We start from the raw sequence: 57,531 nt of genomic DNA, 5'->3' as shown, positions 1-57,531 counted from the left end.
CTGACCGTGACCACCGAACCGGCCGCCCTGCCGCCCGGTTCCACCGCGACCATCACCGCCGCGCTGCGCAACGTCAACGGGCTGCGGGCCACCGGCCAGGTGGACTTCGGGCTCACCGTGACCGGTCTTGAGCCCGAGCCGCAGGGCCCCACCTCGCTGGACTCGGTACGGGCGGGCGGCACCGGGCAGGTCCACTGGCGCGCCACCGCCCCCGAAGGACCGCCCGCGGATCCGCTGACGGCCCTGCCCTACGAACTGGGCGTGGTCTACGGGCCGCGCGGGGAGAAGCGGGTGCGGGCGGTACGCACCGGCTCCCTGTGGATCGCCGGTCCGCTGGCCGACGGCTGGCGGACGGTCACCACCAACGGCGCGGTCTTCGGGCAGCTCGGGCAGCGGTTCGCGATCGACGGCGGGGGCGCGGATCTGTGGAAGGGCACCGCCGAGTTCGGCGCGGTCTACCGCGCGGGCGCCCTGACCGCGGGGAGGTCGGTGACGGTGCGGGTCGACGCCCAGGCGGTCACCGGCCCGTGGGCGCGCGCCGGGATCGTGGTCCGCAACGCACTGGCCACGGCGGGCTCACCCGGCTTCGTCAATCTGTCCGTCACCCCGGCCAACGGCGTGGTGCTGTCGTACGACTCCGGCGGTGACGGCACGCTGGACAGCTACCAGCGGATCACCGGTGTGAAGGCGCCCGTACTGCTGCGGCTGACCCGCACCGCCGCCACCGCGTACACCGGTGAGCTGTCCACCGACGACGGCGCGACCTGGCGGAAGGTGGCGACGGTGACCGCGCCGGGCGCGGCGGCGGCGCAGGACGCCGGGATGTTCATGAGCGCGGCGGGCGGCGGCAGCGGCGACCGCGGCACCGTGGAGTTCAGCGGCTGGAAGGTCGCGTAGGCCCGGTCCGGTCGGCCGGCCCCGCGGCGGGATGACCGCCGCGGGGCCGGTGAGGTGACCAACCCGCCCCGCCACTCGTTCTGTGAGACGTGGAACAGCACCAGGCGACAGCCACCCTCGACGACGACACCACCGGCCCGATCGACGTCGAGCAGGCCGAGGCCGCCATCGTCGAGCACTACCCGCGGCTGGTGCGGCTGGGATATCTGATCCTGCCGCCCGGTATGGGACGCACCCGGCGGGTGCTGGCCGCGCATGCGCTGGCGCAGCGCGCGCTGCCCCGCAACCGCTCCGGCAGCGCCGGGCAGGATCCGCGTCCCGATGTCGAACTGCCGTGGCAGCGCGGGACGAAGGGCGCGGCGGCCGACGCGGGCTACGCCTATGTACGGCTGCGGGTGCTGCGCACCGCGCTGCGGGCCGCCGGGCCGCGCCGCTGGTGGCGGATTCCGCCGCCGCTGCCGCAGGTGTTCGGGCTGCGGCTGTTCCCGCGTTCCGGCGGCGCCGATGAACTCGCCCTGGACCAGGCGCTGTCCGAACTCTCCGGCCCCGGCCGCGCCGCGTACGTGCTGCGCGAGCTGGAGCGGCTGGAGGACCGCGAGGTGCGCAAACTGCTCCAGACCGCCGGGGTCGACGACGCGCGGAGCGCGCTCGCCGAGGCGGACGCCGTACCGGAGCCCGCGGGCAGCCGGGACGGATCACCGCTGGAGTCGGCCGAGTTCGACGCATGTTCGCTCCAGGCGCGGCCGACCGATCTGATGCGCCGCCGTCAGCATCTACGGGCGCTGCTGGTGGCCGTGGTGGCGCTGGTGGTGTGCGGCACCCTGCTGGGGATGCCGGGCGACGGCTGGGGGCCGGGCGGCGCCGCGGCCCCCTCGTACGCCCGTAACCCCGCCGCCGAACGGGCCCTGGATCCGGACCGGCTGACCCGTGCGACGCCGGACGCGTGGCGCACCGCGAGCCGGGTGGACTTCTCGGTGTGGCCCGCGCGCGGTGAGCGCACGGACGACACCGCGCTGCTGCGCCGCGCGCTGGCGGTCTGGGCGCGGCCCGGCCGTTCGGTGCGGGTCTCGACCACGGCGGGTACGCAGTCCGGGCCGCCGTCCGGGCCGCCGCAGCTCCTCTTCGCGGGCGAGGTGGACCAGGCGGCGGTGGTGCTGCTCTACGACGGGCTGCGGATCGCGCGGTACGCGGAGGCGGACGGCGCCGACGGCGGTGCGGTGGCGCTGGACCTGGCCCGGCTGGACGCCGCGGACGCGGCCGACTCCACGGCGCTGGTGCTGACCCGTACGGACGGCAATGTGCGCTATCTGACGGCCCCGTGGGTGCGCCGGGCCGCGGTCCGGGACCTGCTGCACCCGGCGCAGCCGGCGCGTCCGGTGCACCGCGCCCCGGACGGGGTGACCGATCCGGTGCGGACGATGCCGCAGCTTCGGCCGTGCCGTGGCTGGCCCGCGCTGCAACTGGGTTCGCGGCTGGTGGTCGACCTCGGTGAGCTCTCCCCGGCACGGCTGACCTACGGCCCGCCGGGAGCGCGGACACCGCGTGATGTGGCGGGGCGCGCGGCGCGGATGAGCTGGGCGCGGACCGCCTGCCGGCTGCCGGTGATGCAGGCCCGGGGCGTGCGCCGGGTGAACACCTGGCGGTTCGCGGCCCAGTCGCTGCCCGAGGCGGGCGGCCGGGCGGCGTGGCTGTGCACCCGGGCGGAGACCTGGCGGGGCCGGGGCAGCCGGGTGCTGGCCCAGTTCCAGCCTTGGGGCGTGCGGCGGGGCGCCGAGGGCGCCGTGGCGGCGAGCGCCGACGACTCCCCGGCGTGCGGTCCGCGCGAGCCGCGGGTGCTGGCCGGGGTGCTGTGGAAGTCGCAGTCCGGGCGGTGGTACCTGCTGGCGGCGGGCAGCCGTCAGGTGACCTCGATCGCGGCGAGCGGCGGGGTCCGGGGCCGGGCCTGGGGCCGGGAGCTGACCCTGCCCGCCACGGCCGGGGCGCACGCCGACCTCAAGGCCCGGCTGGCCGACGGGGACCGGCTCGACTCCCTGCGCTGAGCCGGTCCCCGTCGCGCCCGGCGGGCTACCGCCGGAAGACCGCGACCGTGCGGCCCGGGACGCCGAAGGTGCCCGATGACCGCTCGTAGGAGGAGGTCCGCACCGTCGGGTCCGCGCCGTGCGCCTGCACCGGGTGCAGTGCGTACGGTGTGCCCGCGAGGTCGGCCACGGTCTGGGTGCGCCGCTCCGGGGTGGCGTTGAGGACCACCACCAGATCACCGAGCCGCATGGTGATGACGCCCGGGGTCTCACCGGTCCCGGACAGCGGGAAGGACAGCGCCCGCCGCACCCCTGCGGCCGTGGCCTGGCTGAACGCCTTCTCCGTGGTGCGGATCCGCAGCAGGTCGCGGTAGGCGGCGGAGGCGGAGGTGATCTCGGCGCAGCCGGGGCGGGCCGCCTCGTCGGTCAGCAGGGGCTTGGCGTAGGGCCACTTCGCCTCGTTGTCGGCGGCCGGGGGCAGTCCGCGGCCGAAGCCGTTGCCGTCCCGGCACCGCCAGTGCAGGGCGTTGAACCAGTCGCCGCTGTCGAAGGAGTTGCGGTCCAGGGACTTGGAGCGCAGCCGGTCGGTACCGGCCTGGCTGAGCGCCGGGCCCTGGGAGAGGGTGGCGGTGGCCATCGCGAGCACCTGTGCACGAGCCCGGTCGGCGGCCGGGGTGCGGGCGGGCAGCTTGTAGGTGAGCGCGTCGTAGAGGGTTTCGTTGTCGTGGGCGTCGGCGTAGGCGAGGGCGTCGCCGGGGGCGGCCGCGTACCCCGCCGGGGCGCCGTTGTAGTCGACCTCGGAGCCCTTGACCCGGCGGCCGGTGGTGTCGGTGAAGGTGAAGTCGGCGAGGTTGCCGGAGAGTCCGACCTTGATCAGGTCCTGGGCGTGCAGCAGCCGGGCCCGCTGCTCCTCGCGGGTGCCGTTGGCCGGTGAGGAGTTGGGGTCGGTGTACAGACCGGAGGCGAACCCCTGGACCCGCGGATCCTCGTCGAACGGCCCGCCGCCGCGGATCGCGTCCCGGGCCCGGTCGCTGAAGGTGGCGATGCCGGTGCCCGCCATGTTCCGCTGGGTGGCCTGGACGAACCGGGCGTCGTCCGCCACCTCGCCGAAGTTCCAGCCCTCGCCGTAGAGCAGGATCGCCTTGCCGTCCACACCGTCCTTCGCGGGGGTGAGGGCGTCCAGCGCCCTGCGGACGGCGAGGATGTTGGCCTTGGGGTGGTGGCCCATGAGGTCGAAGCGGAAGCCGTCGACCTTGTACTGCCGGGCCCAGGTGACCACCGAGTCGACCACCAGCTTGCCCATCATGGCGTGCTCCGGCGCGGTGTTGGCGCAGCAGGTGGAGGTGGCCACGGTGCCGTCGTCCAGCAGCCGGTGGTAGTAGCCGGGCACGATCCGGTCCAGTACGGACCGGGGGTCCTGTCCGGAGGCCACGGTGTGGTTGTAGACGACGTCCATCACGGTGCGCAGCCCGGTGCGGTTCAGGCCCGCCACCATCCGCCGGAACTCACGGGTGCGGACCGGGCCGTCGGGGTCACTGGCGTAGGAGCCCTCGGGCACGGTGTAGTGCAGCGGGTCATAGCCCCAGTTGAAGCCGTCCTTCGCGGCGGTCTCGCCGACACAGGACTGCTGCCGCTCGGAGTCCGCGGGCAGGGAGTCCAGTGCGCAGCCGGGCTCGGCCTGGGCGGAGCGGCGCTCGGGGACGGTGCCGAAGTCGAACGCGGGGAGGAGGTGGACATAGGAGGTACCGGCGCGGGCGAGCCGCCGGAGCTGCCGCATCCCGTCCGAGCGGCGGTCGGTGAAGGCGAGGTACTGACCGCGGTGGGCGCTGGTGCGGTCCGCTATGGAGAAGTCGCGGATGTGCAGTTCCTCGATCCGGGCGTCGCGCGCGGGCACCGCGGCCGGCTTCTCCAGCGAGGACCAGCCGGCCGGGGCCAGCCCGGGATCGGCCAGATCGGTGACGAGGCTGTGGGTGGAGTCGGCGGTCAGGGCGGTGGCGTAGGGGTCGGTCACCTCATTGGTGACCACTTCCTGGACGGTGGGTGCCCAGACCTGGACCCGGTAGCGGTAGGGCTTGTTCCGCCAGTCGGCACCGCCGGTGACCCGCCAGACTCCACTGGCCGCGTCCCGTCGCATCGGGACGGTGCGCCCGTCGAGTTCGAGCGCCACGCTCTCGGCGGTGGGCGCCCAGACCGAGAGCGTGGGGCGGCCGTCGTGGAAGACCGGGCCGAGGTGCGCGCGGCGGGCGGCGGACGCGTACAGGTCGTCCAGCACCCCGGGGATCTGCACATCGGTGCGGCGCAGGACCCGGTGGTCGCCGGTGGCCGCCCGTTGGACGGCGGTGACATGGCCGCGCAGCGCGGTGGCGGCCCTGCCGCGGTCCCGGGGGTCGACGGAGAAGGCGGGGAAGGCCGCGAGATGGGGATGGGCGGCCTTCTGGGCGGCGGTCAGCGTGGTCGGGGAGAGCCGGAGCGCCCCGCCGCGCGAGGAGCGCAGTTCCTCGACGGTGGTCTCACCCGCCTCGGCCTTCCAGACCACGGTGGCGCGGTCGATCCACTGGGCGTCGGCGGTGGGGGGCTTGTCGGACGCGGCGGCGGGCTGCCGCTGTGCCGTGGGGGCGGCCGCCGTGCACAGCGCCAGGGCGGCGAGGGCGGCGACGGTCCGGCGGAGGGTGCGGTTCACGGGGTGGGGACTCCTTCGTGGTCCGGGGCGCGGACGATTCCTTCTTGCAAGACCTTTCGCAAGCGATTGCGGCGGTGTTACGTTCAGGCACGTCTCCGGTCCGGCCGGCCGGGGGCCCGTGCGCGGGCCCCACGCGCCCGGCCGGTCGGGCCGGTCATCTCCCCCAGGCCGTGTCGTTTGGATCTAGGTGTCCCCCGGTCAGCCGCCCCGCGGGGTCAACCGCCGCGGCGGACCTGCGCGGTGGATCCGCGCACCACCAGATCGGGCTGGAAGACGAACTCGGTGCACTGCACCGGGTTCCCGGCGAGCTCCTCGAGCAGCGCGCCCACCGCCGCGGTGGCCATCGACTGCACCGGCTGACGGACCGTCGTCAGCGGCGGATCGGTGAAGGCGATCAGCGGGGAGTCGTCGAAGCCGACCACCGAGACGTCCCCAGGGACGCTCAGACCGCGCCGGGACGCCTCCCGGATCACCCCCAGCGCCATCAGGTCGCTGCCGCAGACGAAGCCCGTACAGCCCTGGTCCAGCAGCGCGGCCGCGGCCACCTGTCCGCCCTCGACGCTGAACAGGGTGTGCCGGACCAGCTCCCCGGCCTCGGCGGGGCGCAGGCCGAAGACCTCGCCCATCGCCGCGGTGAACCCCTCGACCTTGCGCCGCGCCGGAACGTAGCGCGCGGGCCCCACCGCGAGCCCGATCCGCTCATGCCCGAGGGCGGCGAGGTGGTTCACCGCCATCCGCGCCGCCGACCGGTCGTCGGGGGAGACGAACGGCGCCCGGATGCCCTCGTGGTAGCCATTGATGAGCACGAACGGCACCCGGCGTTCGGCCAGCCGCAGATAGGTGGCCGGATCGGCGGTGGTGTCGGAGTGCTGTCCGGACATGAAGACGATGCCGACCACATCGCGCTCCTCCAACTGCTCCACCAGTTCGTCCTCGGTGGCGCCGCCGGGCATCTGGGTGCACAGGATCGGGGTGTAGCCGTGTCCGGCCAGCACCTGTTCGATGACCTGCGCGAAGGCGGGGAAGATCGGGTTGATGAGCTCGGGGATCACCAGGCCCACCAGCCCGGCGCTGCGCCGCCGCAGCCGCACCGGCCGTTCGTAGCCGAGGACGTCGAGGGCCGCGAGCACCCGCTGCCGGGTGGCGTCCGCGACCCCCGTCCTGCTGTTGAGCACCCGGCTGACGGTGGCCTCGCTGACCTGTGCCTGGACGGCGATGTCGGCGAGCCGGGGCGGCAGGGGCGCGCTCACACCGCCCACCAGACCGCCGTGTCGGGGGCCTGGGTGACCTCGCCCTCGCCGCGCGGCAGCTCCCCGTCGCTGACCAGCAGCGCCCGGCCCGGAGCGGCCAGCGCGACCGGCTCACCGGTGGTGTTGACCGTGCAGACGAAGTCCGGGCCGTCACCGCCCGCCCGGCGGCGGAAGGCCAGCACCCCGTCGGGTGCCGCCAGCCATTCCACCGACTCCCCCGCACCGAGCGCCGGATGAGCCCGGCGCACGGTGAGCGCCTCGCGGTACAGCTCCAGCGTGGAGCCCGGACGTCCGGTCTGGGCCTCGACGCTGAGCCCGGCCCAGCTCTCGGGCTGGGGCAGCCAGCTCGGCCCGCCCGCACGGGGGCCGAAGCCATACGGGGCCTCGGTGCCCGCCCACGGGATCGGTACCCGGCAGCCGTCCCGCAAGCCGTCCTGCCCGGTCTGCCCGTCGGCGGAGGTGCGGAAGAACGCGGGGTCCTGGCGCGCCCCGTCGGGAAGGTCGGTGACCTCCGGAAGGCCCAGCTCCTCGCCCTGGTAGAGATAGGCGGAGCCGGGCAGCGCCAGCATCAGCAGGGTCGCGGCACGGGCCCGGCGCAGTCCGCGCGCGGGGTCGCCGTCGGCGTAGCGGGTGGTGTGCCGGACCACGTCGTGGTTGGAGAGCACCCAGGTGGTGGGGGCGCCCACCGGCCGCATCGCGTCCAGGGAATCGTCGATGACCTCGCGCAGCCGCTCCGCGTCCCACTCGGCGCCCAGGAAGTGGAAGTTGAACGCCTGGTGCAGCTCGTCGGGGCGGACGTAGCGCGCGGTGCGCTCGGTGGTGGGGGTCCACGCCTCGGCGACCCCGATGCGCTCACCGGGGTACTCCTCCAGGACGGTGCGCCAGCTCCGGTAGATGGCGTGCACCCCGTCCTGGTCGAAGAACGGCAGTACGTCGTTGCCCAGCAGCTTGAGCTGTCCGGCGCGGCCGAGGTCGGGCAGTCCCGCCGCCTTGACCAGACCGTGGGCCACATCGATGCGGAAGCCGTCGACACCGAGGTCCAGCCAGAACCGCAGTACCGAGCGGAACTCGTCCCTTACGGCCGGGTGGTCCCAGTTGAAGTCGGGCTGCTCGGCGGCGAAGAGGTGCAGGTACCACTCGCCGGGGGTGCCGTCGGGGTTCTCGGTGCGGGTCCAGGCGGGCCCGCCGAAGATCGATTCCCAGTCGTTGGGCGGGAGTTCGCCGTCCGGGCCCTGTCCGGGGCGGAAGTGGAACCGCGCGCGCAGCGGGGAGCCGGGGCCCTCCGCCAGCGCCTTGCGGAACCAGAGGTGCTGGTCGGAGCAGTGGTTGGGGACCAGGTCGACGATGATCCGCAGACCCAGCTCATGGGCGTCACGGATCACCGCGTCGGCGTCGTGCAGGGTGCCGAACATCGGGTCGATGGCCCGGTAGTCGGCGACGTCGTATCCGGCGTCGGCCTGCGGGGAGGCGTAGAAGGGGCTGAGCCAGACCGCGTCCACGCCCAGTGCCTTCAGATGGGGCAGCCGGGCGCGGACGCCCTGGAGGTCGCCCATGCCGTCGCCGTTGCCGTCGGCGAAGCTCCGCGGATAGACCTGGTAGATCACCGCGTCGCGCCACCATCCGGGGCGGCCGGGAGTCCCGGGGGACTCCGGTGCCGTGGCGGCCGAGGGGTCGGCGAGGTACTGCGTCATGTCGTCCTTGGATTCATCGAAAAGAGTCGGTTCGCACGTCGGTCGCGCGGGTCAGGACTTGGTGGCACCGGCGGTCAGACCGGCCACCAGATGGCGCTGGGCCCAGGAGAAGACCAGGGCGGCCGGAATGGCGATCATGACGGCGGCGGCGGTCATCGAACCCCAGTCCGAGGTGTACTGGTTGACGAAGGTCTGGAGGCCCGAGGCGAGGGTGAGGTTCTCCTCGCCCGTCATGAAAGCCGAGGCATAGGCCACTTCGGCCCAGGCGGTGATGAAGGTGTAGAAGGCGGTGACCGCGAGGCCGGGCTTGGCCAGCGGGACGACCAGCCGCCAGAAGGTGCCGAACGGGTTGAGGCCGTCGACCCGGCCCGATTCGTCGATCTCCACCGGGATGGTGTCGAAGAAGCCCTTCATCATCCAGGCGCAGAACGGCACGGCCACGGTGAGGTAGGTGACGATCAGCGAGATCGGCTGGTTGAGCCAGCCCAGCGTCGACATGATGTTGTAGAGCGGCACGATGAGGATGGCCACCGGGAACATCTGTGTGATCAGCAGCAGCCACATCAGCGAGCGCATCCCGGGGAACCGGAAGCGGCTGACGGCATAGCCGGTGGTGGCCGCGACGAAGACGCCCAGGACCGTGGTGACGACGACGATGAACAGCGAGTTGCCGAACCAGGTCAGGAACTCGGTGTCGTTCAGCACATGCTGGTAGTTGGCCAGCGTGGGGTTCTTCACCACATCGGTGCCGAACGCCTCGCTCTTCGGCTTGAACGAGGTCACCAGCAGCCACAGCGGCGGGAAGACCGCCACGGCGGAGGCGATGACGAGGGTGGTGTGCAGCCCGACGGAGGCGAGCGGGCTGCGGCGGCGGTCGCGCATGGCTACCAGACCTCTCCCTGCTTGCGGAGCGAACGGCGGTAGACCACCGCGAAGAGCATGAGGATGACCAGGATCAGCACGCCCCAGGCGGAGGCGCCCGCGAAATCTCGGGGACTGTTGACGAACGAGAGCCGGTAGGCGTAGGTCACCAGGATCTCGGTGCTGTCCCCCGGACCGCCGCGGGTGAGCAGGTAGATCACCGCGAACATGTTGAACGTCCAGATGGTGGAGAGCAGGACCACGGTGGAGCTGACCGACCGCAGACCGGGCAGGGTGATGTGGCGGAACCGCTGCCAGGGGCTCGCACCGTCCATCTCGGCCGCCTCGTAGAGCTCACCGGGGATGGACTGGAGTCCGCCGAGCAGGGCCACCAGCATGAACGGCACCCCGAGCCAGATGTTCACGGCGATCACCGAGACCTTGGCCATGGTGGGGTCGTTCAGCCAGGGCACCCCGTCGATGCCACCGCCCTCCAGCACCTTGTTGAGGATGCCGTTCTTCTCGTTGTAGAGCAGCCGCCAGGCGAAGACGGAGACGAAGGCGGGCACCGCCCAGGGCAGGATCAGCAGCGACCGGTAGACGGCGCGGCCCGCGAACCGGCGGTTGAGCAGGACGGCGAGGCCGAGGCCGAGTACGAAGGTGACGATGACGCAGGACAGGGTCCAGGTGGCCGTCCAGCTCAGCCGGTCCCAGAAGACCTCGTCCTCCAGGATGGCCCGGAAGTTGTCCAGGCCCACGTTCTCGTAGGTGGCGGGGATGTGGTTGACCCCGATGGTGCGCTCGACATTGGCCTCATTGGCATCGGTCAGCGACAGATAGACGCCGCGGACCAGCGGATAGCCGATGATCAGCCCGATGACGATCACGACGGGCGCGACCATGGCCCAGGCGTACCAGTGCCGGGAGAGCGCGGAGCGGATCCGGCCTGGCGGGGTGTCCCCGGTCCCGCGGGCCCGGCCGCGGGTGCCCTTGGCGCCCGCGGCCGGACGCACCGACCGGCTGGTGTCGACAGCCATCGTTGCCGGTCCTTACTTCCAGTCGCCCTTGAGGAGCTTGCGGTAGGCGTCGCCGACGGCGCCCGCCGCCTTCTCGGGCGAGGTCTTGCCGGTCAGGACGTTGGGGAACTGCACCAGGATCGCCTGGAAGAGGCTGTTGCCCTCGGGGATCCAGGGGCGCTCGACGGCCTTGTCCACGGCGCCCTTGAAGAACTTCACATTGGCGTTCGCCGCGACCTTCGGGTCCTGGTAGACGGAGGTGCGGGTGGGCAGCAGGCTCAGCTTCTCGGTGGTCTTGGCCTGCACCTTCGCCGAGCTCATGTACTTGGCGAAGGCGTAGGAGGCGTCCAGGTTCTTGGAGCCCGCGTAGACGGTGAGGTTCTGGCCGCCCTGCGGGGCGCCCTGGCCGTCGCCGCCGGCCGGCACCGGGACCACGCCGAGGTTGGACTTGTCCTTGAACGCCTTGCCCGCGAGGGTGTCCTCGATCGCCCACGGCCCGTTGACCGTCATCGCGACGTCGCCGTTCTTGATGGCGTTCTGCATGTTCTCCCAGCCGTCGGTGGCGTCGGTCTCCGCCGCCCCCGAGGTGACCAGGTCCCGGGCGGCGGCGAACGCCTTCACACCCGGCTCGTCGTCGACGGTGACCTTCTTGGCCTTGGTGTCCAGCAGATCGCCGCCCTCGCCGTAGATGAAGGGCAGGTACCAGTAGGCGTCATCGCCGCGGAGGTACAGACCGGTCTTGCCGGTCTTCTTCTTGATCTTCTTGGCGGCGGCCTTGAGCTCGGTCCAGCTCCGGGGCGGCTCCACCCCGGCGTCCCCCAGCATCTTCTTGTTGTAGAAGAGACCGAGGGTGTCGATCACCTGCGGCACCGCGTAGGTCTTGCCCTTGAACTTGGTACCGGCGGCCGCCTTGGGCAGGTAGTCGGACTCCTTGTCGAGCGCCGCGGTGCCGTCCAGCGGGGCCAGATAGCCGATGTTCGCCAGGTCATGGGTCCAGGCGACCTCGGTGCGCAGCACGTCGGGCGCGCCGGAGCCGCCGGAGCCCGCCGCGTTCTTGAACTTGGCCAGCGCCTCGCCGAACGGGACGTTGACGTAGTTGACCTTGACGCCGGGGTGCTCCTTCTCGAAGCCGAGGGCGAGCTCCTTGTAGGTGCCCTTCTCGGCCTCGTTCGAGGTGTCCCAGTAGGTCACGGTGCCGGACAGCTTGCCGCCCGACTTGCCGCCGCCGTTGTCACCGTCGTCACCGCCGCATGCGGTCGCCGCGAGCGCCATGGCCGCGACAAGCGCAGTGGCCGCTATGCCACGTCGCATCTGAACTCCTCCAAGACCGGCCGCGTCATCGCGGCCCCGGGTTGCCGAGGAACGTAACAGGGCTGCAAGAAACTCGAAAGACCTTGCGGGAATTTTCTGCAAGGCACCCGGATTCGTTACGTCCGCGTGTCCTGCCGATGTCCGCCCCTACCCCCGTGAACGCGGAGAACACGCGCCGGGGCGCGCTCAGGGGCGCCTCGCCCGCTTCTGCAATCTCTTCCGCAAGGCATTGCAGAGCTGTTACGTTCGCGGTTATGACCCAGGAGCTCACGACCTCCCTCCAGGCCGACACCGCGCGACCGTCCGGAGGGCCCGGCTGGTGGCGCGACGCCGTCATCTACCAGGTGTATGTGCGGTCCTTCGCCGACAGCGACGGCGACGGCATCGGTGATCTGCGCGGGGCCCGCGCACGGCTGCCGCATCTCGCCGCGCTGGGCGCGGACGCCGTCTGGCTGACCCCCTTCTACGCCTCCCCGCAGGCCGACGGGGGCTACGACGTCGCGGACTACCGCGCGGTCGACCCCCTCTTCGGCACCCTCGCCGACGCCGACGACCTGGTCCGCACCGCCCATGAGCTGGGACTGCGGGTGATCGTGGATGTGGTGCCCAACCACACCTCGGACCAGCACCCCTGGTTCCGCGCGGCCCTCGCCGAGCAGCCCGGCGGCCCGGCCCGCGCCCGCTACCACTTCCGGCCCGGCCGGGGCGCGGACGGCGAACTGCCGCCCAACGACTGGGAGTCGGTCTTCGGCGGCCCCGCCTGGACCCGCACCACCGGTGCCGACGGCACCCCGGGCGAGTGGTACCTCCACCTCTTCGCCCCCGAGCAGCCCGATCTGAACTGGGACAGCCCCGAGGTGCGCGAGGAATTCGACTCGGTGCTGCGCTTCTGGCTGGACCTGGGCGTGGACGGCTTCCGTATCGATGTCGCCCACGGCATGGTCAAGGCGGCCGGGATGCCCGATATCGGCCGTACCGAACAGGCCAAGCTGATCGGCTCCCAGGTGCTGCCCTTCTTCGACCAGGACGGGGTGCACGAGATCCACCGCTCCTGGCGGCGGCTGCTGGACTCCTACCCCGGTGACCGGATCGGGGTCGCCGAGGCATGGGCGCCCAGCCCCGAGCGGCTGGCCCTGTACGTCCGCCCCGACGAGCTCCACCAGGCGTTCAACTTCCAGTTCCTCAAGTCCCCCTGGGACGCGGCGGCGATGCGCACGGTGATCGACGAGTCGCTGGCCGCGACCGCGTCCGTGGGCGCCCCCACCACCTGGGTGCTCTCCAACCACGACGTGGTCCGGCACCCCACCCGCTACGCCGAGGGCAGCCCTGCGCGGGGCCTGCGCCGGGCCCGCGCCGCGGCCCTGCTCACCCTGGCGCTGCCCGGTTCGGTCTACCTCTACCAGGGCGAGGAGCTGGGCCTTCCGGAGGTCGTGGATCTGCCGGACGAGTGCCGCCAGGACCCGGCGTTCTTCCGCACCTCCCCCGACGGCCAGGACGGACAGGACGGACAGGACGGCTTCCGTGACGGCTGCCGGGTGCCGCTGCCCTGGTCCCGCTCGGGCGCCAGCCACGGCTTCGGCCCCGGGGGGAGCTGGCTGCCGCAGCCCGCGGAGTGGGCCGGACTCTCGGTCGAGGCCCAGACCGGCGACCCCGGATCTACGCTGGAGCTGTACCGCTCGGCACTCGCGCTGCGCCGGGAGCTGCCGGGCCTCGGTGACGGCCGGATGACCTGGCTCGACGCCCCCGCGGGGGTGCTGGCGCTGTCCCGACCGGGGTTTCTGTGCACGCTGAACACCCTCGGGGAGGAGGTCGAGCTTCCCGTTCCGGGGCGCGCGCTGCTGTCCTCCGCGCCGCTCGCGTACCGTGCCGCTACGGTGCGCATTCCTCCTGATTGCTGCGCGTGGTGGGCAATCTGACATACGACCGGTACAGTCCAATCCCATGACCGCACGGCTCGCTGACATCGCAGCCCAGGCGGGGGTCAGCGAAGCCACCGTCAGCCGCGTCCTGAATGGCAGGCCGGGGGTGGCCGCGGCGACCCGCGAGTCCGTCCTCGCCGCCCTGGACGTCCTCGGCTACGAGCGCCCGGTGCGGCTGCGCCGGCGCAGCGCGGGTCTGGTGGGACTGATCACGCCCGAGCTGGAGAATCCGATATTCCCCGCGCTCGCCCAGGTGATCGGGCAGGCGCTGACCCGACAGGGCTACACCCCGGTGCTGGCCACCCAGACCCCCGGCGGCTCGACCGAGGACGAGCTCACCGAGATGCTGGTGGACCGCGGGGTGGCCGGGATCATCTTCGTCTCCGGACTGCACGCGGACACCTCGGCCGATATGCAGCGCTACGACCAGCTACGCGGCCAGGGTGTGCCGTTCGTGCTGGTGGACGGTTACGCGCCCGCGGTGCGCGCGCCGTTCATCTCCCCCGACGACCGGGCGGCGATGCTGCTGGCCGTCACCCATCTGGTCTCGCTGGGCCACACCCGGATCGGGCTGGCGCTGGGGCCCAAGCGGTTCGTCCCCGTGCTGCGCAAGATCGAGGGCTTCCAGCAGGCCATGCGGGACCGGCTCGGGCTCGGGCCGGAGGAGTCCGCGGAGCTGATCCAGCATTCGCTGTTCACCCTGGAGGGCGGTCAGGCGGCGGCATCCTCGCTGATCGACCGGGGCTGTACGGCGGTGGTCTGCGCGAGCGACATGATGGCGCTGGGGGCCATACGGGCGGCCCGGCAGCGGGATCTGGCGGTCCCTCAGGACATCTCCGTCGTCGGCTTCGACGACTCCCCGCTGATCGCCTTCACCGATCCGCCGCTGACCACCATCCGCAAACCGGTGCAGTCGATGGGGCAGGCCGCGGTGCGGGCCCTGCTGGAGGAGATCGGCGGCACCCCGGCCCCGCCCAGCGAGTTCGTCTTCCTCCCCGAACTGGTCGTCCGCGGTTCGACCGCCTCGGCCCACGGCCACCCGGCGCGCAGCGCCGCGGCGGAGCGGACGACATAGCCGGACGTAAGGCGCCGTACACCCCGTAAGGGACCCCCCGAACCGGCACATATGCGACCCGGAACCGCTGTGCGGACGGTCTGTCAGGGGGTCGCGTCTGGCAGACTGTTGCCCTATGGGTGAAGCGACTGTGAGGACTCCGGAGGGCCGGACGGCCACCCCGCCACCCATCGCGGCGACCGGGGCACGCCCGGCGGGACACACCACGCTGATGGCCCGGATGCGCACCCCCCGCAGACCCCGCCTCTGGTTCGAGATCACCCTCATCGCCGTCAGCTACTGGACGTACTCCCTCGTCCGCAACGCGGTCCCCGAGCAGAAGTCCGAGGCCCTGCGGAACGCGGGCTGGATCTGGCGGTGGGAGCACCGGCTCGGCATGGCCTTCGAACACGGTGTCAACCAAGCGATCGACTCGATCGGCTGGCTGATCGTGGGCATGAACTACTACTACGCCACGCTGCACTTCGTCGTGACGCTCGGGGTGCTGGTGTGGCTCTACCACTGGCACCCCGGCCGCTATGCCGCCATCCGGCTGGTGCTGTTCGCCACCACGGGCGTGGCGCTGCTCGGCTACTACTTCTTCCCGCTGGCCCCGCCCCGGCTGATGCACGGCGGCCACTTCATCGACACCGTGGTGGCGCACCGCACCTGGGGCTCGATGGCCTCGGGAAACCTGGCCGCGATGTCCAACCAGTACGCGGCGATGCCCTCGATGCACATCGGCTGGTCGCTGTGGTGCGGTATCGCCGTCGCCACCCTGGCCCGGCCGGTGTGGGTGAAGGCGCTGGGACTGCTCTATCCCACGGTCACCCTGCTGGTGATCGTGGCGACGGCCAATCACTTCTGGATGGACGCGGTCGGCGGTGTCCTCTGTCTGTCCGTCGGCTTCTCGCTGTCCTACCTCTGGTACGGCACCACGCCCGCCCGGCTGCCCAAGCAGGTGAGCGGCCGCCGGATGGCGGCCGCGGAGCGCGAGGGCGAGCTGCGGACGGCCTGAGGGGCCGGGTCGGGCCCCGTCTCCGCCCGGTGTGATCGCCGCTGCCTGCACAGCTTGATCGTCTCTTTCCGGCCCGCCATTCTGGTGCCGTTCTCCACCGACTCCAGGGGCTCGACGCGGAGTCCGCGGCCCGGGGTGTGCCCCTTCGCGGACCGGGCACGACGAGCGTGACGAAAGGGACCACCGGCACCGTGCACACCGCCGACGCCGCCACTTCAGCCACCACCGCCGGGACCGCTCCCATGCTCCCCCGCCCGCGGACCGCGCCACCGCGCTTCCCGCTGGTGGCCACCGATCTGGACGGAACGCTGCTGCGCGGCGATCTGACGGTCTCCGTCCGCACCCGTGAGGCGCTCGCCACGGCCCGGCGCTCCGGAGCACGGCATCTGGTGGTCACCGGGCGTCCGGCCGCGTCCTGCCGGGAGTTCCTGGTCGCGATCGGCTACCGGGGGCTCGCGGTGTGCGGACAGGGCGCACAGCTCTACGACGCCTGCGCGGACCGGCTGCTGGTCTCCGCGGCACTGGACCGGGCGCTGGCCCGTTCGGTGGTGGAGCGCACGGAGGAGGAACTGGGCGCGGGGCCGCTGGAGCTCGCGGTGGTCACCGCCGCGCCCGAGAACCGCTTCGTGGTCACCCCGCGCTTCGCCGACCGGATACGGCCCGGGTGGGGGGTGGCCGCGGACCGGGCGGAGCTGTGGTCCGGGCCGATCGAGAAGGTGCTGATGCGCCACCGGGAGCTGCCGGACGCGCTGGTCACGGCGGTCGCCGAGCGGATCGGCGGGGGCGAGGTGGCCGTCACCCACTCCGAGAAGGGGATGATCGAGGTGCTGCCCGCGGGTGTGACCAAGGCGGTGGGGCTGCAACGGGCGGCGGACCGGATGGGCTTCACCCCCGCGGAGACCATCGCCTTCGGCGATATGCCCAATGACATCCCGATGCTGAACTGGGCCGGATACGGGGTCGCGATGGGCAACGCCCATCCGGACCTGGTCGCGGTGGCCGACGAACAGGCGCCCGGCCATGACGAGGACGGGGTCGCGGTGGTGCTGGAACGGCTGTTCCCACGCTCCTGAACGAGTGTTCCCCCGTTCTCGAAGAGCACTGGAGCGGCTCTCGGGGCGCACTCGGAGCAGCCTCGGAGCGCGCTCGGAGCACTCTCGGAGCACCGGGAATCCGCCAATAAGCCCTTGACCAAGGGTCTAGATCTAAACAGAATATCCAAGGTGCGAGCCGAATCCCCCACCCCCGGTCCCCACTACGTCGATGAGCGCTCCGGCGCCACGTACCCGATCGACGAACCGCGCTGGCGCGGTGACGACGGCGCTCCGCTCACCATCTCCGCGCTCCCCGGCATCAGCCATGAGGAGGTGGACACCGGGGACCGTTCCCTGTGGCGCTACCGGGCGGCCCTCCCGGTGCGCCTCGACGCCCCGGTGTCCCTGGGAGAAGGGTGCACCCCGCTGGTGGAGAAGGACTGGGGCGGGAATCGGGTCCACTTCAAGCTGGAGTGGTTCAGCCCCACCGGCAGCTTCAAGGACCGCGGCACCAGCGTGATGATCTCGGCCCTGCGCCGGCACGGCATCCGCGAGGTGATCGAGGACAGCTCCGGCAACGGCGGCTCCTCGGTCTCCGCGTACTGCGCCGCGGCCGGGATCCGGGCCAGGATCCTGGTCCCCGAGGGCACCTCCCCGGCGAAGGTCCTCCAGAGCCGGGCGTACGGGGCCGAGGTCCAGGTGGTGCCGGGCGACCGGGACGCCACCGCGGCCGAGGCGCTGCGCCAGTCGGAGCACACCTACTACGCCAGCCACAACTGGCACCCCTTCTTCCTCCAGGGGGTCAAGACCCTCGCCTACGAACTGTGGGAGGACCTCGGCTTCACCGCCCCCGACGCCGTGGTGACGGTGGCCGGGGCGGGCAGCACCGTCCTCGGCTGCGACCTCGGCTTCTCCGAACTGCTGGCGGCGGGCCGGATCAGCCGCCGCCCGAGACTGCTGGTCGCCCAGCCCGCCCACTGCGCCCCGCTCCAGGCCAGCTTCGCCGCGGGCACCGAGGACCCCGTCCCGTTCGAGCATGCGCCGACCATCGCCGAGGGCACGGCCATCCGGCGGCCCGTCCGCCACCCCGAGGTGCTGCGCGCGATCCGCCGCTCGGGGGGCGATATGGCCGCCGTGCCCGAGGACGCCATCGTCGCGGCCGTGCGGCGGCTGGCCGCGATGGGCCTGTACGCCGAACCCACCAGCGCGACCGCCGCCGCGGCCATCGACCTCTTCCGGGCGCGCGGCGCCATCCGCCCCGGTGAGACCACGGCCGTGATGCTCACCGGATCGGGGCTGAAGGCCGCCGGCACGATGGCGGCGCTCTTCGCCCCGGAGGGCGGTGACCCGCGATGACCGCACAGCGACCGCCGGAGGAACCGCGGCCGGAGGGGACCGCCGAGGACGAACTGCTGCTGCGCGAGGCCGAGAAGATCGTGACCGCCATCGGCCGGATGTTCCCCGGACTGTGCGAGGTGGTTCTGCACGACCTGCGCCATCCGGACCGGGCCATCCGCGCCATCGAGAGCAATCTCTCCGGCCGCGAGGTCGGCGATCCGGCCACCGAACTGGGTCTCGCCCGGATCGAGGACCCCGGCTTCCCCGGCATCGTCCAGAACTACGCCAACAGCTTCCCCGACGGCCGCCCGGCCAAAAGCACCTCCATCGGCATCAAGAACAGCGCGGGCACCTATGTGGCCGCAATCTGTCTCAACCTCGATGTCTCGCTGTTCGCCAGTGTCGCCCGCAGCCTCACCAACCTGGTGCGCACCGAGGAGCAGGAGCAGCCGCTCACCGAGACCCTCCGCGCGCGCACCGCCGCCGAGCTGCGCACCGTCGTCGAGGAGTTCGCCGCGGCCCGCGGCCAGACCCCGCGCAGTCTGGGCACCCCGGCCAAGAAGGAGCTGGTCCGCTCGCTGCGGACGCGCGGCTTCCTCCAGATGAAGCACTCCGTCCAGGTGGTCACCGAACTGCTCGGGGTCTCCCGGGCCACCGTCTACAACTATCTGCGCGGCTGATGGAGCGCCCGGGCGCGGGCGGTGTCCACCGCTCCCGCCTCCGGGATGTCGAGGAAGTGCGCAAGCTGCCAGGTCTGGGTGGCACGGGCCTGGCGGCTGGTGGTCTCGGCCCAGGGCGGATAGACCCGGAACGCCCGCTTCCCTCCGGCGCCGTCCGTGGAGACGATGCCCCGCACGCGCAGCACCTCGCCCGGGAAGACGAACTGCCCGAAGCGGTCACCCTCATGTGAGCTGATGATGAAGAGGTCCACCCCGTCCGCCATGTCGAACGGCCGGATCGGCCCCTCCTCGGACCGCTGCCACACCGTGACGAACTGACCGGTCTTGGTCGGGGTCGTCTTCGCCACCCGGAAGCGGACCGCCAGGCCGTCCAGCTCGAAGCCACAGGCCGCGTACTCGGCGCTCTCCGGCTCCGGCACCGGCTCCGAGCAGGCGAACCCGCAGACGTCATAGACCCGCTCGCGCGCCGCGAGGAGGTCGTCGTGCACCGGTCCGCGCCATGGCGCCGCTGTTCCCATGTTCCGCAGGCTGCCACAGACCACTGACAGCGGCGCCGCCGCGCCTCGGCCCGGTGGCCGTCCCGGCCCGGTGGTCGTGGTGGTCCTCTCAGCCCTCGTAGTCGTAGAACAGGCGCTCCACGACGGCGCGCGCCCGGCGGGTGGTGCGGCGGTAGTCGTCCAGCATCTCCCCGACGTGCCCCGGTCCGTAGCCCAGGTACCGCGCCACGGCGGCCAGTTCACGGGCCTCGCTGGGGAAGGTGTCGCCGGAGCGGCCGCGGACCACCATCACACCGTTGCGGACCCGGGTCGCCAGCACCCACGCCTCGTCGAGGGTCTGGGCGTCCTCGGTGCCGATCAGCCCGGCGGCGTGGGCGGCGGCCAGGGCACGGCGGGTACGGGTGGTGCGCAACCCGGGCTCGGCCCAGCCGTGGCGCATCTGGAGAAGCTGCACGGTCCACTCGACGTCGCTCAGTCCGCCGCGGCCCAGTTTGGCGTGGGTGGTGGGATCGGCGCCGCGGGGCAGCCGCTCGGACTCCATCCGCGCCTTCAGCCGCCGGATCTCCCGTACCGCGTCCTCGCCCAGGCCCTCGGCCGGATACCGCAGCGGATCGATCAGCTCGATGAAGCGCCCGCCCAGCTCCGGGTCGCCCGCCACCGGTTCGGCGCGCAGCAGGGCTTGGCTCTCCCAGACCAGCGACCAGCGGCGGTAGTACGCGGCGTACGAGGCCAGGGTGCGCACCAGCGGCCCGGACTTGCCCTCCGGGCGCAGATCGGCGTCGATCAGCAGCGGCGGATCGACGGTCGGGAGCTGGAGCAGCCGCCGCATCTCATTGGCCACGGCGAACGCGGCGCGGGAGGCTTCCTGCTCATCCGCGCCCTCGCGCGGCTCGTGCACGAACAGCACATCCGCGTCCGAGCCGTAGCTCAGCTCATGGCCGCCGAAGCGGCCCATGCCGATGACGGCGAAGCGGGTGGGCAGCTCATCGCCCCAGGTGTCGCTGACGGCGGCGCGCAGGGCGCCCGCGATGGCGGCCGCGTTGAGGTCGGAGAGGGCGTCGCCGACCATGTCGACCAGCGCCCCCGCGTCGGCGGGCGGCTCCTCCGCCGACGTGGCCCCGGCTCCGGACCTGGCCCTGGAGGTCCCGGCGGGCAGATGCGGTTCGGCGGCCCGCAGGGCGGTCGGGACCTCGGGCGCACCGCGCGGGGCGGCGGGCGCCGGGGCGGTGCGCGCCGCGGTGCCGCCGGAGCCCTCGTCGCCCGGCGGCGGCCAACTCACGGTCGGACGCACCGCGCCGTTGGCCAGCCGCGCGCTGTCGATGATGTCCGCCGCGGCCGTCCGGAACATCTCCCGCCGCCGCACCCCGCGCGCCGCGGCGACCGCCTGCTCCGCGCCGTCGGCGCGGCCCACCGCGGCCAGCACCTCCTGCTCCAGATGGCGCCGCCCGCGCGGCCGCAGCCCGCCCGGATCGCCCAGCAGGGCCACCGCCTCGGGTGCGCGCAACAGCAGGTCGGGAGCGAGCCGTCCGGTGGAGAGCACCCGGGCGAGGTTCTCCGCGGCGGCGCCCTCGTCCCGCAGCAGCCGCAGGTACCAGGGCGTCTTGCCCAGCGCGTCGGAGACCTTGCGGAAGCCCAGCAGCCCCGCGTCCGGATCCGCGGAGTCGGCGAACCAGCCCAGCAGCACCGGCAGCAGGGTGCGCTGGATCGCCGCCTTCCGGGTCACCCCGGAGGCCAGTGCCTCCAGGTGCCGCAGCGCCGAGACCGGATCGGCGTAGCCCAGCGCCTCCAGCCGCTGCCCGGCCGCCTGGGAGCTGAGCCGGATCTCCCCGGGCTCAAGCTGGGCGACGGCGTCCAGCAGCGGACGGTAGAAGAGCTTCTCGTGCAGCCGCCGCACCTCGCGCGCGTACCGGCGCCACGCGGTGCCCAGTTCGGTGACCGGCTCGGTGCGGAACCCCAGCGAACGGCCCAGGCGCCGCAGATCCGCCTCCTCCTCGGGCACCAGATGGGTACGGCGCAGCCGGTAGAGCTGGATGCGGTGCTCCATCGACCGCAGGAAGCGGTAGGCGGCGTCCAGCGCGGCGGCGTCGGAGCGGCCCACATAGCCCCCCGCGGCCAGCGCCGCGAGCGCGTCCAGCGTGGTGCCGCTGCGCAGCGACTCGTCCGACCGGCCGTGCACCAGCTGGAGGAGCTGGACGGCGAACTCCACGTCCCGCAGCCCGCCCGGCCCCAGCTTCAGCTCGCGGTCGATCTCGGCGGCCGGGATGTTCTCCACCACGCGGCGGCGCATCTGCTGGACGTCGGGGACGAAGTTCTCGCGTTCGACGGCCTGCCAGACCATCGGTGCCAGCGCATCCACGTACGCCTGCCCGAGCACCGCGTCGCCCGCCATCGGCCGGGCCTTCAGCAGCGCCTGGAACTCCCAGGTCTTGGCCCACCGCTGGTAGTACGCGACATGGCTGGACAGTGTGCGCACCAGCGGACCGTTGCGCCCCTCGGGCCGCAGATTGGCGTCCACCGGCCAGATGGTGCCCTCGACGGTGACGTCCGAGCAGATCCGCATCAGCCGGGACGCCAGCCGGGTGGCGGCCTGTACAGCCTTCCCCTCCTCGACCCCGTCCACGGCCTCCGCCACGAAGATCACATCGACGTCCGAGACGTAGTTGAGCTCGCGGCCCCCGCACTTGCCCATGCCGATCACGGCGAGCCGGCAGGCGGCGGCGTCCTCGGGCTGCTCCTCGGCCGCGATCTCCAGCGCGGCCCGCAGGGTGGCGGTGGCCAGGTCCGCGAGCTCGGCGGCGGCCTGGGTGACATCGGTGGTCCCGCACACATCGCGTGCCGCGATGGCCAGCAGCGCCCGGCGGTAGGCGATCCGCAGCGCGTCCGGCCGCGGCAGCTCCGCACCCGGCCCGCTCCACACCCCCTCGGCCAGGGCCTGCTCGAACTCGGGCGTGGTCGGATGCAGATCGGCGGGCTCATAGGTGACCAGCGCGTGCCAGTCCTGCGGATGCCGGGCCAGATGGTCGCCCAGCGCCTCGGAGGCGCCCAGCACCCCCAGCAGCCGGTCGCGCAGCGGCTTGGCGGTGACCAGGGTGTCCAGCAGCGCCTGCCGCGATCCGGCCCGCTGCCCCCCGTTCCGCCCCTCCCCCGCGTCCTCCGGCAGCGCCTCCACCAGCCGCACCAGCCCGCGCAGCGCCAGATCCGGATCGGCGGTCGCCCCCAGCGCCTCCAGCAGCACCGGGTCACTGCGCACCGCCGACAGCTCGGGCACGTCCAGCAGCCGCTGGGCGGAGGAGGCGTCGGTGAACCCGTGCCGGAGCAGCCGGGTGACATTGCTGCTCCTGCGTCCCTGCGGTACGGACATCCCGCACGCCTCCCGCGGTCGTGATCAACGCTCGCTGCTGAGCCTAAGCGACCGCGACGGCGAAGCGGCAGGTACCGGCCGTGCCGGAAAACCGGTTGCCGCGCTGTCCGGCGGCCGGGCACAGTGATCACACCGCCGACCGGGAGAGGAGCCCACGATGATCGAGCAGCCGAGCAGTCGCCCGTATCCGCGCTCATCGTCCTCAGCGGACTCCCCCGGGTACGCCGTCTGACCGTCCTGCGAGACGGTCGCGCCGCCCGCGGGATCCCCGCCCGGGCGGCCCTTCGCCGCCGCCACCGAGGAGAGTTGGCCGAGTGGTAAGGCAGCGGCTTGCTAAGCCGTCGTCGGGGTCATACCCGCGCGCGTTCGATCCGCGCACTCTCCGCGCCTCCGCGCCACCCAGGCGCGTCGCAACACCATCGCCAGGAGGAGCCGGCCGACAGGCGGCGCCGGCCGCGGCTGCCTTCGAGGCCCGTCTCCGGGCGGTGCTTCCCTCGCAGGGTCAGCGAACCCCTTCGTCCATCAGGACGTGGAGGAGGCCGACCAGGGAGCCGCTGCTGACGATCTCGCGGCGGTCGATCATGCCCCGGATGTTCGCCAGCGGGATCCACTCGACGCGATCCGACTCATTCTTCTCGGTCGGCGGCCCGTCGTACGTCGCGCCGTCGGCGCGGAACAGGTGGTGCTGGGAGTCGGTGATGCCGTTCGCCGGTTCGGCGTAGATCAGCGGCTTCATCGCGCCCGGACGCCAGCCGGTCTCTTCGAGGACTTCACGGGCGGCAGCCTCGCCAGGGGTCTCGTCCGCCTCCACCAGGCCCATGGGCAGCTCCCAGGCCCACGCGTCCGTGATGAAGCGGTGGCGCCACATCATCAGGACCTCTTGGCGGTCGTTGATCACAGCGGCCACGGCCAGATGGCGGAGCTTGACGACGTGGTGTTCCCAGCGGTGCCCGTCTGGCGTCTCCACATCGGTGAGCCACAGGTTCACCCATGGGTTCTCGTAGATCGGACGTTCCCCGTGGATCTTCCACTGCATCGCTGCGGCCCCTCTCGATCGGCCTCCAGCATCGCAGAGCCAGGCTGAACGGCGCCTGTCTTCAAGCAAATTCGCGTCATAGTGACGAATATGGTGCTGGAAGCGCGGAGGGCTTGGGCGATGAGCAGCGCCCTTGCACGCGCTGTCGGTGATGTCTTGCTCACATGGGTTCGGCAGGTCGAGGCGGGAGTCAGCGAAATCGTGGGCGCCCGTTCTCGGTCAGAAGTCGGCGTGATCAGCACAGACATGATGGGGCAGGTCCGGCGGCTGCTGGATGACAAGCAGACGCACCCTGCTGCGGCCATCGTGTTGTGCGGCGCAGCCCTGGAAAGCGCACTACGGGCGCTGGCTGAGGCCCGTGGACTGGAACTGACCGAGCGCCCTTCACTTAGCACCTACTCGCGACTTCTCCGCAAGGACGAGCTGATTACGAAGCAGGAAGCGAAGGACCTTGAGCAGGTCGGCTCAGTAGGATCGCCGAGCTTCAGCTGTGAAGGCCTGACGGCCGGAAACGTGCAGGTCAGCCATCAGAGCAACGCCACCGGAAACACTCGATTGAAACCGTTGGGTGCGCGAGCAGCCGTGTGGGGCTGGCCCCCGCCTCCTCCGCCACGGGTGAGCTGGGCACTGGTGAGCCCAAGGGCCTGTAAAGCCCCCGCTCCGGCTGTAACGGTTCGACTCCGTCCTCGCCCACTCGCCAATACCCCCACGAACCGGGCCACGTTGCCCATAGACTCCACGCCACGCTGAGGACGCCGTGACAAGAGGGGTTGGCATGTCGCAGACCGAAGGCGCACGACTGTTCCGGGAATCGTGGATCGCCGGCGTACGGCTGCACTTTCCCGGCGAACCGAAGTCCGGCTATGTGACCCCGTGGGACGACACACCGCAGTGGGAGCGCGAGGCTGCCGGTGCCGTGTACGAGCAGGTGCGCCAGTTCATCGAGATCAGCGCAGGCAGCGCGAACCGGCTCTCCCGCGAGCAGAAGAGCCGGTTCGTCGCCATCTGCTGGACGGCCCAGATGTACCGGCACTTCGAGGATCCGAAGCCGGGCTACGTGGCCGACTGGCCCGACCTTCCGGTCTGGCAGCAGGAGACCGACGCGGACATCTTCGAAGCCATCGAGAAGGCCCTGAGCTGAGCCCCGAGTGTCATCCTCGTCCCACCGCGCCTCACGCCATGACGAAGCGTTCGCACGCCTCGCCGCGGAGGCGGCCCGGGGGGAGCCTGCGGCCGTAGGCGAGCAGCAGGAGGTCCTGGGCGGAGCCGGTAAGGAGGGTGCCGGTGCCGTAGGTCCAGTCGAGGTCGTCGGCGCGCAGCCGGACACCGGTCAGATCGGCGCCGAAGAACTTCGTCGTCTTGGGGTCGACCGTCCCCAGCAGGACGCGCACGCGGTCCTCGGGCACCCGGCGGTCGAGGCCCAGGGCGACCGCGATGTCCAGGCCGTGGATGACGTCATGGCCGAGCGCCGAGGTGAAACCGCCGACCGGGGGCGTCCAGGGGTGGTGGGCGTTCTCCCGGAGCCAGGTGGCGAGTTCGGCGGTGGTGGCGGAAGCCGCGTCCTTGCGGGCGGTCCGGTCGGTCATCCGGTGGAGACCGCCCCTGGCCTTGACCAGTTCCAGCAGCACCTTGGGCAGTGAGTAGCGGAACCCCAGTGACATATGGGCCGCGACCTCCCGCACCCGCCAGCCCGCGCACAGACTCGGCGCGTCCCACTGCCCGGCGGACAGCCCGTCCAACAGATCGGCCATTTCCCCGCGTTCGGCCGCGATGGCGGCCCGGATCCCCGTGTCGTCCATGGGACCAGGATCCCGGCCCCGGCGGTCATCCGTCCAAGAGCGGGTGGTTCTCGCAGCCAGAAGCACCGGTTATCGCCCGGCGGGGGCGACTGTGGTGCGCGGGGCCGGGCCCGGGGCGTACGGCCCCGGGGCCGGGCCCCGGTCCTCACAGCACCGGCAGGTTCTTCCGCAGCTCGAACGGCGTGACCTCCGAGCGGTACTCCTCCCACTCCTGCTTCTTGTTGCGGAGGAAGAAGTCGAAGACATGCTCGCCCAGGGTCTCGGCGACCAGTTCGCTGCGCTCCATCAGGTCGATGGCCTCGCCGAGGTTCTGCGGGAGGGGCTCGATGCCGAGGGAGCGGCGTTCGGCGTCGGAGAGGGCCCAGACGTCGTCGTCGGCTCCGGCCGGGAGTTCATAGCCGCCCTCGATGCCCTTCAGGCCCGCGGCGAGCAGCACCGCGTAGGCGAGGTAGGGGTTGGAGCCGGAGTCGATGGAGCGGACCTCAACCCGGGTGGAGCCGGTCTTGCCGGGCTTGTAGAGGGGGACCCGGACCAGCGCGGAGCGGTTGTTGTGGCCCCAGCAGATGTAGGAGGGGGCCTCGCCGCCGGCGCCCGCGGTGCGCTGGGAGCCGCCCCAGATGCGCTTGTAGGAGTTGACCCACTGGTTGGTGACCGCGGAGATCTCCCCGGCGTGGCGCAGCAGACCGGCGATGAAGGAACGGCCGACCTTGGAGAGCTGGAACTCCGCGCCCGACTCGTAGAAGGCGTTCCGGTCGCCCTCGAAGAGCGAGAGGTGGGTGTGCATCCCGGAGCCGGGGAATTCCGAGAACGGCTTCGGCATGAAGGTGGCCTGGACGCCCTGCTCCAGCGCCACCTGCTTCATCACCAGACGGAACGTCATGATGTTGTCCGCGGTGGAGAGCGCGTCGGCGTAGCGCAGGTCGATCTCCTGCTGGCCGGGGGCGCCCTCGTGGTGGGAGAACTCGACCGAGATCCCCATGGATTCCAGCATGGTGATGGCCTGTCGGCGGAAGTCCATGCCGATGTTCTGCGGGGTGTGGTCGAAGTAGCCGGAGGAGTCGGCGGGCGTCGGGCGGCTGCCGTCCACGGGCTTCTGCTTGAGCAGGAAGAACTCGATCTCGGGGTGGGTGTAGAAGGTGAAGCCGAGGTCGGAGGTCTTGGCGAGGATGCGCTTGAGGACATAGCGCGGGTCGGCGTAGGAGGGGGAGCCGTCCGGCATCAGGATGTCGCAGAACATCCGGGCGGTCCCGGGGGCCTCGGCGCGCCAGGGCAGGATCTGGAAGGTGCCGGGATCCGGCTTGGCGATCATGTCGGACTCGTAGACGCGGGCGAATCCCTCGATCGCCGAGCCATCGAAACCGATGCCCTCGTCGAAGGCGCCCTCGAGTTCGGCGGGTGCGACGGCGACCGACTTCAGAAAGCCGAGCACGTCGGTGAACCACAGCCGCACGAACCGGATGTCGCGCTCTTCGAGCGTCCGGAGCACGAACTCCTGCTGCTTATCCATGGTCCCCAATCCTTGCAGGTCAAGCGGCTCTTTCGGCGGGCGCGGGGCACCTGTCGCGGCCCCAGTATCACGCGGCGGGATTTCCGGGAGGTTTCCTCCGCTCTCCCCGCTGCGCACCACGTGTGTGCATCGTACTTTCCAGCGTGCCGCGTCGGACCCGACCGTTCCGCGCCCCGGCGGCGCCTTCGGGGATGCGATACCCCTTGGGGGTAAGGTGCCGATTATCACGATCATCGCATATCCGGACATCGGGTGATCGGAGCCGATCGGACGGAGGCACGGTGCGGGGACAGCGGAGGGTGAGCGTCGGCCGTGGCCGGGTGCGGCACCGTGCCGTGTCCCGCCGTTCGCGCCGTCCGCGCACCGGTCGTGGCCACGGTCACCGGCACGGCCGGGCGGCGCGCCGTACCGCGTCCCGCCGCCGCCCCGCCACCGTCTCCGGCCCACCGGCCCCCGGTCCTGCATCCCCCGGTCCACCGGCCCCCGGCCCGTCGTCTCCCAGCCCGCCATTCCCCGGCCCCCCGCTGCCGCCGCGGCGCATAGAGCGGCGCGTCCGCCCCCTCCCCCATCCGGGGCCCGGCGGACGCGCGGACCCCGCCTGCGCACATCACGACACCAGCATTGGGGTGCTCTCTCATGCACGCACACTCTCGCCGCGCCGTGCTCGGCGCGGGAATCGCCGCCGCGGGCAGCGGTCTGCTCGGCGCCTGTAGCCCCTCCGTGCCGCCCAACACCCTGGGCGGGGACGGTATGGACAACAACGGCATGGACACCGCCGGAAAAGGGGGCGACGCCGTCGTCGCGCCCCGCCCGCAGTACGTCGCCCCCGACGGTCCCGAGGTCCTGGCCGCCGAGCGGCAGCGGGGCCAGGGGCCGGTCCGGCGGTTCCAGCTACTGGCCACGCCCACCACGCTCGACCTGGGCGCCCGTACGGTGAAGTCCTGGGCATACGGCGACATGCTGCCGGGCCAGGAGATCCGGGTCACCGCGGGCGACACGCTCGCGCTCACCCTCGCCAACAACCTGCCGCAGCCCACCTCACTGCACTGGCACGGCATCCGGCTGCGCAACGACATGGACGGCGCCCCGGGCCTCACCCAGCGGCCGGTGGGAGCCGGCGCGGCGTTCGACTACCGCTTCACGGCGGCGCACCCGGGCACGTACTGGGTCCATCCGCATTCCGGGGTGCAGCTCGACCGCGGACTGTACGCACCGCTGATCGTCGAGGACCCGAAGGAGCCCCTGTCGTACGACAAGGAGTGGGTCATCGTGCTCGACGACTGGCTGGACGGGGTCGGGGGCAGTACGCCCGACGCGGTGCTCCAGGAGCTCAACGGCGGCAGGGGCCCGGTGATGGACCACGGCGGAACGCCGCACGTCCCCGCGCCCGTGGGCCCGGCCACGGCCGCGGCGACGCCCGCCAACGCGGCGCGGGGCGTGGCCGCCGTGAAGGACGAGGTGAAGGGGAAGAAGCGGGCCGGGAGGAAGAAGGGCGGGGCGAAGGTGGCCCCCCAGCCGCCGTCCCGGAGGCTGACGGGCGGCCGCAGCGCCCTGCTGGGCGGGGCGGCGGGCGATGTCGCCTACCCGTACTACCTGGCGAACGGCCGCACCCCGCACTCCCCGCAGGTCTTCCGCGCCAAGGCCGGTGACCGGGTCCGGATCCGCATCATCAACGCGGGTGGGGACACGGCCTTCCGCGTCGCCCTCGGCGGCCACGAGATGACCGTCACCCACACCGACGGCTATCCGGTGGTCCCCGCGAAGACCGACGCGCTGCTGGTGGGCATGGGCGAGCGCTATGACGTCCTGGTCACGGTCAAGAGTGGGGTGTTCCCGTTCGCCGCGCTGGCCGAGGGCAAGGGGCGGTCGACGATGGCCGTGCTGCGCACCGGCGGCAAGGGGCCTCGGAAGTTCCCGCGCCCCAAGGAGCTCGACGGCAAGCTGCTGACCGCCGCCCGGCTGAAGGCGGCGGAGCAGGTGCGGCTGACCCCGCGCGAGCCGGACCGGACGATCCGGATGCGGTTCACCGGGTCGATGCGCGGCTACCACTGGTCGATCAACGGCCGGCCCTACGACCCGGCGCAGCGCTATCCCGTCCGGGAGGGCGAACGCGTCCGGATGACCTTCATCAACAGCACCGATATGTGGCACCCGTTCCATCTGCACGGCCACACCTTCGCGCTGCCCGACGGCGGGGCGCGCAAGGACACGGCGATCCTGCTGCCGGGCACGAGGGTGAGCGTGGACTTCGACGCGGACAACCCGGGGCTGTGGATGATCCACTGCCATAACGTCTACCACTCGGAGTCGGGGATGATGACCGTCCTCGGCTACCAGCGCTAGCCCGACGCCTTGCCGTCCGCCCGGTGCGGGGCCCGGACGGGCGGCGGGGAACGTGAGAAGGGAGACAGTCCGGGCCATCGCGTCAGTCAGACGATTACACTGGGCGCGTGCCTCAACTTCGCCTCGCTCTGAACCAGATCGACTCGACCGTCGGAGACCTCTCCGGCAACACCGAGTCGATCGTCCACTGGACCCGGCACTCCGCCGAGCAGGGCGCCCATCTGGTGGCGTTCCCCGAGATGGTGCTGACCGGCTATCCGGTCGAGGACCTCGCGCTGCGCTCCTCCTTCGTCGAGGCGTCACGTGCCGCGCTGCACGCGCTCGCCGCCCGGCTGGCGGACGAGGGCTTCGGCGAGCTGCCCGTGGTCGTCGGCTATCTGGACCGCAGCGAGCGGGCCGAGCGGTTCGGCCAGCCCGCCGGTGCCCCGCAGAACGCGGCGGCCGTGCTGCACGGCGGCCGGGTCGTCCTCACCTTCGCCAAGCACCACCTGCCGAACTACGGCGTCTTCGACGAGTTCCGCTACTTCGTCCCCGGTGACACGCTGCCCGTCATCCGGGTCCACGGCGTCGATGTCGCGCTCGCCATCTGCGAGGACCTGTGGCAGGAGGGCGGCCGGGTGCCCGCGGCCCGCACCGCCGGGGCCGGGCTGCTGCTGTCGGTCAACGCCTCGCCCTATGAGCGCGAGAAGGACGACACCCGCCTCGACCTGGTGCGCAAGCGGGCCCAGGAGGCGGGCTGCACCACCGCCTATCTGGCGATGATCGGCGGCCAGGACGAGCTGGTCTTCGACGGTGACTCGATCATCGTCGGCCGTGACGGCGAGGTGGTGGCCCGCGCGCCGCAGTTCGCCGAGGGCTGTGTGCTGGTCGACCTCGAGCTGCCCGCCGCCGATCCGGACTCGGTTCCGGAGGGGATCGTGGACGACGGGCTGCGGATCGACCACCTCACCCTGTCCGCCGATCCGCTCCCGGCGTACGAGCCGGAGCCGGAGCTGGCGGGCGGTGAGGCCGAGCGGCTCGGCGACGACGAGGAGATCTACACGGCGCTGGTGGTGGGACTGCGCGCCTATGTCGCGAAGAACGGTTTCCGCAGTGTGCTGATCGGGCTCTCCGGCGGGATCGACTCGGCGCTGGTCGCGGCCATCGCCTGTGACGCGGTGGGCGCGCAGAACGTGTACGGCGTGGCGATGCCGTCCCGCTACTCCTCCGAGCACTCGGTCACCGACGCGACCGAGCTGGCGCGGCGTACCGGACTGAACTTCCGCACCGTGCCGATCGGCCCGATGTTCGACGCCTATATGGCGTCGCTCCAGCTCACCGGGCTGGCCGAGGAGAACCTCCAGTCGCGGCTGCGCGGCACGACGCTGATGGCCATCTCCAACCAGGAGGGCCACATCGTGCTCGCGCCGGGCAACAAGTCCGAGCTGGCCTGCGGCTATTCCACGCTCTACGGCGACTCGGTCGGGGCGTACGGGCCGATCAAGGACGTCTACAAGACGTCCATCTTCCGGCTGGCGAAATGGCGGAACCGGGCGGCGGAGGAGCGGGGCCAGACCCCGCCCATCCCCGAGAACTCGATCACCAAGCCGCCCAGCGCCGAGCTGCGGCCCGGCCAGGTCGACACGGATTCACTGCCGGACTACGACGTCCTGGACCGGATCCTGGAGCTGTACGTCGACCGGGACCGGGGCCGGGAGGAGATCGTCGCGGCGGGCTTCGACGACGAGCTGGTCACGCGGGTGCTGCGGCTGGTGGACACCGCGGAGTACAAGCGGCGCCAGTACCCGCCGGGTACGAAGATCTCCGCGAAGGGGTTCGGCAAGGACCGCCGGCTGCCGATCACCAACCGCTGGCGCGAGCACGCCTGACGACGGCGTTCAGGACACGGCCCTGTGCCGTGTGGCCCGCGAGGCGGCGGGGCGTGGTCCGCGTGGCGGGCCCGCCCGGATGCTCCGGCGACGCGGCGGGGGGCGGGCGGCCGTGCCGCGGCCGGCTTCAGAGGCGCGTTGCGTTCTCGTCGAGGAACGCCCCGATCAGCTCCAGCCAGGCGTCCGGCGCCTCCACGAACGGCAGGTGCCCCGACGGGATCTCGGCGTACCGCGCGCCCGGGATCCCGTCCGCGAGCTGCCGGTGGTGGTACGGGGTGACCATGGCGTCCACCGCCGTGGAGATCACCAGTGTGGGCACCGTGATCCGTTCCAGGTCCGCCCGGATGTCCACCCGGCCGACCAGCTCGACCTGGTCGGCCGCCCCCGGCGGTACGGAGGTACGGGTTCCGTCGATCACCGCGGCCAGCTCGGCCCCGGTCATCCGGTCCAGGAACGGGGCGCCCGCGGCCTGGAGCACCATCCAGCGGGCCGCCGCCTCCGGGTCGTCCGACCGGAGGTGCCGCAGCCAGTCGTCGACCAGCACCTCCATCCGGGCGCTGGGCCGGGCGAAGGCGGCGGTCAGCACCAGCGCGGCCACCCGCTCCGGATGACGGACGGCGGCGCGGACCGCCACCGCGCCGCCGAGGGAGTACCCGGAGACGGCGAAGGTCTCCAGCCCCTCCTCGACCGCGACCGCCACCAACCGGTCGGCGAGCGCGTCGAGTTCCAGCGGCCCGTCAGCGACCGGGCTGCGCCCGGAGCCCGGATAGTCCGCCCCGACCATCCGGTACCGCCCGGCCAGCCCGTTCAGCAGCGGCCCGTAATTGCCCTCGACGGACCCGGTGGCCCCGTGTGCGAGCAGCAGCCCGAATCCGCTCGTGCCCCGCACGACGCGGTCGGGGGCGGCGGCTGACGTACTGGTCATGGGGTGTGTCCCTCTCCTCGGGGCCGCGTGACCCGGCGGCCTGTGACGGAGACGCTAGGACCTGCCATTGATGTCAAGGTCAAGTGCGCTCGCCCGTAAAGGCGTTCCCCACCTGTCCGACGGGGCGGCCGGGCCGCCCCGTCGGGAGCGCCGCCCGCGGGCGTCCGGATCCGGGCCCTGGAGCCCGTGCCCCACTCTGCGCAGGCGACGCGCAGCGTCGCCCCTGAGCGCCGTACACCGCACTCGACGCGCACTCGAAGCCCCCGGCCCCGGCCCCCGCCAGCCCCGGACCGGGGTCAGCCGACTTCCGACATCTTCGGCAGCGGCTCACTCGTCGCCACCACCCGCGAGGGCTCCTCCGGGGCGGCGCGGTCGAGGAAGCCCGCGGTGACGGCTATGGCCAGGCCGATCACCGCGAGGGCCGCGCCGACCAGCGTGGGGGAGGTCCAGCCCCAGCCCGCCGCGATGGCCACGCCGCCCAGCCACGCGCCGCCCGCATTGGCGAGGTTGAAGGCGGAGTGGTTGGAGGCGGAGGCCAGGGTGGGTGCCGAACGAGCCTTGTTCATGACCAGCATCTGGAGCGGGGTGGTGGTCATGAAGCCGACCGCGCCCAGCACCACCACCGTGGCCAGCGCCGCCCACTTGATGTGCACCGTGACGTCGAACACCATCAGCACCACGGCCAGTGCCGCCAGCGAGCCGTACAGGGTGGGCCGTAGGGCACGGTCCGTGAGCGGGCCCGCGGCCAGCGCGCCCAGGGTCATACCGATACCGAAGAGGGCGAGGACGACCGTGACGGAGGACTCGGCGAAGCCGGTGACCTCGGTCATCATCGAGGCGAGATAGCTGTAGACGGCGAACACCCCGGCGAAGCCGAAGACGGCGGTGAGCAGACCGAGCAGCACCTGCCGGTCGCGGAGCGCACCCAGCTCGCGGCGGAGGCCGCCGTGCTGGTCCAGCGGGACCTGCGGGACGAGGCGGGCGATGGCGGCCATGGCCACCACCCCGATCCCGGCGACCACCAGGAAGGTCGCCCGCCAGCCCAGGTGCTGGCCGAGCAGGGTGGCCACGGGGACGCCGACGATGTTGGCGATGGTCAGGCCCAGGAACATGGTGGCGACCGCGCGGGCCCGCCGCTCCTCGGCGACCAGCCGGGCGGCGACCACCGCGCCGACGCCGAAGAAGGCGCCGTGCGGCAGTCCCGCGAGCACCCGCGCCGCCACCAGCGACCCGAAGGAGGGCGCGAGCGCGGAGGCGAGGTTGCCGACGGTGAAGAGCGCCATGAGCAGCACCAGCATCCGCTTGCGCGGTACGCGGGAGCCGAGGGCGGTGAGCAGCGGAGCGCCGACCACGACGCCGATGGCGTACGCGGAGACGAGGTATCCGGCGGTGGGCACGGAGGTGCCCAGATCGTCCGCGACGTTGGGCAGCAGGCCCATCATCACGAATTCGGTGGTGCCGATGCCAAAAGCGCTCACAGCCAGCGCGAGCAGAGGCAGGGGCATGAGAGACCTTTCGCAACGAAGGAGAAACGGCGGAGAGACCATCCGCACGGGCAAGGATATGTTCTCCCGCTAAACAAAGTCTCTCACGCCGTTTGTTCCCCCGGTGCGACAGCGAGGTGAACAGCCGGGGACCGCCGCGGGACCGCCGCGCGGCCGCCGCGGCCCGGTCTCAGAAGTCGACCGACGCCGACACCGGCAGGTGGTCGCTGCCGGTCTCCTTCAGCGTCCACGCCCCCACCGGGTCCAGCCCGCGCACCATGATCTGGTCGATCCGCGCCATCGGGAACGAGGCGGGCCAGCTGAAGCCGAAGCCGTCACCGGCGGCGCCCTGCGCGGAGCGCATCTGGGAGGTGACGGGGGCCAGCGCCCGGTCGTTCATCGTGCCGTTCAGATCGCCGAGCAGCACCACCCGCTTCAGCCGCTCGCCCGAGATGGCCCGGCCCAGCGCCGCGGCGCTGGCGTCGCGCTGTCCGGCGGTGAAGCCCGCGTTGAACCGCACCCGCACCGACGGCAGATGGGCCGCGTAGACGCCGACCTCGCCCTGCGGCGCGGCGACGGTGGTGCGCAGCGCACGGGTCCAGCCGAGCTTGATGTCCACCGGTTCGGTGCCGGAGAGCCGGTACTTGCTCCAGACGCCGACCGTGCCGCGCACCGCGTGGTACGGGTAGGTGTCCTTCAGCGCCCGCTCGTAGACCGGCACCGCGTCCCCGGTGAGCTCCTCCAGGGCCACCACATCGGCGCCCGAGGTGCGCAGCACATCGGCGGTGCCGCGCGGATCGCGGTTCTCCGCGTTGACGTTGTGGGTGACGACGGACAGATCACCGCCGTGGCCCGCCTTGTCGAAGAACATCAGCCCGCCGAAGAGGTTCAGCCAGACGGTGACCGGCAGCACCAGCGCGATGACGGCGCTGGCCGACCGCCGGACCAGGCCCAGCACCAGCAGGACCGGGATGAGCAGTCCGAGCCAGGGCAGGAAGGTCTCCAGCAGACTGCCGAGGTTGCCGACGTCGTTGGGGATCTCCGCGTGGAGGATCATCACCAGCGCGAGCAGGACCGCGATACCCGCGAGCACCAGTCCGCGCCGCCAGATCCCGCGGTCGCCGCGGAGCCGGCCCAGCAGAAGGGCGACCCTGGAGCCGGAGCGCTGGGGGGCGCCCCCGGGCCGGTCCGTCTCCTGCGTGTTCGCCTGCGCCATTCGCTGTTACCTCACTGCCTCAACTGCCGCGCCTAGGTGAAGACCATAGGCGATGACCAGGGCTTTTCCTGACGCCATCGTCAGGGGTTCCCCTTGTCGAGGACGAGCGGGGATCGAGCGGGGGTTCCGAGTCCGGGCGGACAGGCGCCTGTTGTGACACAACACGCACACATCCCGCCGCGGCGGACCGGGGCACCGTCACCCCCGACGGTCACCCGCGCGGGGAGCCTGCCCGCGCGCCTTCCCTGTCCGCGCGGGGACACACTCCCTATCCGCGCGGGGGCACGCCCTCTCCGCGCGGAGACACTCCCTCCAGCACCGTGTCCACGATGCTCTCGGCCAGCCCCTCCGGCAGTTCCCGCCATTCGTGCAGGATGGCGCGGGTCAGCATCGGCCCGGTGAACAGCTCACCGAGCAGTTCCAGGTCCACATCGCCGCGGATCTCCCCGCGCTCGACGCCCTGCCGCAGCACCTCGTACAGCGAGGCGCGCCGGGCCGCTATGACGTTCTCCTCGTAGGCCCGCCACAGTTCGCGGTTGGCGTGCATCTGGGTGACCACGCTGCGCAGCAGGGCCGAGTTGCGCTTGGCCAGTCCGCGCCGCCGCATGAACTCCAGGATGGTGACGATGTCGTCGCGGGCCGAGATCCCGGCCGGTTCCGGACCGGCCTCCTCCAGGGAACGCAGCACATCGAGCAGCAGGGCGTCCTTACCGGGCCAGCGGCGGTAGACGGTGGCCTTGCCGACGCCCGCCTCGCGCGCGATCCGCTCGATCGACAGCCCGTCGACCGTGGCGCCCTCCTCCAGCAGCCGCAGCGCGGCCTCGATGATCGCGGCGTCGGCGGCGGGGCTGCGCGGCCGCCCGCGGACCTTGGCGACGGCACAGTCGAGTGGAGCCCCGTCGCCGGGATCCGTCACATCGGCCGCCACATCGGTCATCGCTTCGCCTCCGCCTCCGTCCGTTCCCGCGGCCGACCGCCCTCGGGCGCCTGGTCACCGCTGTCCTTGCCGGGCAGAAAGGCTAGTACGACCAGCGCACCGAACAGGGCCACACCGGCCGAGCCCAGTGCCGTGATGTGCATGGCGTGGACGAAGGAGTCCTGGGCCGGGCCGATCAGCGCCTCGCCCTTGGGGCCGAGCCGTTCGGCGAGGCCGAGGGTGGCCTCGACGGACTCGCCCGCGGTGTGCCGTACGGAGTCGGGCAGCCCGGGGACGGTGTCCAGGGTGTCCTGGATGCCCTCGCGGTAGGCGGTGGAGAGCACCGAACCGAGGACGGCGACGCCGAGCGCACCGCCCACCTGCCGGAAGGTGTTGTTCAGCGCCGAGCCGGAACCGGCCTTCTCCCGGGGCAGCGCCTGCATGATCGAGGTGGTGACCGGCGGCATGATGTGCGCCATCCCGGCGCCCTGGGCGAAGAACAGCACTTCGAGGATCCACATCGGGCTGTCCACGTCCAGCAGCAGGAACCCGCTCATCGCGGCGGCCACCAGCAGCATCCCGCCGGTGCACACCGCGCGGGCGCCGAACCGCTCGACGACCAGCCGGGCGCGCGGCGCGAAGATCAGCTGGGCGATGGCCAGCGGCAGGATCAGCAGCCCGGACTCCAGCGCGCTGTAGCCGCGCACGCTCTGGATGTAGAAGACCATGAAGAAGGTCACGCCCATGAGGGCGAAGAAGACCAGGGCGATGGCGGCGATGGCGGCCGAGAAGGCGGGCTTGCGGAAGTAGCCGACGTCGATCGAGGGGTGATCGGTGCGCTTCTCGTGCAGGACGAACACGGTGAGCACGGCGAGCCCGCCGCCGATCGTGGCCAGCACCTGAGGGTCGGCGAAGTCGGCGATCTGGCCGCCCTTGATGATGCCGTAGACCAGCAGCACCAGACCGATGACGGAGAGCACCACACCCAGCGGGTCCAGCCGTCCGGGCCTGGGGTCCTTGGAGTCGGGTACCAGCAGCACCATCGCGATGAGCCCGACGATGACGACGGGGACGTTGACGAAGAAGACCGAGCCCCACCAGAAGTGCTCCAGGAGCAGTCCGCCGGTGATCGGGCCGATGGCGATGGCGAGGCCGACCGCGGCGACCCAGATGCCGATGGCCTTCGCCTGCTCCTCGCGTTCGAAGACGTTGACCAGGATGGCGAGGGTCGCGGGCATCACGAAGGCGGCGCCCAGGCCCATCAGCGCGCGGAAGCCGATCAGCTCGCCGGGCGAACCGGAGAACGCGGCCAGCACCGAGCCGATGCCGAATACGGCCATCCCGCCGAGCAGCACCTTCTTGCGGCCCAGCCGGTCACCGAGGAGTCCGGCGGTGAACAGCAGCCCGGCGAAGACCAGGGTGTAGGAGTTGATCGCCCACTCCAGCTCGGACTGGGTGGCGCCGAGACCGGTGGGTTCGGGCGAGGCGATGGTCTTCATCGCCACGTTGAGTATGGAGTTGTCGAGAACGACGACCAGGACGCTGAACATCAGGACGACGAGGATCGCCCACCGTCTGCGGTGGATCGCCTCGGAGACGCCGGACCCGCCGGAGGCGTCCTGGGTGTCGGAAGGGGTTGCCATACCGGCCAGGCTAGGACAGTTACGATACGGATCCGTCTCGTATTGAAAACTCTTTGCGATGCTTTGGCCAACGGAGGGGGTTCAGGACGGCGGACGAGGGGCCGGCGCGAGGGTGGCCAAGGCCACCGCCCCGGACCTCCCGGACCCACTTTCCCCCCGCCCGGAGCCGTGCCAGCATGGGGGTGGTCCGGGGACGCCGTCAGGGCGCCTCGAGATGACGAACAGGAGCCGTCGCAATGACGCACGTCAGCCCTGCGCAGAATCAGTCCGGCAGCAGCGGAAACGGTCCGGCAGCGGCCGCCAAGGCACTGTACGGAGGGACCGGATCCCGCCGCATCACCGTCCGTGACATCTCGGCCGCCAAGGAGCGCGGCGAGAAGTGGCCCATGCTCACCGCCTACGACGCGATGACCGCCTCCGTCTTCGACCAGGCGGGCATCCCGGTGATGCTGGTCGGCGACTCGATGGGCAACTGCCACCTCGGCTACGAGTCCACCGTGCCCGTCACGATGGACGAGATGACCCTGCTGTCCGCCGCCGTCGTACGCGGCACCCAGCGCGCCCTCATCGTCGGCGACCTGCCCTTCGGGTCCTACCAGGAGGGCCCGGTCCAGGCCCTGCGCAACGCCACCCGGCTGATCAAGGACGCCGGGGTCGGCGCGGTGAAGCTGGAGGGCGGTGAGCGCTCCGCCCACCAGATCGAGCTGCTGGTCCAGGCCGGGATCCCGGTGATGGCCCATGTCGGCCTCACTCCGCAGTCCGTCAATGCCTACGGCGGCTACCCCGTCCAGGGGCGCGGCGAGGAGGCCGCCCAGCAGCTCCTGCGGGACGCCAAGGCGGTGCAGGACGCGGGCGCCTTCGCGGTCGTCCTGGAGCTGGTCCCGGCCGAGCTGGCCGCCGAGGTGACCCGCTCGCTGCACATCCCCACCGTCGGCATCGGCGCGGGCCCCGACTGCGACGCCCAGGTCCTGGTGTGGACCGATATGGCGGGGATGACCGACGGCCGGGTGCCGCGCTTCGTCAAGCAGTACGCCGAGCTGCGCCAGAGCCTCGGCGACGCCGCACGGGCCTTCGCGGAGGACGTGGTCGGCGGGGCGTACCCGACCGCGGAGCACTCCTTCCGCTGACCCTGTCCGGGGGCCGTGAGCGGCCCCGGTGAGCCACCGCGGTACACCGACAGCCCGCCGATCTTCCCCCGTCGGCGGGCTGTCCGGCGTTTGTCCACAGCTTGTCTGCCGTCTGTCGGTGGTCTGTCGGTGGCCGCTGTCATGGTGAGGGCATGAAGCGACAGGAACACACGATCAGGGGCGGCAACGCCGTCGTAGTTCGGGGGCTGGTCAAGCACTTCGGTGACACCAAAGCGGTCGACGGCGTCGACCTGGAGGTCCCGGAGGGCACTGTCCTCGGTGTGCTCGGCCCGAACGGGGCCGGGAAGACCACCCTCGTCCGCTGTCTGTCCACCCTGCTGGTGCCCGATGCCGGGACCGCCGTGGTGGCCGGGTACGACGTGGTGAAACAGCCCCGCCAGCTACGCCGCACCATCGGGCTCACCGGGCAGTACGCCTCGGTGGACGAGAAGCTGTCGGGCTGGGAGAACCTCTACATGATCGGGCGGCTGCTCGATCTGTCCCGCAAGGACGCCCGCCGCCGTGCGGACGCGATGCTGGAGCGGTTCTCGCTGACCGACGCCGCCAAGCGGGCCGCGCGCACCTACTCCGGCGGTATGCGCCGCAGGCTCGACCTGGCCGCGTCCATGATCGGGCAGCCCTCGGTGCTCTATCTGGACGAGCCCACCACCGGTCTGGACCCCCGCACCCGCAACGAGGTGTGGGACGAGGTCAGGCGGATGGTCTCCGACGGCACCACCGTGCTGCTCACCACCCAGTACATGGAGGAGGCCGAGCAGCTCGCACACGATCTGACGGTCATCGACCGCGGCAAGGTCATCGCCGAGGGCCGGGTCAACGAGCTCAAGGCGAAGGTCGGCGGGCGCACCCTCCAGATCCGCCCCTCCGACCCCCTGGAGCTGCCCCGCATGGTCGGCGCCATCGCCCAGGCCGGCCTCGACGGGGTCGGCAGCGCCACCGCGGACACCGAGGAGGGCATGGTCAACGTGCCCATCATCAGCGATGAGCAGCTCACCGCAGTGATCGGGCTGCTCGGTGAGCGCGGCTTCACCATCGCCGGGATCGACACCCATCTGCCCAGCCTCGACGAGGTGTTCCTCGCCATCACCGGCCAGAAGACCTCCACCCCCGAGGACGAGACCACCACGCACGACGTCGTTGAGGAGGTCGCCGCATGAGCGCGGCAACGATGACCGCGCCCGCCAAGGCGCTTCCCGGCGAGGGCCGGATCGGACTGCGGGCCAATCTGCGCCATATCGGCGCGCTGGTCCGCCGGAACGCCCTGCAGATCAAGCAGGACCCGGAGTCGATGTTCGACGCCGTGATGATGCCCATCATCTTCTCGCTGCTGTTCGTGTACGTCTTCGGCGGCGCGGTGGCGGCGGGCGACCGGGGTGCCTACGTCAACTACTTCATCCCCGGGATGATGGCGATGGGCGGTCTGAACATCGCGATGTCGGTCGGCACCGGTGTCAACGACGACTTCCAGAAGGGGGTCATGGACCGCTTCCGCACGATGCCGATCGCCCGTTCCTCGGTGCTGATCGCCAAGCTGGTCGTGGAGACCGGCCGGATGCTGGTGTCCACCCTCATCCTGCTGGCCATGGGCTTCCTCATGGGCTTCGACCTCAAGACCGGTCCGCTGGAGCTGCTGGGCGCGATCGCGCTCTCGCTCCTCTTCGGCTCCTCGCTGACCTGGATCTTCATGCTGCTCGGACTGTCCATGAAGACCCCTCAGGCCGTCCAGGGCGTGGGGATGCTGGTGATCATGCCGCTCCAGTTCGGCTCGTCCATCTTCGCGCCGACCAGCACCATGCCCGGCTGGCTGCAGTCCTTCACCGACTACAACCCGCTGTCCCAGCTCGCGGATGCCGCGCGGGCGCTGACCAGCGGCCATGGCGCGATCGCCCATCCGGTGACCGTCTGTCTGGTGTGGGCGGTGGGCATCACGGTGATCACGGCTCCGCTCGCGGTCGCCAAGTTCCGCAACAAGACCACCTGAGGGGGTGGGGGTATCTCCGCCGGCCCCGACCGCCGATCATGTGTGCTGCACAGGGGGCAGCACACAGGTCCGGCGGCCGGGGCCGGCGGCCGTGACGCCGCCCCATGGACCACGCCGTACCCAGGCGGTCACGGAGGAAAGAGCACCCTTGTCCACCAACGCGTCCCGGAGTCTGTTCCGGAACCGGAAGTCCCTGTGGTGGCTGGCGGGCACACCGCTGGCCTACCTCGGTGTCCTTCCGTTCGCCAACCGGGTGCACCCCACCCTGCTCGGCATCCCCTTCCTCGCGCTGTGGCTGCTGGTCGCCACCCTGCTCACCCCGCTGTTCGTCTGGCTCGCCGCCCGGCGGGACCCGGTGTGGCTGGCGGCGCGGGACCGGGGCCGGGGCCCGGTTCCGGCGGATGGGGAAGGCCCGGCCGGTACGGCGGAGGGCGGGGTCCGATGAGCGCGGACGCGGCCGTCTCGGTCTCCGTCCTGGGCCTGTTCATGCCCGCCACCCTCGGCCTGGGGATCGCCGCCGCCCGCGGCCGGTCCGGCCGCGACCTCGCCGACTGGTCCGTCGGCGGCCGCAGTATGGGCCTGGTCCTCACGCTGGTGCTGATGGCGGGTGAGACGTACACCAGCTTCAGCTACCTCGGGGCCGCCGGGTGGTCGTACACCCACGGGCTGTCCGGGCTGTACGTGGTGGCCTACCTCTCCATCGGTATGACGGTCAGCTATCTCGTCGGACCGGTCCTGTGGTCCTACGCCCGCACCCACGGACTGCACAACATCAGCGACATCGTGGCCCACCGCTTCGCCGCGCCCTGGTTCGGCGCGGTCATCGCGGTGCTGGCCACGGTGTTCGTGCTGCCGTACATCCAGCTCCAGATCACCGGTATGGGCGTGGTGGTCGCCACCGTCAGCTACGGCACGATCGGGCTGTCGCTCGCCTATCTGCTGGCGTTCCTGATCTCCGAAGTGTTCGTCCTCGTCAGCGGGTTGCGCGGCAGTGCGTGGGTCTCGGTGCTCAAGGACAGCCTGGTCGTCATCACCCTCGCGGTCGTCTTCGTATACGTCCCGCTGCACCACTTCGGCGGCTACGGCGATCTGCTGCACCGGCTCACCACCGAACGCGGCGCCTGGCTGACCCTGCCCGGCCCCGCCGACAAGGCGCTCGGGCTGAGCTGGTTCATCTCCACCGCGGTGCTCAACGGCGTGGTCTACACGGTCTTCCCGACCCAGGTGGCCGGGTTCCTCGGGGCGCGCAGCGCGCAGGTGCTGCGGCGCAACGCCATGCTGATGCCGTTCTACCAGGTACTGTTGTTCGTGCCCGTGCTGCTCGGCATGGCCGCCCTCTTCGTCGCCCCGGGGCTCGGGGACTCCAACCTCGCCCTCTTCGAGATGATCAGCAAGGACATGCCCGCCTGGCTGCTCGGGGTGATCGGCGCCGCCGGGGCGCTCTCCTCGATCGTGCCCACGGCCGTCTTCATGCTGGTCATCGGGACCATGTGGGGGCGTTCGGTACTGGGCGCCCATCCGCGGACGGCGGCGCGCCAGCGGGAGCTGTCCCAGGCGGTCACCCTGCTGGCCGGGGTGGTGGCGCTGGTGATGACCTACGCCTTCCCCACCGCGCTGGTCCGGCTGTCCGTGCTCAGCTACGAGGGCATGGCCCAACTGTTGCCCGCCGTGCTGATCGCACTGCTGTGGCGCCGGATGTCGGCGCTCGCGGCGATGGCCGGGATCGCGGTCGGCGTGGGGCTGGTGTTCTGGTTCGTCTTCACCGACCGCGACCCCTTCCACGGCGTGAACGCGGGTCTCCTCGCGCTCGCGGCCAATCTGCTGGTGACGGTGGCCCTCACGCTCTGGCGCCCGGCCGACACCCCGGACGACCGGCTCGCGCGTCCGGAGGAGCACACGCACGAGGAGGACCGCGCACCGGCGCCGAGCGGGTGAGGCCCCGACACGGGATGCGGGCCCCGGCGTGGGGGCCGGGGTCAGAGCAGGGCGATGGCCTCGGGCAGCGTCAGGGCGGTGCCCTCGCCGTACGCCCGCTCGTACGCCGCGTCCCCCAGCCCCGCCCGCGCCGTGGCCTCGGTGCGCTCCCGGCTCGTCCGTTCGACACCGGAACGCCATTGGTGCTGGGCGCGGCGCAGTTCGTCGTACGCCCCCAGCAGCCGCGCCGTGGTGGCGGCACGCTCCGCGCCGCCGAGCCGGCCCAGCGCCTCGGCCCCGGTCAGCAACTGGGTCACCGGGAGGAACGGCGCGACCAGCTCGGTCATCCGGCCCGTCGTCTTCACCAGCGCGGTCCGCACCCGCTCCAGGGCCTCGTCCGGCCGCCCCTCCTCCAGGTCCAGCCAGGCGAGCATCCCCTCCGTCACGCCCTGGAACAGCGGCAGCGCCCGGATCGCGAACTCCGCGTACAGCGCGTCCAGTTCGGCGCGCGCCTCGGCGAACCGGCCCGTCGTGCCGTAGCGCAGCGCCAGGTGCATCCGTGCGTACGACAGGGCCTCGGCGCCCGCCTGCGGCCCCCGTTCGACCACCTCGCGCAGCGTCCGTTCGCCCGCGGCGGCCTCCTCCTCGTCCCCGAACTCCACGAACACCCCGGCCAGTCGGCACCGGAGCAGCACCACCTGCTCATGGGCGCCGAGTTCCTCGGCACAGCGGATCGCCGCGCGGTAGTCCTCGGCGGCGGCCGCGCCCTCGCCCCGCTGCTCCCGGGTCTCGCCGCGGCCGGACAGCGCTTCGGCCGCGCCCCAGGAGTCACCGAGCCGGAGGAAGATCTCCAGGCTCTCGTCGGCGTCGGGGGTCCCGTCCCGGGTCCCGCCGCCGCGCTCGTTGAGCAGCTTGGCGCGCAGTTGGAGGGCGAAGGCCAGCTCCCAGGTGTAGCCCAGCTCCCGGCAGGTGCGCACGGTTTCATCGGCCATCCCGCGCAGCAGGCCGAAGTCACCCTTGATGATCACCGCGAAGAACCACAGGAGCCCCGGGAGGCGGCAGGTCTGCGGCAGTCCGGCCCGGTAGGCGGCGACGATCCCCTCCAGCTCGCGCTGTGCGGTCTCGTTCGCCATGGACTGGAGGTCGCCCTCGATGTTGGCCAGGGCGAACAGCCGCACTCCGCGCCGGGCTTCGGCCAGCAGCCCGGGCGGCATCGGGGGCGGGGCGTCGATACAGCTCCGGAGCAGCGGCGGGGCGGGGGCCACCGGCCGCAGGAACGGGTCAGGGCCGAGCCCGGCGGCGGCCGTGGCCCAGTGGCGGGCGTCGGCGCGGTGCCCGCGCAGGTTCCAGAACCAGCCGAGGGAGAGCACCAGGCACAGCGCCTCCTGCTCGTCGCGGGCGGCGACGGCGCGGCGCAGCGCGGTGCGCAGATTCTCGTGTTCGCTCTCCAGCCGGTCCAGCCCGGCGCGCTGGGCGGGGCCGCGCAGCAACGGGTCGGTGGTGCGGGCCAGTTCCCGGTACGCGATGAGGTGGCGGCCCTCGGCCCTGGTCCGCTCCCCCGCCTCGTCCAGGCGCTCGCCCGCGTACTCGGCGACGGTCTCCAGCAGCCGGTAGCGCATCTCGCCGGTCGTCGTCGAAGGTGCGGCCACGACAAGCGACTTATCGACAAGTGAACCCAGCAGGGTGGCCACGTCACGGGGATCGACGGCGTCGGGGCCGTGGGTGGCGTCGGCGCCGCGGGCCTGGTCCGCGCAGACCGCTTCGGCCGCCTGGAGTTCGCAGCCGCCCGCGAAGACCGACAGCCGGCGCAGGACGGTGCGTTCACGGTCGTCGAGCAGGTCCCAGGACCAGTCGACGACCGCCCTGAGGGTCTGCTGGCGCGGCAACACGGTCCTGCTGCCGCTGGTCAGCAGACGGAAGCGGTCGTCGAGCCGGTCGGCGAGCTGCCGCGGGGTGAGCAACCGCAGCCGGGCGGCGGCCAGTTCGATGGCCAGCGGCAGCCCGTCGAGACGACGGCAGATCTCGGCGCAGGCCGCCGGGTCGTCCTCCGTACGGAACCCCTGCCGTGCCGCCGCGCCCCGGTCCTGGAGCAGCCGCAGCGCGACCGGGTCCGGCAGCGGTTCGACGGGCCGGAGCAACTCCCCGGGCACGGCGAGGGGTTCACGGCTGGTGGCCAGGACGGTGACGCCGGGGCAGCGGGCGAGCAGGGTGTCGGCGAGCCGGGCGGCGGCCTCGACGAGGTGTTCGCAGTTGTCGAGCACGAGCAGCATGCGGCGGGGTTCGCAGTGCTCCACGAGCCGGTTGAGCGGGTCGTGGCTCGCGGGGTCGGCGGCGGCCCGCAGCCCCTCGGCGGCGGTGCCGCGGATGACGGTCTCGCGTCCGCCGAGTGCGGTGAGCACCGTCTCCGGGACGGTGGCGGGGTCGTCGACGGGAGCCAGTTCGGCCAGCCAGACCCCGTCCGGCCAGGCGGCTCCGACGGTGTCGGCGGCCTCCTGCGACAACCGTGTCTTCCCGGCCCCACCGGGTCCGAGCAGGGTCACCAGCCGATGTTCGGCGAGATCCCCCCGCAACCCCTCCAACTCGGCCTCCCGCCCCACGAAGCTGGTCAGCCGGGCCCGCAGATTCCCGCCCCCGGACGGACCCGCCGTAACGGCACGCGTGTCCGCGGAAGCCGCGGGGCCCGGGGACCCGTGCCGCATCCCCGCGACCGCGTGATCCGCGACCCCGTGGGAGGCGGCCGGGCTCCCGGAGCCGGCGGCCCGGGAAACACCGGGTGCCGCCGAAGCGTCCGGGGGCGCGGGGTACGTGGGGGCGTCGGATGCCGCCGGAGACGCTGAGTCCGCGGGAGCACCGGTGCTCGCCGGGCCCACGGGCCCGCCCGGGGCGGCCGGGGTCACGGGGGCCGCGAACTCCCCTGGAACGGCGGGCGCCGACGGGAGCGCGGGATGCGTCGGGGCGACCGGAGCAGCGGAGGCCGAGGGGGCTGCCGAGCCCGCCGGGGGTGTGGGATGCGCCGGAGCCACCGAGGACACCGGGTCCGCCGAAGCGGCGGGCGTCTGGCTCACGCCGCTGCCCGGGGCAGCGGCGCCCCTCGGGGGCGCGGGCGCGGCCGAGGTGTCCGCCCCCGCCGCCCCCGCCGGACCCGCCGGGGGCACGGGGTACGGAAGAGGCGTGGGGGTGAGGAGGGAGGCGTGGAGGGCTCTCAGCTCGGGCCCGGGGTCCGCGCCCAGACGCGTGGCGATCTCGGCGCGGATCGACTCGTACGCCGCGAGCGCCTCCGCCGGGCGGCCCGCGTCCCGCAGGGCCCGGATGCGCAGCGCGTGCAGGGGCTCGTCCAGCGGGTGCACGTCGCACAGTTCGGACAGCGCCGGGAGGATCCGCGCGGCGCGGCCGAGCGCGAGGTCGGCGGCGAACCGGGCGCGGCGCGCGTCCAGGCGGCGGGCCTCGGCACGGGTGGCCGTCGCCGCGCCGCCCGGCAGATCCACGAGGGCGGGCCCGCGCCACAGCGTGAGGGCCGCGCCGAGGAGGTCGGCGGCCCGCTCCGGGGCGCCGTCGGCGAGGGCGCGGACGCCCTCGTCCGTGAGCCGCTCGAAGCGGTGCAGATCGACATCGTCGCGGCCGGCGCCCAGCCGGTAGCCGTCCGGGGCGGAGGCCACGGACTCCTTGCCGAGCGCCCGGCGCAGCCGTCCGACGAGGGCCTGGAGCGCGCCGTACCCGTCGGCGGGTGGATCGTCGTCCCAGATGTCGGCGATGAGGGCACCGGCGGTGCGCGGTCGTCCGGGGTTCAGCGCGAGGGCGGTCAGCAGCGCCCGCAGCCGCGCGCCACCGAGGGCGACGGGGGTGCCGTCGTCACGGTGGGCCTGGGTGGTGCCGAGGATGCCGTAGCGCACGGGCCCATTCTGGTGGATGGCCCAAGCGGTCGGCCGTCGGCCTCAGACCCTGATGAACTGCGACGAGTCGAGAACCAGCGTCTGGTCCTCCACCGGAATCTCGATCTTCTCACCGAAGTCGCCAGTCACGGTGTGCCGATAGCTGCCGCCCTGCGGGCGGGTCAGCAGCGTCCAGCGGGCAGTGAGCACGTCAACAATGAGATACGCCTCGACACCCCGCCTGTGTGGCCCTGATCACCCTCGACCACCTCCGTTCCCCCTCGCCCGGAACTATGCGCACACTGGTCATCGTTCTCTCGCTAGCGATCACCGCGATCACCCCCACCACGGAGACCCCACCCGATGACCACCGCAGTAAGCCGCCGCGACCGGCGGATCAGCCCCGTATTCCTCGGTCTGGTCGCGATCATGGGCGTATCCGCGTGGGCGGTGTGGACGGACTACTCCGCGAGCCCCGGCTTCGCCGTGTTCCTGTTCGTCGTCTCCGGCTGGATCGTCTCGCTGTGTCTGCACGAGTACGCGCACGCCCGCACCGCGCTGCACGGCGGTGATCTGTCGATCGGGGCCAAGGGGTACCTGACCCTGAACCCGCTGAAGTACACGCATGTCGCGCTGAGCATCGTGCTGCCCGTCATCTTCGTGATCATGGGTGGGATCGGGCTGCCGGGCGGTGCGGTGTTCATCGAGCGGCACCGGATCCGGGGGCGGTGGAAGCACAGTCTGATCTCGGCCGCCGGGCCGCTCACCAACGTGCTGTTCGCCGCCGCGCTGACCGCGCCGTTCTGGCTGGGCACGATGGACGGGATACCGGAGGTGTTCCGGTACGCGCTGGCGTTCCTGGCGCTGCTCCAGGTCACCGCCGCGATCCTGAACTCGCTGCCGGTGCCGGGACTGGACGGCTACGGAATGATCGAGCCGTGGCTGTCGTACCGGGTGCGGCGGCAGGTGGAGCCCTACGCGCCGTTCGGGCTGCTGGCGGTCTTCGGGGTGCTGTGGATCCCGGGCGTCAACCAGGCCTTCTTCGACGCGGTGGACGCGATCATGGGGGCGATGGGGGTCACCGAATGGGACACCTACTGGGGCCAGGAGTTCTTCAGGTTCTGGCAGGGCGAGCCGCAGATCCCGGGGATCAGCGGCTAGCCGGTCGCAAAGCCCGGCGCGTCAGCCGGTGACCTCGCGCGCCCCGTCCCGGTCCATCCGGGCCCTGCGCACGTAGTACCAGGTCATATTGGAGGAGACACCCGCGAGCAGGATCCACACCACTCCCAGGAAACTGCCCTGGGAGAAGGACACCACGGCCGCGGCGATGGCGAGGACGCAGACGACGAGGGCGTAGATCGCGAGGCGGGGCATGGGGTGCGGCTCCTGTCGGGGGGTGTTCTCGGCTTCCCGGACATTGTCCCCCATGCCCCGTTCGCGTCCCCCATGCCCGTCGCACGGGTCGTCGCCGGGCATCCGTCAGACGTCGGTGACCCGCAGACCCGCGTGGGCCTTGTAGCGGCGGTTGACCGAGATCAGATTGGCCACCAGCGACTCGACCTGGTGGGCGTTGCGCAGCCGGCCCGCGAAGACGCCTCGCATCCCGGGGATACGCGCGGCCAGCGCCTGGACGATGTCGGTGTCCGCGCGGACCTCGCCCAGCACCATCACATCGGTGTCGATCCGCTCGATCTCCGGGTCCTGGAGCAGCACGGCCGACAGATGGTGGAAGGCGGCGGTGACCCGGGAGTCCGGCAGCAGGGCGGCGGCCTGCTCGGCGGCGCTGCCCTCCTCCGGCTTCAGGGCGTACGCGCCCTTCTTGTCGAAGCCCAGCGGGTTGACGCAGTCGACGACCAGCTTGCCGCTGAGCTCCTCGCGCAGCGACTCCAGCGTCTTGGCGTGGCCGTCCCACGGCACGGCGACGATCACGATGTCGCTGCGCCGGGCGCATTCGGCGTTGTCCGCGCCCTCGATGCCCAGTCCGGCGCCGCCGAGCTCCTCGGCGGCGGTCCGGGCGCGCTCGGCGGCGCGCGAGCCGATGATCACCTTCTGGCCCGCCCTGGCCAGCCGGTAGGCCAGGCCGCGGCCCTGGTCACCGGTACCGCCGAGCACGCCGACGACCAGGCCGGACACATCGGGGAGGTCCCACGGGTCCTTGGCGGGCGCCTTCTTCGCGGGGGCGGTGGTCTCGGGAGTCGCACCATCGGAAGTAGTCATGACAGCGATACTGTCACGCCCGTCTCATGCCTTCACGCTCCCCTCCGTCAGCCCGGTGCGCCAGTACCTCTGGAGGACACCCATCAGCACCATCAGCGGCAGTACGGACAGCAGCGCACCGCCGACCGTGTACTGGTAGAGCTCCGGCTGCCGGTCGGCGTAGCCCTGCCACGAGGTCAGCCCGAGCTGGACCGGATAGAGATCGGAGTCGGAGAGCATCACCAGCGGCAGGAAGAAGTTGTTCCAGATGTGCACGAACTGGAAGAGGAACACGGTGACCAGAGCCGGGGTCATCAGCCGCAGCCCCAGCGTGGTGAAGATCCGGGTCTCGCCCGCCCCGTCGATGCGCGCCGCCTCCAGCAGGGAGCCGGGGACGGCGGCGGCCGCGTAGATGCGGCACAGATAGACGCCGAAGGGGCTGACGACGCTGGGGATGAGCACCGCGGCGTAGGTGTTGGCCAGACCCAGTTCGCTGAAGAGCAGATACAGCGGCAGGGCCAGCGCGGTACCGGGGATGAGCACTCCGGCGAGCACCACGTTGAAGACGGCCTCCCGGCCGGGGAAGCGGTACACCGCCAGGGCGTAGCCCGCGGCGGCCGACAGCAGGGTGGCGACGAGGGCGCCGACGCCCGCGTACAGCAGGCTGTTGAGGAACCAGCGGACGTAGATGCCGTCGTCGTGGGTGAGCACCTGCCGGAGGCGGTCCAGCGGGCGCGGATCGTGGAACCAGAAGCCGAAGGTGCCGAAGAGGTCGCTGCTGGACTTGGTGGCGGAGACCGCAAGCCAGTAGACGGGGGTGAGGAAGTACAGGGCGGCGACGGCGAGCAGCGAGACGGTGATGATCCGGTACCGCAGCGGCGGCCGCGGCCCCGCGCCCCGGCCGGTCCCCCGGCGGCGGTTCTTCTGAGGACGGGGATCCGCCTCCGGCGTGCCGTCGGCCGGAGCATCCTCGGTGAGCCCGGTGGTCATCTGTCCTCACCGTCCCTTCCGCGCTGTCCCACCAGCCGGAGGAAGCCGAAGGACAGCACACACGCCACCAGCGCGAGCAGCACCGCCTCCGCCGCCGCGATGTGCTGGTTGTTGCTGGTGAACGCCTCGTTGTAGGCGGCGAGATTGGGGGTGTAGCCGGAGTCGATGGAGTTGCTGAGCGGTTTGAGCACCTTGGGCTCGGCGAAGAGCTGGAGGGTGCCGATCAGGCTGAAGACGGTGGTGAGCACCAAGGCGGGCCGGATCAGCGGCAGTTTGATGTGCCGGGCCACCTGCCAGGCGCTCGCCCCGTCGATCCGCGCCGCCTCGTACAGCTCGCCGGGGACGGCCTTGAGCTGGGCGATCAGCACCAGCATGTTGTAGCCGGTGAACTGCCAGGTGACGATGTTGGCGATGGACCACAGCACGGCGGAGCGGCCCAGGAAGTCCACCTCCCAGCCCGCCGCGTCGGCCAGTTCCACCAGCGGGCTGATCCCGGGGACGTAGAGGAAGCCCCACAGGATGGACGCGATCACCCCGGGGACGCCGTAGGGCAGGAAGAACGCGGTCCGGAAGAACCCGACCCAGCGCGCCGACGCCGCCTCCAGCAGCAGGGCGAGCGCGGTGGCGAAGGCGATCATCAACGGGATCTGCACCGCCCCGAAGAGCAGCACCCGGCCGAATCCGGTGGTGAACCGGTCGTCCTCCAGCGCGTGGGCGTAGTTGGAGAAGCCCGCCCACACCTCACGGGTCTCACCGCCGAGGCCCAGCGCGCCGGTGCGCTCGGTCTTCAGCACGCTCTCGTAGAGGGCGTAGCCGATGGGTGCGATGAAGCAGAAGAGGAACAGCGCGAGGAACGGCAGCAGGAATCCGGCCGCCGCCCGCGCACCGCGGATCTCCGTCCGGGTGGGCCGTTTCACCCGGCCTCCGCCTTCAGGCCCTTTTCCTTGAGGTCCCAGACCGTCTCGCCCTGCACCTTGGCCAGGGCGGAACGGAAGCTGCCGCCGTTGCCGACGGCGGCGGTGAAGGCGTCGCCGAGCCGCTGGTAGAGGGTGTCGGTGGCCGGTCCCCAGCGCCAGCTGGTGTCCACGCCCCGGCTCGCCTCCGCGAAGACCCGGCTGTAGGTCTGACCGCCGAAGAAGTCCTTGTGCACATCGAGGTCGGAGGTGGCGTAGCCCTTCTTCGCGCCGGGGGTGCCATAGCCGTTCTCGATCAGCAGCGCGATGGAGTCGGGGTCGGTGTTGAGCCAGATGGCGAACTCCAGGGCGTCCTTCGGGTACCTGGTCCCGGCGAAGACGGCGGTGGTGGAACCGCCCCAGTTGGCGTGGGCGTGGCCGCCCTTCTCCCACTGCGGCATGGGCGCCACCCGCCACTTCCCGGCGGTCCGGGGCGCGTTGCCGACGAGCAGCGCGTCCCCCCAGCTTGCGCCGAGCCAGGAGGCCATGGCTCCGGTCTGAATGTCCTTGTACCAGGCGTTCTGCCGGTCCGGAATGGTCTTGATCAGCTTCTGCCGGACCAGGTCGTCCCAGTAGTCGGCGACCTTCCGGGTGGGTTCGTCGTCGAGGGAGACGACCCAGGTGTCGCCCTCGGTGCGGAACCAGCGCGCCCCGGCCTGCCAGGCGAGTCCGGCGAAGCGGTTGCCGTTGGTGGCCGAGAAGGTCTCGATCCAGGCGCCCCTCCGGCGGACCGCCTCGGCGGCTTCGGCGTAGTCGTCCCAGGTGGCGGGGGGTTCGATGGCCCACTTGTCGAAGAGGTCCCGGCGCAGGAACAGCCCCATCGGACCGGACGCCTGGGGTACGGCGTAGACGGCCTTGCCGAAGACGGACTGCTGCCACTGCCAGCCGATGAACCGGTCCTTGTGGGCGGCCACCCCGTACCGGGTGAGGTCGAGGAGACCGTTGTCGATGAGGAAGCTGGGGACGACGGGGTACTCGATCTGGCCGAGGTCCGGCGGCTTGCCCGCCTTGATGGCGGCGTGCATCTTCGCGTACTGCGCACCGTCGACCGCCGAGACCTTCTCGACCTCGACCCGCACCTCGGGATGGCGGCGGTTCCACAGGGCGACGGGCTTGTCGATGCCCGGCACCCAGGACCAGAAGGTGAGGGTGATCTTCTCGCCCTTCTTACGGCCCTCGGGCTCGCCGTCGTCGTCCGAACCACAGCCCGTCAGGGCGAACCCGGCGGCCACGGCGGCCGCTCCGCCGAGGACGGCGCGGCGCGGTGTCCCCGGTCCCTGTGCGTCTGATGCGCTCATACCAGCTCCTCCATCGGAATGCGCCGGAACGTGATGGTCGAGTAGGCGCTGAAGTCGCCGGTCTCGTAGAGCAGTCCGACCGTGTGCTCATCGAGCCGGACCAGGTCCGAATAGGCGGCGGGCAGCCCGTCCACGGTGTGCACCGGCCGCCAGGTGACCCCGCCGTCCCGGCTGGCCCGCACCGTCATCAGCGCCCGGTGCCCGGGGGCGGCCGGGCCGGAGTACAGCAGCACGTCCGGGGTGCCCGGGTGCAGTACACAGCCCTCCACGACCGGGGTGACCAGCCCGGCCTGCGGGCGGAAGGGGGCGGTCAGCGTGGTGCCGCCGTCCAGCGAACGGGCGTCGGCCCGGGTGCCGGGGGCGTTCGCCTCGGTGCGGGTGTTGAAGTAGAGGGTGCCGTCGGGCAGTTCGGCGGCGGTCGTCTCGTTGACGTTGACGTAGCCGTCGGGGTTGTCGTCCACGTACCCGATCCGCCAGGTCGCGCCCTCGTCATCGCTGAGCAGCGCATGTCCGCAGTTGTAGCGGCCCTCGGTCCCGTCGTCGCCGGGGACGGTCGGTGGAGTCGAGTGGTTGGCCGGGACCACGATCCGGCCCGCATGGGGTCCGTGGCGCAGTTGGAGGGCGTGGCCGGGGGTGGTGGCGTACCAGCGCCATCCGGGCCGTTTGGTCTGCTGGGTGATCTCGCGCGGTGCGCTCCAGGTGGCGCCGTCGTCATCGCTGTGGACGACCCACACCCGCCGTCCGTCGGCCGCGGAGACCTCACCGCGCCGGATCCGGTCCTCGGTGGCGGACGCGGCGCTGTGCACCTGCACCAGGACGATCCGGCCGTCATGGGCGCCGCCGGTGAGGACCACGGGGGCCGGATTGCCCGCCGTACCGCCGCCGTTGCGGGTGACGACCCGTAACGCGCCCCAGGTGCGCCCGCCGTCGGCGGACCCTCTGACCACCAGGTCGATGTCACCGTGGTCGGCGGAGGAGCCCACCCGCCCTTCGGCGAAGGCGAGGAGCGTCCCGGCGCGGGTCAGCACCACCGCCGGGATCCGGTAACTCGCGTATCCCCCGGTCCCCGCCCGGTAGGGGACGGACATCTCGTACGGGCGGACCGCCGCGCCGTTCGCCATCAGACCCTCCCGATGCCCCGTCGCAATCGAGTACCGAGCCGGAAAAATGGGACGTAGGACGTCCCTTGTGTGCGGTGACCTTAGGGTTTGTCCAACACACCGTCAAGGGACGGCACATGAACAGTTGGCGATGGCGGGTCCGGGCCTCAAGCGGCCAGGAGGAGCCGGGGTCCTCCCGACGACGGACGGCGGACCGAAATGATCTCCTCCGCGGGGCCGAGGAGCGGTCGGTGGCACGGCCATAGCGTGAACTCCGTTCCGTCCCCCACCACGCGTAAGGATTCCCACCATGGCCCCGGCCCCCAAGAACTTCCTCGAAGGCGCACTCACCCTCGCCGGTGGAGCGATCCTGTGGCTGCTGGACGGGGAGCTCGACATCCCCTTCGTCAATGAGTTCAAGACCGCGATGGTGGTGGCCTGCCTCGGTGTCGTCCAGCTTCTCTACGCCGGCTATCTGGGGCTGAACGGAAGCCGCCGCTCGAAGGGGTGACACCGGCGCGAACCGCCGCTGCCGCACCGCCCGCCCCGGCAGGATGCGGTTGCCATGGATGCCGTACGGGTCGCGCTGCTGCGCGAAGTGCTCGCCGGGACCGAGTGGTTGCAGACCACCCGCCGTTTCGCCGGATCGCTGCGGGCCTCGGTGGGACCGCGGGAGGGCGGACTGCTGCTGATCGGCAGCGAGGAGTACGAGCCCTGGCATCTGGCCGCGCACCTCGATGACGAGGCCGCCTGGTCCGGACTGCCCGAGCTGTCCCCCACCCTGGTCCGCCACCGGGTGCCGGACGGCCCGGTCCCGGCCCATCTGTCCGTGGGGCTCGGACGGCTGGAGGGCGCCGGACGCGGCGAGACACTGCTGGTCGTCACCCCGGGCGACCCCGGGGCGGGCCTGCTGGAGCGGGTGAACGACGCACGCCGGGGCGGCGCGACCGTCCTCGCGCTCGACGGCGGCGACAGCGAGCTGCACACCCTGGCCCATGATGCGCTGGCCGTGCCCGGGGATGCCGGGCTCGACCTCGACACCGTGCAGCACCTGGTGAGCGCGGCGGCCGGGGAGAACAGCCTCCCCGCCCGGCCGGGCCGCCGCCGCTTCGGCGACCGGCTGGCACGGCTGGCCGAACGGCTGACGGCTCCGCCGCCGCCCCGCTGGTGAGGCCGATGCCGACAGGCCGATATTCGGTTGCCCGGCGGGCGGGTCACATCGCACGATGAACCGTTGTGACCCCCACAGATGACCGAGCGCGCAAGCGCGCCCTCCTCCCCGACCTCGCGCCCTGGCGCTCCTCCCGTGACTTCCGCCTGATGTGGACCGCCGGGCTGGTGACCGCCTTCGGCAGCTTCCTGTCGCTGGTGGCGCTGCCCCTCCAGATCAAGGAGCTGACCGGTTCGGCCTTCGCGGTCGGTGCCATCGGCGCGGTCGAACTGGTACCGCTGATCGTCTTCGGGCTCTACGGCGGAGCGCTCGCGGACGCCCTGGACCGCCGGAAGCTGATCCTGCTCACCGAGGCCGGGCTCGGGGTGCTCGCCGCCGTCCTGCTGGTCAACAGCCTGCTGCCGGACCCCATGATCTGGCCGCTGTATGTGGTCGCCGCGCTGACCAGCGCGCTCGTCGGCATCCAGCGTCCGGCCATCGACGCGGTCACCGCCCGGATCGTGCCGCACGACCAGCTCACGGCCGCCGCCGCGCTCAACTCGATGCGCTGGCAGCTCTCGGCGATCGCGGGCCCCTCGCTCGCCGGTGTGGTCGTGGCCTATGCCGGACTGCCTCTCGCCTACGGCCTGGACCTGCTCACCTTCGCCGTCTCCGTCCTGCTCGCCTTCGGACTGTCCCCGGCGCCGCCCGCCCACGACGCCGAGCCGCCATCGCTGCGCGCCATCGCCGAGGGCGCCCGCTACGCCTGGGGGCGCAAGGAACTGCTGGGCACCTACGCGGTGGACATGGTCGCGATGTTCTTCGCCTTCCCGAACGCGATCTTCCCCTTCCTCGCCGATGACCTGGACGCGCCCTGGGCCCTGGGGTTGATGTACGCGGCGGGGTCGGTCGGCTCGATGGTGGTCACCCTGACCAGCGGCTGGACCTCCCGGATCCACCGGCACGGCCGGATGGTGGCGCTGGGCGCCGCGGTGTGGGGGCTGGCGATGGCCGCGGCGGGCTGGCTGGACAACGTCTGGCTGGTGCTGCTCTGCCTCGCGGTGGCGGGCGGCGGCGACATGATCAGCGGACTGTTCCGCGCCACGATCTGGAACCAGACCATCCCCAACCGGCTGCGCGGCCGGCTGGCCGGTATCGAGCTGCTGTCCTACGCGACCGGGCCGCAGCTCGGCCAGGTCCGGGCGGGCACCGTCGCCGGGCTCACCGGGGTGCGGGCGGCGGTGTGGTCGGGCGGGGTGGCGTGCGTGGTCTCCGTGGGCCTGCTGGCGCTGACCCTGCCCCGGCTGATGACCTACGACGTCCGCACCGACGAGCATGCGCGCGAGGTCCGCGAGGCGGCCCCCGCCCCGGCCTGATCCGGGTACGGGGGCGGGTCGGGGGTCAGTCCTCCCGCGGCTCGTTCTGCCAGCGGGGGTCGTTCTGCCACTCCTCGTTCCGCTCGCGCGCGGTCTCCATCGCGTGCCCGGCCTCCTCGCGGCTGGCGTACGGCCCCATGCGGTCGGCGGCGCGGCACTCCGGGCCCTCCTCGACCGTGCCGTGCTTGAGGCAGTAGTACCATTCGCCCGGCTTGCCCTCGGCCTTCTTCTTGAACAGCGCCATCCCGCTCTCCGTCCTCCGCGCGCGCCGTCGCGCACTGCGGCGTTGCCCTTGCGGCCATGCTGCCCGATGCGCCGCCGATACACTCGCTGATATGTCTGGCCAGTCGCTTCTTGTCCCGGGGACGCTTTCCCCCACCCGCCCCGTTCCCACCTCGATCCGGCGTCCGGAGTACGTCGGGAAGGAGAGCCCGACGCCGTACAGCGGGCCCGAGGTCCAGGACGCCGAGACGATCGAGAAGATGCGGATCGCGGGACGGATCGCCGCCCGTGCCATGGCGGAGGCCGCCAAGCTGATCGAGCCCGGTGTCACCACGGACGAGCTGGACCGGGTGGCGCACGAGTACATGTGCGACCACGGTGCCTACCCCTCGACGCTGGGCTACCGCGGATTCCCCAAGTCGCTGTGCTCCTCGCTCAACGAGGTCATCTGCCACGGCATCCCGGACAGCACCGTGCTGCGCGACGGCGACATCGTCAACCTCGACGTCACGGCCTACATCGGCGGGGTGCACGGGGACAACAACGCCACCTACCTCTGCGGTGAGGTGGACGAGGAGTCGCGGCTGCTGGTCGAGCGGACGCGGGAGTCCCTCAACCGCGCGATCAAGGCGGTCAAGCCGGGCCGCCGGATCAACATCATCGGCCGGGTCATCGAGTCGTACGCCAAGCGGTTCGGCTACGGCGTGGTCCGTGACTTCACCGGCCACGGCATCAACACCTCGTTCCACTCGGGCCTGATCGTTCCGCACTACGACAGCCCGCACCACACGACCGAGATCAAGCCGGGGATGACCTTCACCATCGAGCCGATGCTGACGCTGGGCACCCATGAGTACGACATGTGGGACGACGGCTGGACCGTGGTCACCAAGGACCGGAAGCGGACGGCGCAGTTCGAGCACACCCTGGTGGTGACGGAGACGGGCGCGGAGATCCTCACCCTGCCGTAGCCCCGGGGCCGCCGGAAGCGGGCAGCGGACGGTGGACGCGGGGCCCTGACCGGTACGGGGCGGGGGTTTACCGACAGCCTGTCGGGAAATCATTGACGTAGGCGAACCGAGCGGCTTAGGTAAGCCTAACCTACTCGTACCGGTACCCGGAGGTCCACCGTGGACGCCGCACCCGCCGCCCCGACCCCGTTCTCGACGCTCATCCGTACCGCCTCGCACGAGGCGCACACCGAGGCCGAGAACTCGACGTTCATGAGCGACCTGCTCGGGGGCCGCCTCGGCATGACGGCCTACCGGCGCTACACCGAGCAGCTCTGGTTCGTCTACCGCGCCCTGGAGTCCGCCGCCGGGGCCCTGGTGGCGGATCCGGTGGCGGGTCCGTTCATCCGGCCCGAGCTGATCCGCACCGAGGCACTGGAGCGCGATCTGCGCCATCTCGGCGGGCCGGACTGGCGGGCCGGGCTCGTCCCGCTGCCCGCCACCCGGGCGTACGCGGAGCGGGTGGCGTGGTGTGTGCGGGAATGGTCCGCGGGCTATGTCGCCCACCACTACACCCGCTATCTCGGCGATCTCTCCGGCGGGCAGATCATCCGCGGTACGGCGGAGAAGATATGGGGCTTTGCCCGCAAGGGCGACGGAGTGCGGTTCTACGTCTTCGAGGAGATCGGCAACCCGGCCGCGTTCAAGCGCGAGTACCGCACACTGCTGGACGCGCTGCCGGTGGACGATCTGGAGAAGCAGCGCGTGGTCGAGGAGTGCCGACGGGCCTTCGCGCTGAACACCGCGGTCTTCCGGGAGTTGGGGCAGGAGTTCCCGCTCAGCGCGTGAGGGACGGCACGGGAAGCCCGCGCCCACCGGCGGAGGGTCCGGTGAGCGCGGGCTTCCGTCGGTGCCATGGGGTCCCGCCCCACGGCACGGACGGTGTCGCTGCGGCCCGGGGGCGCCGGGCCGCCCCCAGACCCCGACCGGGATACGCGCCCACCCGGGAGGCGGGGCGGCGG

At 71.9% G+C, this 57,531-nt stretch carries 47 protein-coding genes and 2 tRNA genes (1 of these 49 cut by a window edge); 24 read left to right on the top strand and 25 right to left on the bottom strand.

What is annotated here, in order from left to right:
* Together NMK44_RS22545 and NMK44_RS22540 are read left to right on the top strand one after the other, a co-directional pair.
* Positions 1-897 carry the final stretch of an alpha-N-acetylglucosaminidase gene (locus NMK44_RS22545; protein WP_254745846.1) on the top strand. It extends 2,244 nt beyond the left edge of the window, so only the last 897 of its 3,141 coding nucleotides appear in the window; the start codon falls outside the window, past its left edge; it ends in the stop codon at positions 895-897.
* A gap of 89 nt (positions 898-986) precedes the next feature.
* Positions 987-2,936 (top strand): hypothetical protein, encoded by a 1,950-nt coding sequence (locus tag NMK44_RS22540; protein WP_254745844.1) that lies wholly within the window; start codon positions 987-989, stop codon positions 2,934-2,936.
* A gap of 25 nt (positions 2,937-2,961) precedes the next feature.
* Here NMK44_RS22540 and pulA read toward each other — a convergent pair whose 3' ends face one another.
* From pulA to NMK44_RS22510, 6 genes are all read right to left on the bottom strand, one after another.
* A complete protein-coding gene (gene pulA / locus NMK44_RS22535) occupies positions 2,962-5,595 on the bottom strand; it encodes a pullulanase-type alpha-1,6-glucosidase (protein WP_254745842.1) in 2,634 nt (877 codons plus the stop codon).
* A gap of 215 nt (positions 5,596-5,810) precedes the next feature.
* Complete coding sequence (locus NMK44_RS22530; protein WP_254745840.1) at positions 5,811-6,854, bottom strand: LacI family DNA-binding transcriptional regulator; 1,044 nt, start codon at positions 6,852-6,854, stop codon at positions 5,811-5,813.
* On the bottom strand, positions 6,842-8,536 hold the full coding sequence (locus tag NMK44_RS22525; protein WP_254745839.1) for a glycoside hydrolase family 13 protein: 1,695 nt from the start codon (positions 8,534-8,536) through the stop codon (positions 6,842-6,844). Before NMK44_RS22525 ends, NMK44_RS22530 begins: the two co-directional genes overlap by 13 nt.
* Positions 8,537-8,587: 51 nt before the next feature.
* Positions 8,588-9,418: a sugar ABC transporter permease gene (locus NMK44_RS22520; RefSeq protein ID WP_254745838.1), complete on the bottom strand. Its 831-nt coding sequence runs from the start codon at positions 9,416-9,418 to the stop codon at positions 8,588-8,590.
* Between the two features lie 2 nt (positions 9,419-9,420).
* Positions 9,421-10,434, bottom strand: a complete 1,014-nt coding sequence (locus NMK44_RS22515; RefSeq protein ID WP_254745837.1) for a carbohydrate ABC transporter permease — start codon at positions 10,432-10,434, stop codon at positions 9,421-9,423.
* A gap of 12 nt (positions 10,435-10,446) precedes the next feature.
* On the bottom strand, positions 10,447-11,724 hold the full coding sequence (locus NMK44_RS22510) for an extracellular solute-binding protein (RefSeq protein ID WP_254745836.1): 1,278 nt from the start codon (positions 11,722-11,724) through the stop codon (positions 10,447-10,449).
* Positions 11,725-11,978: 254 nt separating this feature from the next.
* Here NMK44_RS22510 and NMK44_RS22505 point away from each other — a divergent pair, with 254 nt between their 5' ends.
* The 6 genes from NMK44_RS22505 (at position 11,979) to NMK44_RS22480 (ending at position 18,767) form a co-directional block, all read left to right on the top strand.
* A complete protein-coding gene (locus NMK44_RS22505) occupies positions 11,979-13,640 on the top strand; it encodes a glycoside hydrolase family 13 protein (protein ID WP_254745835.1) in 1,662 nt (553 codons plus the stop codon).
* 25 nt (positions 13,641-13,665) lie between these two features.
* On the top strand, positions 13,666-14,718 hold the full coding sequence (locus tag NMK44_RS22500) for a LacI family DNA-binding transcriptional regulator (protein ID WP_254745834.1): 1,053 nt from the start codon (positions 13,666-13,668) through the stop codon (positions 14,716-14,718).
* A 115-nt stretch (positions 14,719-14,833) separates the two neighbouring features.
* A complete protein-coding gene (locus NMK44_RS22495; RefSeq protein WP_254745833.1) occupies positions 14,834-15,715 on the top strand; it encodes a phosphatase PAP2 family protein in 882 nt (293 codons plus the stop codon).
* A 242-nt stretch (positions 15,716-15,957) separates the two neighbouring features.
* Positions 15,958-16,788 carry an HAD family hydrolase gene (locus NMK44_RS22490; protein ID WP_254745901.1) on the top strand — a complete coding sequence of 277 codons (831 nt, stop codon included), beginning with the start codon at positions 15,958-15,960 and terminating at the stop codon, positions 16,786-16,788.
* A gap of 150 nt (positions 16,789-16,938) precedes the next feature.
* Positions 16,939-18,105: a threonine synthase gene (locus NMK44_RS22485; protein ID WP_254745832.1), complete on the top strand. Its 1,167-nt coding sequence runs from the start codon at positions 16,939-16,941 to the stop codon at positions 18,103-18,105.
* Positions 18,102-18,767, top strand: a complete 666-nt coding sequence (locus NMK44_RS22480; protein ID WP_254745831.1) for a helix-turn-helix transcriptional regulator — start codon at positions 18,102-18,104, stop codon at positions 18,765-18,767. The genes NMK44_RS22485 and NMK44_RS22480 overlap by 4 nt, the downstream gene beginning before the upstream one ends.
* Here the strand turns inward: NMK44_RS22480 and NMK44_RS22475 are convergent.
* On the bottom strand, positions 18,752-19,285 hold the full coding sequence (locus NMK44_RS22475) for a MepB family protein (protein ID WP_254745830.1): 534 nt from the start codon (positions 19,283-19,285) through the stop codon (positions 18,752-18,754). The two genes, NMK44_RS22480 and NMK44_RS22475, sit on opposite strands and share 16 nt — an antisense overlap.
* 88 nt (positions 19,286-19,373) lie before the next feature.
* On the bottom strand, positions 19,374-22,625 hold the full coding sequence (locus NMK44_RS22470; protein ID WP_254745829.1) for a bifunctional [glutamine synthetase] adenylyltransferase/[glutamine synthetase]-adenylyl-L-tyrosine phosphorylase: 3,252 nt from the start codon (positions 22,623-22,625) through the stop codon (positions 19,374-19,376).
* A 300-nt stretch (positions 22,626-22,925) separates the two neighbouring features.
* On the opposite strand from NMK44_RS22470, the gene NMK44_RS22465 reads away from it, so the two are divergent.
* A tRNA-Ser gene (locus NMK44_RS22465) sits at positions 22,926-23,010 on the top strand.
* A 117-nt stretch (positions 23,011-23,127) separates the two neighbouring features.
* Here NMK44_RS22465 and NMK44_RS22460 read toward each other — a convergent pair.
* The gene (locus tag NMK44_RS22460) at positions 23,128-23,661 is read right to left on the bottom strand and encodes an NUDIX hydrolase (protein WP_254745828.1); all 534 of its coding nucleotides are present in this window, start codon (positions 23,659-23,661) and stop codon (positions 23,128-23,130) included.
* A 613-nt stretch (positions 23,662-24,274) separates the two neighbouring features.
* Here NMK44_RS22460 and NMK44_RS22455 point away from each other — a divergent pair.
* Together NMK44_RS22455 and NMK44_RS22450 are read left to right on the top strand one after the other, a co-directional pair.
* Positions 24,275-24,354: transfer RNA gene (locus tag NMK44_RS22455), tRNA-Tyr, on the top strand.
* Between the two features lie 82 nt (positions 24,355-24,436).
* Positions 24,437-24,802, top strand: coding sequence for a hypothetical protein (locus tag NMK44_RS22450; protein WP_254745827.1), 366 nt, complete (start codon positions 24,437-24,439; stop codon positions 24,800-24,802).
* A 31-nt stretch (positions 24,803-24,833) separates the two neighbouring features.
* Here the strand turns inward: NMK44_RS22450 and NMK44_RS22445 are convergent, their stop codons facing one another.
* Positions 24,834-25,460 (bottom strand): maleylpyruvate isomerase family mycothiol-dependent enzyme, encoded by a 627-nt coding sequence (locus NMK44_RS22445; RefSeq protein WP_254745826.1) that lies wholly within the window; start codon positions 25,458-25,460, stop codon positions 24,834-24,836.
* A 145-nt stretch (positions 25,461-25,605) separates the two neighbouring features.
* Positions 25,606-26,967, bottom strand: coding sequence for a gamma-glutamylpolyamine synthetase GlnA2 (gene glnA / locus NMK44_RS22440; RefSeq protein WP_254745825.1), 1,362 nt, complete (start codon positions 26,965-26,967; stop codon positions 25,606-25,608).
* 636 nt (positions 26,968-27,603) lie between these two features.
* On the opposite strand from glnA, the gene NMK44_RS22435 reads away from it, so the two are divergent.
* Entirely contained in the window at positions 27,604-29,310 is a 1,707-nt protein-coding gene (locus NMK44_RS22435) for a multicopper oxidase family protein (protein WP_254745824.1), read from the top strand.
* A 107-nt stretch (positions 29,311-29,417) separates the two neighbouring features.
* Positions 29,418-31,178: an NAD+ synthase gene (locus tag NMK44_RS22430; RefSeq protein WP_254745823.1), complete on the top strand. Its 1,761-nt coding sequence runs from the start codon at positions 29,418-29,420 to the stop codon at positions 31,176-31,178.
* A gap of 127 nt (positions 31,179-31,305) precedes the next feature.
* Here the strand turns inward: NMK44_RS22430 and NMK44_RS22425 are convergent, their stop codons facing one another.
* From NMK44_RS22425 to NMK44_RS22405, 5 genes are all read right to left on the bottom strand, one after another.
* Entirely contained in the window at positions 31,306-32,103 is a 798-nt protein-coding gene (locus NMK44_RS22425; RefSeq protein WP_254745822.1) for an alpha/beta fold hydrolase, read from the bottom strand.
* A 296-nt stretch (positions 32,104-32,399) separates the two neighbouring features.
* Positions 32,400-33,608 carry an MFS transporter gene (locus NMK44_RS22420; protein ID WP_254745821.1) on the bottom strand — a complete coding sequence of 403 codons (1,209 nt, stop codon included), beginning with the start codon at positions 33,606-33,608 and terminating at the stop codon, positions 32,400-32,402.
* 169 nt (positions 33,609-33,777) lie between these two features.
* Entirely contained in the window at positions 33,778-34,803 is a 1,026-nt protein-coding gene (locus tag NMK44_RS22415) for an endonuclease/exonuclease/phosphatase family protein (RefSeq protein WP_254745820.1), read from the bottom strand.
* A 268-nt stretch (positions 34,804-35,071) separates the two neighbouring features.
* On the bottom strand, positions 35,072-35,740 hold the full coding sequence (locus NMK44_RS22410) for a TetR/AcrR family transcriptional regulator (RefSeq protein WP_254745819.1): 669 nt from the start codon (positions 35,738-35,740) through the stop codon (positions 35,072-35,074).
* Positions 35,737-37,362, bottom strand: a complete 1,626-nt coding sequence (locus tag NMK44_RS22405) for an MFS transporter (RefSeq protein WP_254745818.1) — start codon at positions 37,360-37,362, stop codon at positions 35,737-35,739. Before NMK44_RS22405 ends, NMK44_RS22410 begins: the two co-directional genes overlap by 4 nt.
* A 236-nt stretch (positions 37,363-37,598) precedes the next feature.
* On the opposite strand from NMK44_RS22405, the gene panB reads away from it, so the two are divergent.
* The 5 genes from panB (at position 37,599) to NMK44_RS22380 (ending at position 42,426) form a co-directional block, all read left to right on the top strand.
* Positions 37,599-38,489 (top strand): 3-methyl-2-oxobutanoate hydroxymethyltransferase, encoded by an 891-nt coding sequence (gene panB, locus NMK44_RS22400; RefSeq protein WP_254745817.1) that lies wholly within the window; start codon positions 37,599-37,601, stop codon positions 38,487-38,489.
* A gap of 152 nt (positions 38,490-38,641) precedes the next feature.
* On the top strand, positions 38,642-39,667 hold the full coding sequence (locus NMK44_RS22395; RefSeq protein WP_254745816.1) for an ATP-binding cassette domain-containing protein: 1,026 nt from the start codon (positions 38,642-38,644) through the stop codon (positions 39,665-39,667).
* Positions 39,664-40,491, top strand: coding sequence for an ABC transporter permease (locus NMK44_RS22390; RefSeq protein WP_254745815.1), 828 nt, complete (start codon positions 39,664-39,666; stop codon positions 40,489-40,491). Before NMK44_RS22395 ends, NMK44_RS22390 begins: the two co-directional genes overlap by 4 nt.
* A 148-nt stretch (positions 40,492-40,639) precedes the next feature.
* A complete protein-coding gene (locus NMK44_RS22385; RefSeq protein WP_374215318.1) occupies positions 40,640-40,936 on the top strand; it encodes a DUF3311 domain-containing protein in 297 nt (98 codons plus the stop codon).
* A complete protein-coding gene (locus NMK44_RS22380) occupies positions 40,933-42,426 on the top strand; it encodes a sodium:solute symporter family protein (protein WP_254745814.1) in 1,494 nt (497 codons plus the stop codon). The genes NMK44_RS22385 and NMK44_RS22380 overlap by 4 nt, the downstream gene beginning before the upstream one ends.
* A 41-nt stretch (positions 42,427-42,467) precedes the next feature.
* Here NMK44_RS22380 and NMK44_RS22375 read toward each other — a convergent pair whose 3' ends face one another.
* Both NMK44_RS22375 and NMK44_RS22370 read right to left on the bottom strand, forming a co-directional pair.
* Positions 42,468-46,295, bottom strand: a complete 3,828-nt coding sequence (locus tag NMK44_RS22375) for an AfsR/SARP family transcriptional regulator (RefSeq protein WP_254745813.1) — start codon at positions 46,293-46,295, stop codon at positions 42,468-42,470.
* A gap of 42 nt (positions 46,296-46,337) precedes the next feature.
* Positions 46,338-46,484 carry a hypothetical protein gene (locus tag NMK44_RS22370; RefSeq protein WP_254745812.1) on the bottom strand — a complete coding sequence of 49 codons (147 nt, stop codon included), beginning with the start codon at positions 46,482-46,484 and terminating at the stop codon, positions 46,338-46,340.
* 153 nt (positions 46,485-46,637) lie between these two features.
* Between NMK44_RS22370 and NMK44_RS22365 the strand changes: the two genes are divergently transcribed.
* The gene (locus NMK44_RS22365; protein ID WP_254745811.1) at positions 46,638-47,435 is read left to right on the top strand and encodes a site-2 protease family protein; all 798 of its coding nucleotides are present in this window, start codon (positions 46,638-46,640) and stop codon (positions 47,433-47,435) included.
* Positions 47,436-47,456: 21 nt separating this feature from the next.
* On the opposite strand, the gene NMK44_RS22360 is transcribed toward NMK44_RS22365, so the two are convergent.
* The 6 genes from NMK44_RS22360 to NMK44_RS22335 form a co-directional block, all read right to left on the bottom strand.
* Positions 47,457-47,648 (bottom strand): hypothetical protein, encoded by a 192-nt coding sequence (locus NMK44_RS22360; RefSeq protein ID WP_374215317.1) that lies wholly within the window; start codon positions 47,646-47,648, stop codon positions 47,457-47,459.
* Positions 47,649-47,753: 105 nt separating this feature from the next.
* Positions 47,754-48,491 (bottom strand): NADPH-dependent F420 reductase, encoded by a 738-nt coding sequence (npdG, locus tag NMK44_RS22355; RefSeq protein WP_254745809.1) that lies wholly within the window; start codon positions 48,489-48,491, stop codon positions 47,754-47,756.
* A 24-nt stretch (positions 48,492-48,515) separates the two neighbouring features.
* Positions 48,516-49,460: a carbohydrate ABC transporter permease gene (locus tag NMK44_RS22350; RefSeq protein WP_254745808.1), complete on the bottom strand. Its 945-nt coding sequence runs from the start codon at positions 49,458-49,460 to the stop codon at positions 48,516-48,518.
* Complete coding sequence (locus tag NMK44_RS22345) at positions 49,457-50,377, bottom strand: carbohydrate ABC transporter permease (RefSeq protein ID WP_254745807.1); 921 nt, start codon at positions 50,375-50,377, stop codon at positions 49,457-49,459. Before NMK44_RS22345 ends, NMK44_RS22350 begins: the two co-directional genes overlap by 4 nt.
* On the bottom strand, positions 50,374-51,711 hold the full coding sequence (locus NMK44_RS22340) for an ABC transporter substrate-binding protein (RefSeq protein ID WP_254745806.1): 1,338 nt from the start codon (positions 51,709-51,711) through the stop codon (positions 50,374-50,376). Before NMK44_RS22340 ends, NMK44_RS22345 begins: the two co-directional genes overlap by 4 nt.
* Positions 51,708-52,832, bottom strand: coding sequence for a sialidase family protein (locus tag NMK44_RS22335; RefSeq protein WP_254745804.1), 1,125 nt, complete (start codon positions 52,830-52,832; stop codon positions 51,708-51,710). The genes NMK44_RS22340 and NMK44_RS22335 overlap by 4 nt, the downstream gene beginning before the upstream one ends.
* Positions 52,833-53,121: 289 nt before the next feature.
* On the opposite strand from NMK44_RS22335, the gene NMK44_RS22330 reads away from it, so the two are divergent.
* The 3 genes from NMK44_RS22330 (at position 53,122) to NMK44_RS22320 (ending at position 55,337) form a co-directional block, all read left to right on the top strand.
* Positions 53,122-53,322: a DUF5708 family protein gene (locus NMK44_RS22330; protein ID WP_254745802.1), complete on the top strand. Its 201-nt coding sequence runs from the start codon at positions 53,122-53,124 to the stop codon at positions 53,320-53,322.
* Positions 53,323-53,376: 54 nt separating this feature from the next.
* Positions 53,377-53,982, top strand: coding sequence for a hypothetical protein (locus NMK44_RS22325; RefSeq protein WP_254745800.1), 606 nt, complete (start codon positions 53,377-53,379; stop codon positions 53,980-53,982).
* Positions 53,983-54,047: 65 nt separating this feature from the next.
* A complete protein-coding gene (locus NMK44_RS22320) occupies positions 54,048-55,337 on the top strand; it encodes an MFS transporter (RefSeq protein ID WP_308358486.1) in 1,290 nt (429 codons plus the stop codon).
* 25 nt (positions 55,338-55,362) lie between these two features.
* Here the strand turns inward: NMK44_RS22320 and NMK44_RS22315 are convergent, their stop codons facing one another.
* The gene (locus NMK44_RS22315; protein ID WP_254745799.1) at positions 55,363-55,581 is read right to left on the bottom strand and encodes a hypothetical protein; all 219 of its coding nucleotides are present in this window, start codon (positions 55,579-55,581) and stop codon (positions 55,363-55,365) included.
* 91 nt (positions 55,582-55,672) lie between these two features.
* On the opposite strand from NMK44_RS22315, the gene map reads away from it, so the two are divergent.
* Complete coding sequence (map, locus tag NMK44_RS22310; RefSeq protein WP_254745797.1) at positions 55,673-56,530, top strand: type I methionyl aminopeptidase; 858 nt, start codon at positions 55,673-55,675, stop codon at positions 56,528-56,530.
* Positions 56,531-56,689: 159 nt separating this feature from the next.
* Positions 56,690-57,358: a biliverdin-producing heme oxygenase gene (locus NMK44_RS22305; protein ID WP_254745795.1), complete on the top strand. Its 669-nt coding sequence runs from the start codon at positions 56,690-56,692 to the stop codon at positions 57,356-57,358.
* Positions 57,359-57,531 lie beyond the last annotated feature (173 nt).

This window comes from Streptomyces cucumeris (genome assembly GCF_024295805.1).
In the GTDB taxonomy this organism is placed as follows: Bacteria; Actinomycetota; Actinomycetes; order Streptomycetales; family Streptomycetaceae; genus Streptomyces; species Streptomyces cucumeris.
The sequence above is the reverse complement of the archived record's forward strand: the minus strand, read 5'-3'. Positions and strand labels throughout refer to the sequence as shown.

Coding starts and splice junctions, on each gene's coding strand:
- NMK44_RS22525 (WP_254745839.1), bottom strand. CDS start 8,536: ATGACGCAGTACCTCGCCGACCCCTCGGCCGCCACGGCACCGGAGTCC.
- NMK44_RS22520 (WP_254745838.1), bottom strand. CDS start 9,418: ATGCGCGACCGCCGCCGCAGCCCGCTCGCCTCCGTCGGGCTGCACACC.
- NMK44_RS22515 (WP_254745837.1), bottom strand. CDS start 10,434: ATGGCTGTCGACACCAGCCGGTCGGTGCGTCCGGCCGCGGGCGCCAAG.
- NMK44_RS22510 (WP_254745836.1), bottom strand. CDS start 11,724: ATGCGACGTGGCATAGCGGCCACTGCGCTTGTCGCGGCCATGGCGCTC.
- NMK44_RS22505 (WP_254745835.1), top strand. CDS start 11,979: ATGACCCAGGAGCTCACGACCTCCCTCCAGGCCGACACCGCGCGACCG.
- NMK44_RS22500 (WP_254745834.1), top strand. CDS start 13,666: ATGACCGCACGGCTCGCTGACATCGCAGCCCAGGCGGGGGTCAGCGAA.
- NMK44_RS22495 (WP_254745833.1), top strand. CDS start 14,834: ATGGGTGAAGCGACTGTGAGGACTCCGGAGGGCCGGACGGCCACCCCG.
- NMK44_RS22490 (WP_254745901.1), top strand. CDS start 15,958: ATGCTCCCCCGCCCGCGGACCGCGCCACCGCGCTTCCCGCTGGTGGCC.
- NMK44_RS22480 (WP_254745831.1), top strand. CDS start 18,102: ATGACCGCACAGCGACCGCCGGAGGAACCGCGGCCGGAGGGGACCGCC.
- NMK44_RS22475 (WP_254745830.1), bottom strand. CDS start 19,285: ATGGGAACAGCGGCGCCATGGCGCGGACCGGTGCACGACGACCTCCTC.
- NMK44_RS22470 (WP_254745829.1), bottom strand. CDS start 22,625: ATGTCCGTACCGCAGGGACGCAGGAGCAGCAATGTCACCCGGCTGCTC.
- NMK44_RS22460 (WP_254745828.1), bottom strand. CDS start 23,661: ATGCAGTGGAAGATCCACGGGGAACGTCCGATCTACGAGAACCCATGG.
- NMK44_RS22450 (WP_254745827.1), top strand. CDS start 24,437: ATGTCGCAGACCGAAGGCGCACGACTGTTCCGGGAATCGTGGATCGCC.
- NMK44_RS22445 (WP_254745826.1), bottom strand. CDS start 25,460: ATGGACGACACGGGGATCCGGGCCGCCATCGCGGCCGAACGCGGGGAA.
- glnA (WP_254745825.1), bottom strand. CDS start 26,967: ATGGATAAGCAGCAGGAGTTCGTGCTCCGGACGCTCGAAGAGCGCGAC.
- NMK44_RS22435 (WP_254745824.1), top strand. CDS start 27,604: ATGCACGCACACTCTCGCCGCGCCGTGCTCGGCGCGGGAATCGCCGCC.
- NMK44_RS22425 (WP_254745822.1), bottom strand. CDS start 32,103: ATGACCAGTACGTCAGCCGCCGCCCCCGACCGCGTCGTGCGGGGCACG.
- NMK44_RS22420 (WP_254745821.1), bottom strand. CDS start 33,608: ATGCCCCTGCCTCTGCTCGCGCTGGCTGTGAGCGCTTTTGGCATCGGC.
- NMK44_RS22415 (WP_254745820.1), bottom strand. CDS start 34,803: ATGGCGCAGGCGAACACGCAGGAGACGGACCGGCCCGGGGGCGCCCCC.
- NMK44_RS22410 (WP_254745819.1), bottom strand. CDS start 35,740: ATGACCGATGTGGCGGCCGATGTGACGGATCCCGGCGACGGGGCTCCA.
- NMK44_RS22405 (WP_254745818.1), bottom strand. CDS start 37,362: ATGGCAACCCCTTCCGACACCCAGGACGCCTCCGGCGGGTCCGGCGTC.
- panB (WP_254745817.1), top strand. CDS start 37,599: ATGACGCACGTCAGCCCTGCGCAGAATCAGTCCGGCAGCAGCGGAAAC.
- NMK44_RS22395 (WP_254745816.1), top strand. CDS start 38,642: ATGAAGCGACAGGAACACACGATCAGGGGCGGCAACGCCGTCGTAGTT.
- NMK44_RS22390 (WP_254745815.1), top strand. CDS start 39,664: ATGAGCGCGGCAACGATGACCGCGCCCGCCAAGGCGCTTCCCGGCGAG.
- NMK44_RS22380 (WP_254745814.1), top strand. CDS start 40,933: ATGAGCGCGGACGCGGCCGTCTCGGTCTCCGTCCTGGGCCTGTTCATG.
- NMK44_RS22365 (WP_254745811.1), top strand. CDS start 46,638: ATGACCACCGCAGTAAGCCGCCGCGACCGGCGGATCAGCCCCGTATTC.
- NMK44_RS22360 (WP_374215317.1), bottom strand. CDS start 47,648: ATGCCCCGCCTCGCGATCTACGCCCTCGTCGTCTGCGTCCTCGCCATC.
- npdG (WP_254745809.1), bottom strand. CDS start 48,491: ATGACTACTTCCGATGGTGCGACTCCCGAGACCACCGCCCCCGCGAAG.
- NMK44_RS22350 (WP_254745808.1), bottom strand. CDS start 49,460: ATGACCACCGGGCTCACCGAGGATGCTCCGGCCGACGGCACGCCGGAG.
- NMK44_RS22340 (WP_254745806.1), bottom strand. CDS start 51,711: ATGAGCGCATCAGACGCACAGGGACCGGGGACACCGCGCCGCGCCGTC.
- NMK44_RS22335 (WP_254745804.1), bottom strand. CDS start 52,832: ATGGCGAACGGCGCGGCGGTCCGCCCGTACGAGATGTCCGTCCCCTAC.
- NMK44_RS22330 (WP_254745802.1), top strand. CDS start 53,122: ATGGCCCCGGCCCCCAAGAACTTCCTCGAAGGCGCACTCACCCTCGCC.
- NMK44_RS22325 (WP_254745800.1), top strand. CDS start 53,377: ATGGATGCCGTACGGGTCGCGCTGCTGCGCGAAGTGCTCGCCGGGACC.
- NMK44_RS22315 (WP_254745799.1), bottom strand. CDS start 55,581: ATGGCGCTGTTCAAGAAGAAGGCCGAGGGCAAGCCGGGCGAATGGTAC.
- map (WP_254745797.1), top strand. CDS start 55,673: ATGTCTGGCCAGTCGCTTCTTGTCCCGGGGACGCTTTCCCCCACCCGC.